Origin of the sequence: Methylocystis sp. WRRC1, assembly GCF_020733155.1 — a bacterium.
GTDB lineage: Bacteria > Pseudomonadota > Alphaproteobacteria > Rhizobiales > Beijerinckiaceae > Methylocystis.
In genome coordinates this window covers 1,352,238-1,409,908 of the sequence record NZ_JAJFZJ010000001.1, presented here as the reverse complement: position 1 = coordinate 1,409,908, position 57,671 = coordinate 1,352,238, and the positions used below count along the sequence as shown (strand labels likewise).

Genomic DNA, 57,671 nt, shown 5'->3' with positions numbered 1-57,671 from the left:
ATCGCCTTGGGCACGCTTTTGCGGGCTGGGGAACTGAACTGATGGGGTGGAGGGGGCATCCACCCCATCAGTTCACATCCGATCTGGCCGCGGGCATCGCCAATTTCAAGGCTGCGACCGTCGCCAACAAAAAGTCCGCGCTCGATTGGCAACTCACGGATTTTCTAAGTGTGGCGAGAGGATGCCGCCCGGCCCATCAGCCGCAAGCCGAAACAGCCTGCGCGCGAGAACCGCATCTGATCTTTTGCGATCAACCCGGCGAGATCAACGCTCCCAGCAATGGCTCTGAATGAAAGCTGAGGCCCCGTGTAATCCGGCGAAAAGCCGCCAACAGATACCGTGCCATGTAGGCAGCACAGGCCAAATCAATTGTGCACACGACTGTCGACATCGCGAGGCTCATCGACGCAAACCATTTCCAGACAAACCTCGACACCCCGATTCCAGCGCGCAAAGACCAGAGTCGCAAAAATGGGGGTGGGTAACAAGTGATTTACATTTGCGACCGACTCAAGCTTTGATATTCAGTTAAGTATCTTTAGCGCGTGCCGTGGAGGAGACGACCGTGCCTCGCAACAATTGTTCGCTTTACAGTCGTCTCCGATTCGTCGGCGCCAGGGCCGCCGGCCAACGTGGTGTGGAGGAGTCCTACCACTTGCTGCAAATATCCCTCGGGTTCACGCTGATCTACTCACATTGGTTCAGCCTTTCCAGGGTCTAGATTGGTCTCCTCTCCGAGATCGGATCGCGTGAGATTCTTGAGGAATGAAGACGATTAGGAAAGACGATGTCTGGCTCTTGGGAATTGTTGCGTTTTCCGATCGTCAACGACCGTCGCGGCAACCTTACCTTCATCGAAGGATCTAGGAATATCTCGTTTGGAATCAGCCGCGTATATTATCTCTACGACGTACCTGGCGGATCGTTTCGCGGTGGTCATGCCCATAAAGAGCTGGAGCAAGTCGTGATCGCGGTAAGTGGAAGTTTTGATGTTCATCTGAGTGACGGACGGCGTAGCGAGGTGGTATCGTTAAATAGATCCTACTACGGGCTCTATTTGAAAAATCTAGTGTGGAGAGAGCTGCGCAATTTTTCTTCGGGAGCCTGCTGTCTTGTCTTGGCGTCTCATAATTATGACGAGTCCGACTATATACGCGACTATGATACCTTCGTCCTCGAAGCTCACCGTGAGCGAGTCGGATGACGATACCCTTCTATGATCTGACGGATAGCCATCGCGAGATTCGCGAAGCGATTGATGCCGCCGTTGCTACTGTGGTGGATGGAGCCCACTTAATCCTCGGGCCTCAGCTCGAGGCCTTCGAAGCTGAATTCGCCGAGTTCTGTGAGGCTCGCTACTGTGTTGGCGTGTCGGACGGACTATCCGCATTGATGCTCGCTCTAAAGGCCCTTGACGTTGGCGTTGGCGACGAGGTGATCGTCCCCAATCACACCTTCATAGCGACGTGGCTAGCCGTCTCCTCCACGGGCGCCACGCCGGTTGGCGTAGAACCCGATCCCATTACGTTGAATATCGACCCCTCAAGGATAGAAGCAGCCATCACGTCGCGCACGCGCTGCATAATCCCCGTGCACCTTTACGGGCAACCGGCTGACATGGGGTCCATCAACGCGATCGCCGCACGTCATGGGCTGGCGGTGCTTGAAGACTCGGCCCAGGCCCACGGAGCGACTATTGCAGGCCGACCTGTGGGAGGATTGGGGACGATCGGAGCTTTCAGCTTTTACCCCACCAAGAATCTCGGAGCTTTGGGCGATGGTGGCGCGGTCGTAACGAACGACGAGCACCTAGCACGGCGGTTGCGGCTACTCCGCAACTATGGCTCCACGGTGAAATACCGGCATGAGATTTTGGGCGTCAACTCGCGTCTTGACGAGCTTCAGGCTGCTATCTTGCGTGTGAAGCTTCGGCGGTTGCCGGCCTGGAACCACCAGCGTCAACTCCTGGCGTCATATTACTCGCATCTCCTCGCGAATTCCCGGCATGTGAAGCGGCCTTCGGTAGCGCAGGGCGTGGAGAGCGTATGGCATCTATACGTCGTGCGCGTGCCCAAGGGCCGAGACCGGCTAATTGAACATTTGCGAATCAATGGCGTTCAGACCTTGGTGCATTATCCCTGCGCCCCGCACAGGCAAGCCGCATATGCTTCCCTGGCCCTGCCGGAAGGCGCATTCCCGCTCGCAGAGGCGCTGGCGGCAGAGGTCATGAGCCTGCCCTTCTGGCCGCAAATGCCTCATGCATTCGCGAAAACGGTGACGGAAGCCATCGCTACCTTCGACGAGTAGAGAATCTACGTCTCAAGCTAAGATTACGAAGAGAGAGTCCCGAGTGGAGCATCAAAACATTTTGCCTGACGACAGCAGTCGCACCGTTCGAGAGGACTCGTGTTGCCAAGGACTGCTACCGTTTTGGGCAGACGCGCAATGACCGAGCCAAGGAAACGCGATTACTTCGCGGGCGCTTTCGCAAAAATCGACCTCGCGAATGTGTCGGCTGAGGAATTGGCATTCTTCAAGAAAATGCTGGCGTTTGACGAGTTCTATTATTGCGATGCCTATATCGACGTCGCAAACGCAGGCATCGACCCCTTCGTCCACTTCATCAGGAATGGCATCTACGAAGGGAGGGTCCCTTGCGCGCTCGATTGCGATCGCAATCGCGACGGAGTTCTGTCTGTCATCGGTTTTGATGAAGCTGACTATGCAGCGATCTATCCCGATCTTAACAGCGTGACGAACAAGGTCGAACATTTCGTCCGGCGCGGAATCTCAGAAATGCGGGTTCCGTATAATTTGATGAAGAACATGGAAGATGAAGATTTCGCCCGGAGTCAGGCGACGTTCCTGGGCATCGAATGGAAGGACGGATTGGAACGGCAGGCCACGTTTCTGATTCCACAAGACAGTGAAAATATAGAACGCTACTGGCAAACATCGACCTTGCTAGCTTTGAAGCGTCGCTCTTTCCGAAACAATTTCTGGATTGTCTTGGCCGTTATGGCTCTGGGCTGCAACTGGCTACTCGTAGCGAAGACCGCTTACAACTTTTTCTTCAATTATTATTTCTCTCTGCCTCAGCTCGGAAATGCAAACGGCATGGTTATCGAGACAGGCCGTATCCAAAAGGTCGTCGATTATGCCTTGCGCAATGAGATTTGTCTGACGCCTTTGCCGGCTACGGAAAGAGTTCTGGCGCCAACTCCGATTTTTCTTAATCGAACTCCCGACCCTGGTCCTGATGAATGGTGCGATCTTCCAACAGTCCATTACCTGCAGCTCAATGACGTTGCAGTAATGGGAGAAACCTCGTTGATCCGTGTTGGCGTCCATGACTATCTTTATGATTATCTCGACGTGCCAGGTGAACGAACGGCAGAGATCAAATCGGCTGTCATATTGCACGAGGCTAACGGGAACTGTGCTATTCGTAGCTTCCCAACGATCGCGCGCGTAGACGAGGCATTTTCGCTCCTACACGATCACGGGCATAATTATTTCCATTGGTTGCTTGAAGTGCTGCCCCGTCTGTTACTTGCACGCGACCAAGGACTTGTTGGCGACCTCCCGCTTCTCGTGCATGACCGGATCGCTCAACCGATGAGGGAAATATTGGAATTGGCGGTTGGCAGACAGCCTGCTCTAATTAGAGTAGGGAGTGGTTGTAATGTCGAAGTCAGCAAGCTCCATTATGTGACCGACATCTGTCACAACGAGGTTCATACGCGCCACCACCCGGAACGACGCGACATTCTTATATCGCCCACGGCTGTTCAGCTTCTACGACGTCTGGCCGAGCCCCTGCTGCGACGCAACATAACGCAGTTTGAGCGAGTGTATATCGCGCGGCAAAATGTGGATTTTCGACGTCTCGTAAATCGCGAAGCTTTAGAGCTTCAGTTAAAAAAACAGGGCTTTATTTCTTTCGATCCGGGAGCAGCGAGCTTCGCACAACAAGTGCAGGCATTTTCGAACGCACGATACATCGTCAGTGAGGCAGGGGCGGCTTTGGCCAATCTTGTCTTCTGTCAGCCCGGCGCAACCGTCTGCGTTTTGGTGAACGGAAGTGAATACAGCAATTACTACTACCTAATGCAGTTCGGCCACCTGCTGGGCCTGAAGATGCGGCTAATCGAGTGCTTGCGGCTCGAGGGAACGCATGAGTTGGCCGTCCAAGATGACATGATTGCGCATCTTGGAGAGGTGCAGCAATGCATGGAGCAACTCGAAATGCAAGAAAATGTGAGTATGGCGACCGAGAGCGATATTGCGTTGTCGTGATGGGGAAGCGGCGTCGTAGTCTTCGTCGCAGTCCATCGAAAAAACCTCAAGCAGCGGCATTAGCCGAAATTCCGGGCCCCGACAATGAACCAGGAAATTAAGACGCATGGCGTAACCGAGCGTCATATCAATAACTCGGAACAAGACCGGATCATCGAGGAATTGACAAGAGACGGCTTTTCGCTGGTCCGCGGCTGCCTTCTGAAGGAGGAGGTCGACTATACGAGTCGGCGTCTCGACGAGATTTACGCAGAACAGGTTCGGGAGTTCGGCGAGGATAACATCGGATTGATCCACGATCGGCACATTGTCCGATCAATGCTCGCATTTGACGACTTCTTCCTGCACCGCATTGCTTGCAATGAATGTCTGCTGGAAATTGTCAAGCGGGTTATAGGCAATAACCTCAGCCTATCTTCGCAGGTAGGGATCCTCAATCCGCCATCAGGCGAGCTTTATCAGACGGCTTGGCATCGTGAGCTTCAATACCAGCATTTCACGATTTCCCGGCCCATTGCATTGCAGACACTCTTCGCTATCGAACCCTTTAACGAATTGACCGGCGGCACTTTTTTCCTCCCTGGCTCACATCTGCATGAGATGTTCCCGTCCGAAGAGTACGTTCACAAGCATGAAGTACAGATCAAATGCGACCCTGGTGACGCAGTAATTTTTGACGCTTTGGCCTATCATCGTGCAGGCGTCAACCGGTCAAATTCCATCCGGCGCGCGATCAATAACCTCTATACGGTTCCCCTCATCCAGCAACAAATCAATTTCTCCCGAATGATGGGCGGTCGGTTTGCCGACGACCCCTTCCTCTCAGGGTTGCTGGGATATCGATGGCAAACCGCTGATTCGGTAATCCAATGGCGCCGAGAGCATCTGCAACGCAAGCAATCGGTTTAGCTGCCCATAGGAAAAGGATTCAGCATCTCGGCTTACGCCGGCGAACACGGGAGCGACTTCACTGGATGTCGTTTTGGGAGAGTTAAGTAAGATGACCTCAGATCCCACCAAGTTAGATGGTAACACGGAAACCGCTCGCTTTGCAGGGTTGCGATTTGAGGACTTCCGGCGCATGGCGGAAGATTCGTCTCTCAACATCTATGAAAAAATTGGATTTCCGAAGGAGTTTCGCGAGGGACACGAGGAAAGGATCTTTTCGGATATCCTGACGAAGGTAGAAACTCTGACCAAGTGCCATAAACGTGTGCTGGATGTGGGCTCGGGATGTAGCGAACTACCGCGACTCATTATCCGGCATTGCGTGGAACGCGAGCATGAACTTGTTCTGCTCGACGCCCGGGAGATGCTCGACATGCTCCCTGACGAAAGATGCGCCACCAAGATCGCGGGCCGCTTTCCCGATGATTGCTACGAATTAACGTCCCACGTCAAGGATGGATTCGACGCTATCATTGTCTATAGTGTGCTCCAGCATGTGTTTCTAGAAGCCAATCCATTCGTCTTCGTGGATTCATTGATGGCGCTGCTACGACCGAACGGTGGCTTGCTTCTTGGTGATATTCCCAACGTGTCGAAACGGCACCGCTTCCTCTCAAGCGATGCCGGCGTCGCCTATCACAGAGCATACCTGCGCACCAACGGCTTGCCTGAGGTGAAAATAGATCAGATCGAGCATGGACGGATCACGGACGCTGTCATTCTGGGCTTGGTGGAGCGGGCCCGCACAGCAGGCTTCGACGCGTTTGTCTTGCCTCAACCCGCCGAGCTTCCAATGGCGAACCGTCGGGAAGACATCTTGATCAGGAGGCCGTAATGAATGACGCTGGAAAACGTCGTTTAGTCATTGTTGGCGACAGCGCGTTCGCGGAAATCGCTTATGAATATTTCAAGTATGATTCGGTTTATGAGCCGGTCGCCTTCGCAGTGGAAAAGGCGTTCCTACGTCGTGAACGACTGCTCGATTTGCCGGTCGTTGCTCTCGAACAATTGACGGATCTCTACGCTCCTGCAGCGCATCATGTCTTTGTGGCGATCACCTACGGCCAGCTCAACCGCCTGCGACGACGGCTGCTGGATGAAGTCAAAAGCCGGGGTTACTCAGCGGCGAGCTATATAAGCAGCAAGGCCTTCGTTTGGCGCAATGTCGAACTTGGAGAGCATTGTTTCATCATGGAGGACAATGTTGTCCAGCCTTTCGTCAAAGTCGGAAGCAACGTCATCATGTGGTCAGGCAACCACATTGGGCATCACTCGACGATTGGAGAAAATGTTTTCCTGTCTTCGCATGTTGTTGTTTCAGGTTTTTGTAAAATCGGGCGCAACACGTTCCTCGGCGTCAATACTACGTTAGCCAATAACGTAACTGTGGGCGACGATAACTGGACCGGTCCGGGCGTCACGCTTATGAACGACACCGAGCCCGCGGCACTCTACCCGGCCAAGAGCGAAGAACCGTCGAAGGTTTCGGCCCTACGGTTTTTCAAGGTGCGAGTAGGAACATGAAGTGGCGGAAACTGGGCCGGATCTTCGCCCCCGATGGAAGCCGGCGCTGGGCAAGATCCTATGCCATTATTCCGACAGCGGAGCTGGTCGATGACGACCGACTACGTGTTTACTACGCTTCGATCGATGACGAGCGTAACGGCCGCATCGGCGTCCTCGAACTGGACGCGCGGAACCCGACCCGCATTCTACACGACCGGCCCGATCCTGTTCTGGATATTGGCGAGTTGGGCTGTTTCGACGACAGTGGCGTCAATCCATCCGCGCTCGTGCAGAGCGAGGTCGGCGCGGTTATGTATTACATCGGCTGGCAGAGATGCGAGCGCGTGCCCTACATGTTGTTCGCCGGAGTGGCCCGGCGGGGCGAGGACGGCGTCTTTCAGCGGCTACGACGAACTCCGATCCTGGATCGCACCGAGACGGAGCCTTTCGTTCGCTCGGCTACCACGATTTTACGCGAACCCGATGGCAGTTACCGCTGCTGGTACGTCTCCGCGCACCGTTGGGGGTATGTCGGAGAGAAGCAATACCCAGAATATATAATACGTACGACCCGCTCAGACGACGGGCTCAACTGGTCGCGCGATAGCGTGATCGCTATCAATTTCTCCAATCCTTCGGAGTTCGGATTCGGGCGTCCCTGGGTCATCAAAGACGGAAGCCTATACAAGATGTGGTATTCAATCCGATCCCGAACCGAACCATATCGTCTGGGATATGCGGAAAGTGAGGATGGCGTGAGCTGGGCACGCCAGGATCATCGCATGCAGTTGATGCGATCCGAGGATGGCTGGGATCAGGAAATGATTTGCTACCCCTGCGTAATTGATGCGTGTGGTGGCAGATATCTGTTCTACAATGGAAACTCACATGGAGCTACGGGATTTGGCGTTGCTGTGCTGGAGAAGGAGTGATCTGTTTGTCCTCACAGCTCGAAGTCCTACCGTTCCAGTCCTCGCAAGCTCCTCTATGGAATGAATTCGTAGCCCAAAGCCGTAACGGGACCTTCCTGTTTAACCGCGGCTATATGGATTACCATTCAGATCGCTTCCAGGATTGCTCCTTATTGGTGCAGCGCGAGGGGCAGGTCGTCGCGCTGCTACCGGCAAATCGGCGCGATGAACAACTTATATCGCATGGCGGTTTAAGTTATGGCGGCCTCGTGACTGGCGCTTCCATGACGACGCCACTGATGTTGGATTGTTTCAACGCTTGCCTCGCTTGGATGAGCGATGCGGGGATTTCGAAATGGCATTACAAGACCGTACCCAGTATTTATCACAGCCATCCCGCCGAGGATGACAGATACGCCCTGTTCAGGGCTGGCGCGAGCCTTGTGCGGCGCGACGTGCTGAGCGTCTTGGATCCTGGCGATTACCCGCCGTTTCAGGAACGCCGCCGTCGCGGCGCTCGCAAGGCGACGAACTCCGGCTTGCGCGCAATTCATTCAGATAATTGGGCCGGTTTTTGGGAGGTGCTGAACGCCCGGTTGTCCGATCGATATGAGACTCGCGCTGTCCATAGCCTCTCGGAGATGTCATTGCTTGCCGCCAGATTTCCCGAACAGATAAGACTCTACTGCGTGGCGGGGCCTTCCGGGGACGTGCTTGCCGGAACGGTCATCTATGACACGGGAAGGGTTGCACACGCCCAATACATCGCTGGATGCGACGAAGGCCTGAAGGCCGGAGCCCTGGATTTATTGTTTTCCGACTTGATCAGCAGATATTGCGCGAAACGTCGCTGGTTCGACTTTGGCGTTTCGAACGAGCGGCAGGGTCGCTATCTCAATGTCGGCTTGATCGAGTTCAAGGAGGGATTCGGCGCTCGCGCCGTTTGCCATGACTACTACGAATTGTCAGTTGAGGCTGCCCGCGGCTTTCTTCAAAACTGGAGATCACAATGAAAAGAATATTTATTGGCGGTCTCGGCCGATCAGGCACGACGATTGCTCTCAACATATTTTACCATCATCCGGACTGCTTCGCGGTTCCTATTGAAACCAAGTTCCTGGTTGAAGAGGATGGGTTCGCGGATCTGGTCGACGCCATGACCATCCGCTTCTCACCGCCCGCATCAATGACGGCTTATACGCGATTTACGCGTCAGATGAGAGCGGAAGTGACCGGCGAGGTCCCGAGCAAATACGGGGATCTCCACCAATATTCACATCATATCTTCCCCTCATATAACGATGCATTGGACCGCTTCGTGGGCGTGGTATTAAGAAAGAGGTACTTCCCCGAGCGCGAGCCGCTGATTTCGGCGGTGCGGGCTTTTGTCCAAGAAACGTTCGACTATACCGCCGCAATATCCAATAAAAATTGCTGGGTTGAAAAGACCCCCGCCAACATTTGGCGATTTGACTTCCTCCGGGAGCTTTTTCCTGACTGCTATTTCATTCATATGATAAGAAATCCACTCGACGTTTACCATTCGTTGCGGGAGAAGGGTTGGCTTTCCAGTAACCTGGTCGCCTCGCTGGTTGAGTTCGAGGGTCGATGCGCGGCCTTGGCCAAACGGCGCCGGCGGCTTTTGGCTGATCCGCGGTTCATCGAAATCAAGCTTGAGGATTTGGTCGACAACCCAACACAAACAATGCAGAAAATCTTTCACAGATGCGATTTGCCCCTGATGGACGGTGACGGGATGGAATCCGTGATCAACGTGATGAACCGCTATTATGCTGAGAAAGAGAACAAAATCAGCCGGGATCTAAGCGAACAAGAGTGGGATATCGTTGTTGAGCTTCTCCAGCCCTGGGCGGTGGAGTTCGGATGGCAGGGCATACGCTAGTGGTTTTAGGAACTCAATGCAATCGCGATGAGGCGTGAGACATGGAATCGATAAGCGGCCAGATCGAGAAGATCAAAAAAATTGTTGGATTGGGGCATCTCAATTCGGCGTTGAACGAGCTCTCTGCCGTATTTCTGACGCTCCAGAATTCGCCGTCCTTGCTCGGGAGAAGCCTCAATATTCCTGCGTTCGACCATCTTTGTCAGGATATTGGCGAGGCTTCCTGCTACGCTTTATTCGGCGCCTCATGTAAACCCGTCCCGGAGCCCCATGACGTTATCCTGATCACCAATTTGAACTGCCATGGGGGCCACGGTGAAATCGTTAAAGACATTGCAGCGCTTAATGACCTGCCGGTGCTGGTTGTTGCAACCAACCTCCATGAATTGAAGATTCCAATCCTAGGGGACTATCTGACGGATCCCAACATCCTCGGAATAGAAATCGCCGAAGGCAAGACCGCGTTGGACCGCCTGCGAGACATCCAGCAACGGCTTGTTCGACCGTCGGTTCGACGCATTTTCATGCTTCATCACGGCCATGATGCGATCGCCAACGCTGCCGCCACTCGCGATCTGAGCGCGCCGGTCTACTTCCTGCATCACTGTGACCACACTCCTGCGCTGGGCTGTCACCTAGAAAATGTCGTGCATGTCGATCTGCACAACCTCTCCTACCACCGTTGCCGCCATGATGACGGCATTGCAAGCAATCGTTATCTCTGCCTGACCGCTAGGGGCGGCAAAGTCCGGGCGCCGGCGCGGTTCGCCTCGCCTTTTTTTAAGACCGCCTCGTGCGGGGGCGAGCATAAGATTCACAGCCCCAGCTATCCGATTGGCTACGCGGATCTGGTAGTTGAAATTTTGCGGATTGGCCAAGGTCGCCACCACCATATCGGACCATTGTCGAAAGGACTTATCGCCACCGTGCAAAGGAAGCTGGCCGACGCTAATATCGATCCCGCCCACTTCATCCATGTCGGGTCGGCTCCCCAGCTTGCAGACATTTTGCATTGTTTGGAGATAGACTTGTATTTCCCGACCATGCCGCAGGGTGGAGGCAAGGGCATAATCGAGGCGATGTCGGCGGGGGTGCCCGTCCTGATCCACGAGAACGGCGCCGATCGTTTGTGGAGTGGTCGCGACCTAGCCTATCCGGAGGCGCTGTCGTGGCGAACCTTGAAAGACCTCAATAGTTTGATTGGCGGTTTCGACGAAGTCTCTTGGAAATATCAATCCGAAGCAGCCCGTCGCTACTTTTCCCTTTATCATGCGCCAGCCAAATTTGCGGAGATGTTAATTCTCGCGAAAGATGAACCAATTTTACCCCCGCTGAAACCCTACCGACCGGATCCAGATATCCGCCTTCAATATGCTCTTTCTAAAGTGCAGTGAGAGTCCCCCAGGCTTTGCGGGGGCGCCAGTAGGAGGTTGACGTTTACTGGAGTCCACCGACGAAATTTCCGGTCGTGAACCGCCATGGAAACGATAAGGAAACTCCGCGATGGACGTGTATGAGTATCCCTCCGGCGGCGGCCGCCTGGCGGTGAGCTCGGATTTCGGGCTAGCTGGGTGACGGCTGGCGCGATGATCGTGTCCACTACTATTACAAGCGGACACTATCGCCGATGTCGCGCAACGATGACGATCCGCCGGCTCTCCGTCGCAAGCGCCGATCATGGGCTCTCGATGAGAAGCGCCGGATCGTCGGCGAGAGCCTCGAGGACGGCGCTTCGATCGCCGAGGTCGCACGACGCTACGACCTCAACGCCAACCAGCTCTTCACCTGGCGCCGGCAGTTCGGCCTCGATCTGGCTGCGCCGCAGGGACGCGCGCCGATCCTGCCGGTGACGATCACGCCGGACGCGACGGCGGAGTATTCCGCTCCAGGGTCGACCGGCCAGATGGAGATCGTGCTCGCCGACGGTGATCGGATCATTGTGTGGGCCGATGTCGAGACAGCCGCGCTGTCGCGGGTCGTGAAGGCGCTGCGCCGATGATCCCGTTGCCGGCGGGCTGCCGGGTCTGGATCGCGACCGGCCATACCGACATGCGGCGGGGCATGCGGGGCCTGGCGCTTCAGGTGCAGGAGCAGTTGAAGCGCGACCCTCACGCGGGCGACCTTTACATTTTCCGGGGTCGCCGCGGCGATCTCGCGAAAATCCTCTGGCACGACGGGATCGGGCTGTCGCTTTACGCCAAGCGGCTCGACCGCGGAAAGTTCATCTGGCCCTCGGCGAGCGCGGGCGCGGTGTCGATCTCGGCCGGGCAGATGGCCTATATGCTGGAAGGGATCGACTGGCGAAACCCGCAACTCACCTTCAGGCCGCAAAGCGCGGGGTGAGACGCAAAAAAGCTGGGGTCGTCTGCTGTTTGAGGCGCCACAAATCGCGGGTTTTGTGATTCACTTCGCCTCATGGACGCAGCCGCCCTTCTCGACGAAAACGCCGCGCTGAAAGCGCAGTTCGCCGTCGCGCTCGCGAAGGCGTCGGAAGACATGGCGCTGATCGCCGCGCAAAAGCTCCAGATCGCCAAATTGCAGCGCCAGATCTACGGGCAAAAGTCGGAGCGCTCGGCGCGGCTGCTCGATCAGTTGTCGCTCGAACTCGAAGAGCTGGAAGCGAGCGCGACCGAGGACGAACTCGCTGCGGAGCGCGCCGTCGCAAAGACGACCACCGTCGCCGGCTTCGAGCGCAAGCGGCCGGAGCGCAACACTTTTCCTGAGCATCTGCCGCGCGAGCGCGTGGTCGTCGAGGCGCCGACGACCTGCGCCTGCTGCGGTGGTTCGCGCCTGCGCAAGCTCGGCGAGGATGTGACGCGGACGCTGGAGACGACGCCGCGCCAGTGGAAGGTCATCGAGACCGTGCGGGAGAAGTTCACCTGCCGGGACTGCGAGAAGATCACCCAGGCGCCGGCGCCGTTCCATGTCGTTGCGCGCGGCTGGGCGGGGCCGAGCCTCTTGGCGATGATCGCCTTCGAGAAGTTTGGCCAGCATCAACCACTGAACCGTCAAGCCGAGCGCTATGCGCTCGAAGGCGCGCCGATCGCCTTGTCGACCATGGCCGACGCCGTCGGCTCCATCTGCGCCGCGCTCGATCCGCTGCGGCGTCTTGTCGAGGCGCATGTCCTCGCAGCCGAGCGGCTGCACGGGGACGACACCACGGTTCCTGTGCTGGCCAAGGGCAAGACCGACACAGGCCGCTGCTGGGTCTATGTGCGCGACGACGCGCCCTTCGGCGGCGCCGGGCCGCCGGCGGCGATGTTCTATTACTCGCGCGATCGGCGCGGCGAACATCCACAGGGCCATCTGGCGAACTGGTCCGGCATCCTGCAAGCCGACGCCTATGACGGCTACGGCAAGCTCTATCTGGCAGGGCGCGCGCCCGGCCCGATCCGCGAGGCCGCGTGCTGGGTCCATGCGAGGCGCCCGTTCTTCGCAATGGCGGACATCGACGAGAATGCGCGGCGCAAGGCTTCGGGCAAGAAGGAGATACCGCTGTCGCCGATCGCGATCGAGGTCGTTCGTCGGATCGACGCGCTGTTTGCGATCGAGCGGTCGATCAAAGGCAAGAGCGCGGAGGAACGCCTCGTCGTTCGACAGGCGTCGAGCCGCCCGCTCGTCGACGCGCTGGAAAGCTATCTGCGCGAACAACTCGCCAAACTCTCGCGCGGGCACGATCTCGCCAAGGCGATCCATTACATGCTGAAGCGCTGGCCGGCCTTCACGCTGTTCCTCGACGATGGGCGCGTCTGCTTGTCCAACAATGCCGCCGAGCGCGGCCTGCGCGGCATCGCTTTGGGAAGAAAGTCATGGTTGTTCTGCGGATCTGATCGCGGCGGTCAACGCGCCGCGGCGATGTACAGCCTCATCGTCACGGCGAAGATGAACGGCGTCGATCCGCAGACCTGGCTCGCCGACGTCCTCGCCCGCATCGCCGCGCACCCCGCGCATCGGCTCGATGAACTGCTGCCATGGAATTGGCGGAAGGCGCATATGAGCCATGCGCAAGCTGCTTAAGCCGAACGCCGCATTCTCCGAGGCCGAAAAAGCGCGCGTCACCGCCGCCTGCGAGCTGTTGATCAATGACTTCCTGAAGCCTCGCTTCCTGCCTTCGATCCAACCGACCGAGTTCAACTATCCGGTCGATATTCTCGGCAAATGGCACGGCGCCAAATATCGCCTCATCCAACGTTACCGTTCCGGCTTCCCGGACAATCAGGGCGAAGAGTTCGATGCGCCCTTCGCTCGCCTCGATTGGATCAGCCCCGACCGCTTCGACATTCAGTGGCGTCGCCACACCGGCGAGTGGTTCCGAGTCTATCGCGGCCTAAATCTACACAAGGCCATCGAAACTCTAAAATCCGACGGACTCCTGCATCCCGTATAAATTGGCAGATCGACCCGCCAATCATCCCGCACGCAGCGCCTGCGGCCTACGCCGGACGGCTACTCGCCATATCGCGGTCAACGCGGATGGGCGTTTGCTGATGGTCAATCTGACGACAGCCGACATTTCCGACAGCGCCGGGGCGCAGGCCATCCTCGACGCCATCCGCAAGCGCTGGCCATGGGTCGTGAAACATCTCGTGGCCGACGCCGCCTACGACCGGCTCAAATTGATGGACAAGGCCCGCTATCTGGATTTCGTGCTCGAAATCATTCGCTGCCGCGACGGTCAGAAGGGCTTCGAAGCCCTGCCGCGTCGCGGGGTCGTCGAACGAACTTTCGGCTGGATGATGCGCTGGCGCAGGTTCTTCCGAGATTACGAGCGCCGCATCGACGTCTCAACCGCCATGATCCACGTCGCCATGGGCGGTGTTCTCATCCGTCGGAATGCGCACCCGTGAATTTCCAAACGGGCTCTTACGGCGTTTGTTGTTGATTGCGCATTTAGATAAGGTGTGACGGCCCCAGAGAGGGGTCATTCGGAAAATATGTGCGCAGGCGCCGCGCATGGCTTCGATCAGATCCGGCAGCCTACCTCGAAGGTTGCGAGGTAATTGCGCAAATCATCCGGGGTGGAGACGCCGTCAAAAGGCCCAATCGGATCGACCGCGGCGAGACCGGTCGGCGGAGATGAGTGATGGCCGTACAGGGCGGAGTCATAGAGTTCGGGACGGAAAACGCGTTGTGCTGCCGCAGCATGTTCCTGAGAATATGATCCCTGCTTCCAGCGCAGCATTTGCGCATAGATCCAAACGGCCTGACGCACATCGGGGCGCACAGACCCGCCTTTGCCGATGACGAGGTAATCGTCATCCGATCGGGACGCGCCGGAGGCGTCCAGCTTCAATTTTCCTTCCAGGGAGCGACGAATTAAATTCGCATCGACGCCCAGCCGGTCCGGACTGGCCATGCTTGCTGATATTTTAGCGTGATTTTCGTGCTCAGCGACATAAAGGGCGGCCTTTGCGAGCGCGCGCGTCAGGGCGAGCGCCACGGACGGGTCTGCGTCGACGTCGGCTTCGCGCAATGCGAGAACTTTTTCAGGCGCATGCGAAAAAATTTCGCAACCGAAATGCAGAATTTGACCAACGCCGGCGTCGACAGCGACCGAGCTCCATGGCGCGCCGACGCAAAAGCCGTCGACCTGGTCCCGCCGGATAGAGTCGACCATATAGGGTGGGGGCAGAACGACGAGTCGAAGATCCTGATCGGGATCGAGACCGCCGGCTGCGATCCAGTAACGCAACGCGTAATTATGCATCGAATATGGAAACGTCATTGCGAAGGTCAGGGGTTCCTGCCCCCGCTCGCTGCGGGTTCGGACCACTTTTTTCAAGGCGCGGGCGGTGACGAGCGGGTCGACGATATTGCCGTCAGCCGCTTCTCGCAATTGTGCATGCAGCGTCGCTGTGACGGTAAGGGCGTTTCCATTCATCGCAAGGTTCATCGGCGCGACGAGCGGCGTCTTGAAATGCCCAAAGCCCAGGCTTGACGCTATGGCCATGGGCGCAAGCATATGCGCTGCGTCCAGGACGCCGATCGCCAGCTTGTCGCGAATGTTCGACCACGAGACGTCTTTTACGAGTTCGACATCCAGTCCTTCGTCGACGAAATAGCCTTGGTCGAAGGCGACAAAGATTGCGGCTGCGTCGACCAGTGGGATGAAACCGATTCGCAACGGCCTGGCTGCGCCGCTCATTTCAACAGCTCCGCTGCAGTGATGATCGCCTGGGCGATTTCCGCGATCTTCTTGTTCTCGCGCATCGCCGTTCCGCGCATCAGTTTATAGGCTGCGTCTTCCGACAGGCCTTTCGCTTTCATCAAAATTCCCTTGGCGCGATCGAGCTTCTTGCGTTCCTCTAGGTCGGATTTTGCCCGCTCGAGTTCGTCTTGAAGACGGGAGAAGACATTGAATCGCGAGACGCAAAGGTCGAGGATCGATTTGATGCGTTCCTTTTTCAGTCCGTCGACGATATAGGCTGAGACGCCGGCGTCGACAGAGGCGCGGATCGAGTCGGCGTCGCTCTGATCGACGAACATCGCCACCGGACGGCGCACGGCGCGACTGACCTGGAACATCTGTTCGAGAACGTCGCGGGAGGGATTTTCGAGGTCGATGAGTATCACGTCCGGATCTATGGAGTAGATCCGTTGCAGTAGGTTGCGCATTTCGGACAGGCGCTCGACCTCCGTGAACCCGGCTTCGCGCAGTCCTTCTTCGAGGATGGCGGCGCGGATCGGGCTTTCATCGACTATGACGATTTTCAAGTGCGGTGTCCGGCGTGGTCTGCGCGAGAGGGGCTTTGCTGCGCTCAGCCATAATCTGTTCGTGTTGTAGTCGCGGCGCGAATACGGAACAAGACGCCGCATCGCGGCGCCTTCATCCTTTCTCGTCAGTGAAGTTCGTCCAGAAACGCGTCCAGACCTTTAATGATTGCAGCGGCCCCAAGAATGAAGCCGCCTGTGAATAGCGCGCCCTTGACGATCATCCAGACGCACCACCATGCGTCTGCAAGAACGGCGCCGCGTTGCGCGCGTTGTTGCCGGTCGCAAGGCGCGGTCATGAATCTGATGACGTCAAACCGGCGCCGCGCATTCGCGAGAGACATCGTGAGCATCCTTCAATGAGGGATATTGTTGCAAAACCGGGCGTCCATCGCGCCTCGAATGCACAGGACCGTCAGATCTTCCATCGCAAGGCCATTCCCGCCTGCCAGTTCTTGGAGAGCTGCGGGCCGTTGAGGTTTTGATAGACTGGCGCGCCGGCCTCGACGGCAAGCGTCACATTTTCGTAACCGACGAATTTGCCGCTGATGACGGCGCCGCCGAACAGTTCGATACGCTCGCCGCCATAGAAATTCGGGTTGGCGGCTTGCGCGCGCCCGCGAATGTTCGGATCGTAGCCGCGAATCGGGCCCTGTATGCTGGCATTGACGCGAAAAGTGGTCGTCAGACCCGGGATCCAGGTGTAGCCCCCCCAGCCGTTGAATTCATGCAGGTCGCCCCACAGATAACCCTGGCGATTGGCGGCGATCGGAAAGCGGCCGCGATATGATACGCCCCAAGACCATTTTTCGAGGTGTCCGGCGTAAACCACGCCGGGCATGAAGTCGAAGGTTCCCGCTCCCGGCTGCATTGCATAGAAGGCGCGGCTGGTCGCGTAAGTTCCGTCGGGCTGAAGCAATGTGAAGGTGTTGGTGTTGCTGCCTGTGGGGAATGTAACGCCAGCGTTGAGCTGGATGCGATGTATGGGATCCTGATAGATCCTGTAAATGCCCGACAGGGTGAAATCGGTCAGGCCCGCCGTTCCCGTGTAGCTCATGCCGCGGGGGATTATTCCGGCAAGGCCGCGAAAGGTCAGCATGTCGAGATTTCGCTCGATCATGCCCGCTGTGAACACAACGGAGAGCTCCTTCGTTACACCGTAGGCGAGCGCGACCGTCTGCGTCGCTACCGCCGCATTCTGGGGCACGAGGCGCAGTTTTTGGGTCGGGTTGAAGAAATAGGGAACTGTCGCCGCTATTTCCTGCGACGAGACGGGGCGCGTTCCGATAAGTGACGTAGAGAGATTTGCGAATTGCGGAATGACGGACAGAACGAGTTTGCCGGCGGCCGCCATGTCGGCGCCGAAGACGCCGAGCGGCGCCGGGGGCGGAGGCGACGGCGTCGCCGGCGCGGGCGCGCTCGACGATTTCGTGGCGACCTTGTCTGCGCGCGCTTCGCCAGATGCAGCAATTACAGTTGCTGCGACCGATATCGCGACGGCGGCGATGCTCGAGCGGCGCCGAATTGTCTGCGGATCAATGATCGCGTTGTTCCTCATTTCGCACCCCCGAATTTCGCGCTTTCACCGCATTTGCGGCGCGTCGAACGGCAATAAAAAAGCCGCTGTCTGAAGGCGCGCCCATGTGGCGGCGTTCAGAACAGCGGCGATGCTGAGTGGCCCGTCGGTGGACCGGTTGACGTCGCAGCCGACGTCAGTCGATCAGAGTTTGCAATTCGGGCGCCATGGTGCCACAGGTGCGAAGTATATTTTAAAACAATATCATATGATCGTGCATATTTTCCGGGCGTGCAATAAGTCGATCAAGGGTTCGGCGGATTGCCGATTTGATATGCATCATGCGCGCGCAGTCGCTCGTCGCAGCGCCGAATGTCCAGAGACGCGCTGCGTGTGCCGCTTACGGAACGATGCGATTTGACTTGGGTAGTGCGAAAAGCGTCCCTCAAATTCTATTGAATGGGGGTCATGCGGAGCCCCTCACGACCGTCTGGCGCTCGCCGCGCGGCGTCAAGTTCAGGCGCAGGACGCGGTCGAAAAACCTGTCCTGCGCCTGCGGCCCGTTGATATAGACAAGCGCGGCATGCGCCAGCTCGTCCGCAAAAACCTTGAAGAGAGTGCGACGCGCCTCGGGAGAAAGCGACTCGATCGCCTCGTCGACAATGACGAAGCGCGGCTTGTGCAGCAGGACGCGCGCGAAAGCGAGGCCCTGCTGCTCCGCGTCCGTCAGCTCCTTTTCCCAATGGGGGATTCGGTCGAGCTGGCCCGCGAGATGCGCGAGGCCGAAGCGTCTCAGAACGGCGACGTATTCCTCGTCGGAGAAATCGCGCGATGAGGCCGGATAAGAGAGAATGTCTCGCAAGGCGAGATCGGCGATGTAGGGCCGCTTTGGCACGAAATAGACGGCGTTCGCCGGCGGCAGGCTGATGTTCCCGCGTCCCGATGTCCATAATCCCGCGATGGCCCGGAACAGCAGAGTCTTGCCGGAACCATGCTCGCCTATGACGAGCACATGATCCTGCGGCGCGATTTCGATATGAGATTCGTCGAGGCGCGTAGAGCCCGATGGCGAATAGAGCTCCAGATTCTCCAGCAGCAGGCGGTCCCGGGAGGTTGATGCGAATGTGATGCGCGCCGCGTCTGGGGCGGGAGCATCGATGTCGAGCAGAGCCTGCCGGAAGCTTCCGACGCGAAACAATGTCGCACGCCAGTCGGCGATGACGCCCGCATTATCGACAAACCAGCGTAACGACTGCTGCGCCTGCGTGAAGGCGCCGACCGCCATGAGCAGTCCGCCGAATGTGAGATTGCCGGCAAAATAGGCGGGCGCGGCGACGATGATCGGCGCGACGATGGTGAACCAGCCATAACCGGCCGTGACCCAGGCGAGGTTCGTCGTCGCGGTGACAAGCTGCCGGAGAACGTCGAGAAGTCGATCGAACTCGATCCGCAGCCGCGCTTGCTCCGCCTCCTCGCCACGATGAATTGCAATCGCCTCGCCATGCGCGTTCACATGCATGAGCGCGAAGCGCATCTCGGATTCGCGAGCGTAGCGCTCGGCGCCCAGATGCACGAGCGGGCGGCCAACCCGCCAGCTGGCGAGCGACGCGAGGGCGGCGTATAGCAGCGCGCACCAGACCATATATCCCGGTATGTCGATATGCGCGCCGAGGAGGGAGAATGTGACACCCTCGGAGAGCGTCCAGAGGACGCCGACGAAGCTCACCAGCAATAGCGAGGCCTGAACGAGGCCGACGCCAAGATCGGTGGACACCTCTGCGAGATGCTGCGCGTCGGCATGGATTCGCTGGTCGGGATTGACCCCGATTTCGCCGGAGCGCGCGATCAGGAATGCGCGCTTGGGCGTCAGCCATTGGGCGAACAGGTCTCGCGTCAGACCTTCGCGCAGTTTGAGCTTGGTCATCTGCACGAGCCATGTCTGGCTGACGTTCAAAATCAGCAAAGTGATGGCGATGCCCGTGAACACGAGAAGCTGCTCGCCGATCGCGGCAAGATCCTTTCGCGCGAGCGCGTCGTAAAAAGGCTGGTTCCAGGCGTTGAGCCTGATCTGCCCGTAAGCGGTTGCGGCGATCACCAAGAGCAGGCCACCGCCGAGCCAATAGAGCGCGACCCTCTCGCGCGCGGCGCGCAAGGCGGCCAGAATCATTCCCAGATAGGGGGCGAATCCATTGATCGGCGTTTGCTGATCCGTGCTCCTCGAGGCTGCGCCGTTCTGGTTTGCCATGGGCTCCCGATCCGTTTTCAGCGGTCACAAGAGCGTCGCGACGCTGACTTAATCTTGGCTTGTGAAATTCTGCTATATCCGGTTGGTAGTTTAAACCGCTTCGGTCCCCGCAGGCGAGGCTTTCGCGTCGGGTCAAATGGACGCTGCATCATGAGATTTGTTCGAGGGGAGACATGAGCCGGGTCGAGTCGCTTCTGCGGTCCATGACCATCGAGGAAAAGATCGGCCAGCTCAATCTGGTGACGGCGGGGCAGACCGTCACCGGACCGGTCGTCCATGTCGAGACCACGGCGGAGATTCGGGCGGGCCGCGTCGGCGGCGTATTCAACCTTTGGGGGCGCGAGGCGATGGCCGCCGCGCAGAAGCTCGCTGCAGAAGGGACACGCCTCGGCGTTCCGCTTTTTTTCGGCCTCGACATCCTCCACGGACACCGGACGATCTTTCCGATTCCACTTGCTGAAGCGGGAGCGTTCGATCCGTTGCTCTGGGAGCGCACGGCGCGTGTGGCCGCGATCGAGGCGGCGCATGAGGGCGTCAGCCTTACTTTTGCGCCGATGCTCGATGTCGCGCGCGACCCGCGCTGGGGACGCATTGCGGAGGGGCCGGGCGAAGATCCGCTCGTCGCCGTCAAAATGGCCGAGGCCAAGATTCGCGGTTTTCAGGATCGGGCGCTCGAAGCGCCAACGTCGATCGCCGCCACCGCCAAGCATTTCTGCGCTTATGGCGCGGCGACCGCAGGACGAGACTATGCGGCGGTCGATGTTTCGGAGCGCGCGCTGCATGAAATCTATCTCCCGCCGTTCCGCGCCGCAGTGGAGGCGGGTTGCGCGGCAATCATGCCCGGTTTCAACAGCCTCGCCGGCGTTCCGATGACCGCGCATGCGCGCCTGCTGCGCGAATATCTGCGGCGCGACCTCGGTTTCGATGGCGTGATAATAAGCGACTACACCGCCATTGCGGAACTGATCGAACATGGCGTCGCCGGCGATCTCACTGACGCCGCCGCGCTTGCGCTAAGGGCGGGCGTGGACATGGACATGATGAGCATGGCCTATGTTCGCCGCCTGCCGGAGGCGCTGGCGCGCGGCCTCGTCGATCTGGCTGACGTCGACGCCGCCGCAAGGCGCGTTCTGCTCCTGAAGGAAAGGCTCGGGCTCTTCGACGATCCCTATCGTTCGATCGCGGCTGGCGAATACAGCCGAGCCGCGCATCGGGAACTCGCGCGCGACGCGGCGCGACGTTCGATCACGCTGCTGTCCAACGACGACATTCTCCCGCTTTCGGCAGATGTGCGTCGAATAGCGGTGATCGGCCCTCTGGCGGACGCGCGCGCGGAAATGCTGGGTCCATGGTATTCCGCAGGCGCGGCGGAAGATTGCGTCACGATCCTCGAAGGATTGCGTTTCGCCCTGCCGAATTGCGAGGTTGTTTTTCACGCGGGAGCAGGCATCGAGGACGACGACGCGAGCGGAATCGCGCCGGCTTGCGATATGGCCGCGGGAGCTGACGTAATTGTATTGTGTCTCGGAGAGGCGGAGAAAATGAGCGGCGAGGCGGCCAGCCGCGCGATGATCGGCTTGCCCGGACGTCAGCGCGAACTCGCTGAAAGAATTCTGGCGACGGGCGTTCCGGTCGTCGCGCTTCTCTCCTCGGGCCGTCCACTCGCCGTGAGCTGGCTCGTTGAACGTGCGCGCGCGGTGCTCGCGACCTGGTTCCTCGGCGACATGGCTGGCCACGCCATCGCGGATGTTCTCACGGGCCGCTACAATCCGAGCGCGCGGCTTGCCGTCACCTGGCCGCGGGAGGTCGGGCAGATACCAATATTCTATGCGTCGCGTTCGACGGGTCGTCCTTGGAATGCAGACAATAGATACACAAGCCGATATCTCGATCTCCCGGTCGAACCGCTTTTTCCCTTCGGTCATGGGCTTTCCTATAGCCATGTCGTCCTGTCCAACCTTCGCGTCGCTCCAAGCGATATTTCTGCCGATGGGACCGTCGAGATCGTGATTGATGCGCAAAACATCGGCGCGTTCGAGACCGAAGAAACGATTTTTGTCTTCGTGCGCGACGTCGTTGCGAGCATCGCGCGACCGCTGATGGAATTGAAAGGATGGGTCAAGATCGTATTCTCACCCGGCGAGAGCAGGACGGTCGCCCTCACGTTGAGCGCGGACAGTTTCTCGTTTCCGGACGAGAACATGAAGCCAAAGATCGAGCCCGGACAGTTCGAAATTCTTGTCGGCCTCGACGCCGACAGGAAAAATCTGCTGGCGACCGTTCTGAACATAACGTCAACATAGATCGACGATTCGGGAGCGCATCATGTCTTTCGCCTGGTGGCAAAAGGGAGTCATCTATCAGATTTATCCGCGCTCCTTTCAGGATACGAATGGTGACGGCGTCGGCGATCTGGAAGGCGTGCGTCGGCGGCTCGATTATCTCGTCTGGCTTGGAGTCGATGCGATCTGGCTCTCGCCTTTCTATCCGTCGCCGATGCATGATTTCGGATATGACGTCGCCGACTATTGCAATGTCGACCCGCTGTTTGGTTCGCTGGCCGCCTTCGATGCGCTCCTGTCGGAAGCGCATCAGCGCGGTTTGAAGGTTATCCTCGATTTCGTCCCCAACCATACTTCCAATGCGCATCCTTGGTTTCTGGCGAGCAAGCGCTCCCAAAACGATCCGAAGCGCGACTGGTATATCTGGCGTGATGCGGCTCAGGATGGCGGACCGCCTAACAATTGGGTCAGCCATTTTGGCGGCAGCGGCTGGACCTGGGACGAGGCGACACGACAATATTACTACCACGCTTTCCTGCCCGAGCAGCCCGACCTGAATTGGCGCAACCCGCAGGTTCGCGCCGCAATGCACGAGGTTTTGCGTTTCTGGCTGCGTCGTGGCGTAGACGGATTTCGCGTCGACGTGATTTCGCATCTCATCAAGGATGCTGCCTTTCGAGACAATCCGGTCAATCCCGGCTGGACGGGAAATGGCCCGGACATCATCCGTTTCAAGCAGACATTTTCATCCGATCAACCCGAAGTGCATGAGGTGATCGCCGGTCTTCGACAAGTGGTCGAAGAATTCGAGGATCGTTTGCTCATCGGCGAGATTTACCTTCCGCTCGACAGGCTGGTTGCTTACTATGGCGACAATTTGAAAGGAGCGCACCTGCCCTTCAACTTCCAGCTTCTCGATGCAGACTGGAACGCGGCGGGGATCGCCCGTTTGATCGGGAATTACGAGGCGGCGCTTCCGAAAGGCGCGTGGCCGAATTGGGTGTTGAGCAATCATGACCGGCCCCGCGTCGCTGCGCGTGTCGGCGCAGAGCAATCGCGCGTCGCAACCATGCTGCTTCTGACATTGCGCGGCACGCCGACGCTTTTTTATGGCGACGAAATCGGCATTGGCCATGTGGAGGTGCCGCCGGAGCGATTTCAGGATCCATGGGCAAAGCGCGAGCCCGGTCTCGGCGTCGGCCGCGATCCGTCGCGAACGCCGATGCAATGGGACGCGAGCGTTTTCGCCGGCTTTTCGACGCGCGAACCCTGGCTTCCGCTGACGGCCGATCACGAGACGCGAAATGTCTCGACGATGAGCGGCGATGAAACGTCGATTCTCGCTCTCGCGAGAAAACTGCTCTGCTTCAGGCGTGAACACGCCGCGGTCAACTGTGGCGCCTGGCGACTTCTGTCGAGTGACGATGACGTTTTGGCTTACGAGCGTAGAAGCGAAAATGAGCGCGTTTGCGTTGCGCTCAATTTCTCCAACACCACGAAGCGGTGGCGATCGGCAATGTGCGAAAGCGCCACAATTGTGTTATCGACGCTAGGCGATCGGGTTAATGAGCCCGTCGGATCGGACGTCCTGTTGCGCGCCAACGAGGGCGTCCTCATTCAATAACTCCCGCTGGGCCGGCCGCGGCGCGGCGAAATGCCTCACTTCCGAGAGAGGCGAAATCGACGACTGTCGTTGAACTTCCAGAATTGCGTTGAAGACTCCAACATTGTGCGACCGCCATTCGGCCAGTCGCTCAACATGCGACCACCGCCAACGATCGATGATCCTCAATGACTGAAAGAAGAAACATATCGCCTGTCTCATCCGCCTCTATGACAAGCGCTCGTTGGGGAGCCGGCCGCTTCGTGCGCTTTTTCTCCCAGATCGGCATTGGCGATGTGCCGCTCGTCGGCGGAAAGAACGCCTCGCTCGGCGAAATGTATCGAGAGCTGACGGCGAAAGGCATCCGTGTTCCCAACGGGTTTGCGATTACCGCCGAGGCCTATCGCCATACACTCGAGCACGCCGGCGCATGGCCTGCGTTGAAGGAATCGCTCGAGGGGCTGAACCCGGACGACGTCGACGATCTGGCGCGGCGCGCGGCGCGGGCTCGTCAAATCGTTTATGACGCCGCGCCGCCACCCGATCTCGAAGCCGATATTCGCGACGCGTTCGCGCGATTGAGGGAGGAATACGGCGCCGAACTGACCGTAGCGGTGCGCTCCTCCGCCACCGCGGAGGACTTGCCGAGCGCGAGCTTCGCCGGGCAGCACGACACCTACCTCAATGTGCGCGGCGAAGCGGCGGTGATCGACGCCGTGCGACATTGCCTCGCAAGTCTTTTTACCGACCGAGCCATTCGCTACCGCATCGACAATGGTTTCGACCATTTCAAGGTCTATAATTCCGTTGGCGTCATGAAAATGGTGCGCTCGGACCTCGCAGCGTCCGGCGTCATCTTCACGATCGATACGGAGACCGGATTCGAGGACGTCGTTTTCATCACCGGCGCCTATGGCCTTGGCGAAAATGTCGTGCAGGGCGCTGTCGATCCCGACGAGTTCTACGTCTTCAAGCCAACCTATCGACAAGGCAAGCGCGCCGTGCTGAAGCGCGCGCTCGGACCGAAAAAGATCAAGATGATCTTTTCCGACCGGGGACGCGTGACAACCCGCAACATGCCGACCGACCGGAAGGAAAGAGAGAAATTCTGCATCTCCGACGACGAAGTCGTGACGCTCGCGGGTCAGGCCATCGCCATCGAGGAACATTACAGCGCCAAGGCGGGCGTTCACCGTCCCATGGATATCGAATGGGCGAAGGACGGCGTAGATGGCGAACTTTACATAGTTCAGGCCCGCCCCGAAACCGTGGCGTCCCGCCGCGACAGGAATGTCGTCGAGGAATACAGGGTCCGCAAGCACGGTCCTCTAAAGGTAGAGGGCCGCGCTGTCGGCACGAAGATCGCGCTGGGCAAGGCGCGCATTATCGAACACGCGAGTGAGCTGTCGAGTTTTATGCCGGGAGAAATTCTGGTCGCGGATACGACGTCGCCTGACTGGGGCACGGTGATGAAGTCGGCCGCGGGCATTGTGACGAACCGCGGCGGCCGCACCTGTCACGCCGCCATCGTCGCGCGTGAACTCGGCATTCCCGCGATTGTTGGAACCGACGCGGCGACGCGCGTCATCCGCACGGGCGATTTGATTGCGGTCAGTTGCGCCGAGGGTGATGTCGGCAGGGTCTATGAGGGCGCGATCGAGTTCGAGGTCGAGAAGACGAACCTGAAGACAGTGCCGAAGCCCGCAACGCATATCATGATGAACGTCGGTAATCCCGACATCGCCTTCAGCTTGGCGGCCTTGCCAAATGACGGCGTCGGGCTTGCGCGCATGGAGTTCATCATCGCTGAGTCGATCAAAGCTCATCCGATGGCGCTGGTCCATCCGGAACGGCTCGACGCGCGTGAGCGCGAGGCGATTGCGAAGATCACCGCACAATATGAGAGCCCGAGCGACTACTTTATTCAGCGTCTGTCTGAGGGTGTCGCGACGATCGCGGCGGCGTTTTATCCCAAGCCTGTCGTCGTGCGCATGTCGGATTTCAAGAGCAACGAATATGCGTCGCTTCTCGGCGGACGCGTTTTCGAAGGTGACGAAGCCAATCCCATGATCGGTTTTCGTGGCGCGTCGCGCTATGCGCATCCCGCCTATCGCGAAGGCTTCGCGCTCGAATGCGCGGCGATGAAACGCGTGCGCGAGGATCTCGGGCTTACGAATGTCAAGTTGATGATCCCGTTCTGCCGTCGCATCGAAGAGGCCGAGAGAGTGATTGCGCTGATGCGCGAACTTGGTCTCGAACGCGGCGAAAACGGGCTTGAAATCTACGTGATGTGCGAGATCCCGAACAATGTCATGCTCATCGATGCGTTCTCGAAACACTTCGACGGGTTCTCGATCGGCTCGAACGACCTCACCCAGCTGACGCTCGGCGTCGACCGCGACTCCGAAATCGTCGCATTTGATTTCGATGAGCGTGACGAAGGGGTCAAGACCATTATTCGCATGGCGGTGGAGGGCGCACGGCGCAATGGGCGACATTGCGGCATTTGCGGACAGGCGCCTTCGGATTATCCGGAGATGGCGGAGTTCCTCGTCCGTCTCGGAATCGATTCGATCAGCCTGAACCCGGACACGATCCTTCGCACGACGCTCCGCATCGTCGATCTGGAGTGTACGCTCGGTCGCGGCGAACGGGACAGGAAATAGATCGCTGCGAGTTCGCCGACCACGGATCGGCGGCGTTCTCGCGCATCACGACTACGATCGCGCGAAACGGATGGCGTGTCCGTTTCGCGTTCATTCCTGGGCTTCGCCCTCCGGTCCGCTCGACGCGGCAAGTACCATTTTCACGAGCGCAGCGAGATTGCCGGCTTGCATCTTCGCCATGATGTTTGCGCGATGGACCTCGGTGGTGCGGATGCTGATGCCGAGCTCATGTGCGATGACCTTGTTCGATTGGCCTTTGAGGAGACCCGCGAGGATCTCGTTTTCGCGCTTGGTCAGGCTGGCGAGCCGATCCTTGGTCGCCTGCGTTTCACGACTGCGCGATTGTTCCATGCTCCGTCGCGCGAATGCGGCGTCGACGGCCGCGAGCAGCGCGTGGTCTTCGAACGGTTTTTCCAGCAAATCCACGGCGCCGAGCTTCATCGCCTCGACGGCGAGAGGCACGTCCGCGTGCGCGGTCAGGACGATGACCGGCATGGCGATCCGATCCTCTTTCATCCGCGCGATGAGCTCGATGCCGCTCATTTCCGGCATGCGAACGTCGGTTATCACGCAACCTTCGCGATTCGTGGCGACGGCCTTCAGAAACGCCGGCGCAGAGGGGTACGTGTGGACGCTGAAGCCTTCCGTACTCAACAGAAGCCCGACAGCATCGCGCATTGCCGCATCATCGTCGATCAGGTGAACTATTTTCGTGTCGTTCATATTTCCTCTTCCGCATTTTGCAGCGGCAGCGTGAAGCTGAAAACGGCCCCGCCTCGGGGATTCGGTTTTGCCCAGATTCGCCCGTAATGCGCTTCGATGATGGATCGCGAAATCGATAGCCCGACGCCCATGCCCTTCTCTTTCGTGGTCGCAAAAGGTTCGAAGAAATCTTCTTCGACATTTCCGGCCAACCCTCCGCCGGTGTCCGTGACGTCAACGCGAATTGTCCTGTCGTCGGGATTGGATGTGGAGACGATCAATTCCTGCTTTTCCGTTTCTTGCATCGCCTCTATCGCATTGCGCATGAGGCTGACGAGGACCTGTTGCAGCTGGGCCCTGTCCGCCACCACATCGTCTCTGCTCGCGTTGCGTTCCAGACGTATCTGCACGTCTGTGTTGGCGCCGTCCGCCAGCATCGAGTCGTAAGTGTTCAGGATCAGCTCGTGCACGCTTACGAGGGTCTTGTCGGGCTCGCCGCGCGCAACCAGTTGCCGCAGGCTGTTGACGATTTTCCCTGCGCGCAATGTCTGGATTGTCGCCTTGTCGATCAATTCGACAATATTCGTTCCGGCTTCTTGCGGCGGTCTTTCCAGCAATCGCCGCGCGACCTTGAGATAGGTGGCGGTCGCCGCGAGCGGCTGATTGATCTCATGTGCGAGCCTCCCGGCCATTCCGGCCATGGCGTCGAGACGGTCCCTGTTCAGTTTTTCCACCCGCTGCTGAACTTTTCGTTGCTCGGACAGATCCTTGACGAAGCCGATAAGGATGCGTCGGTGGTCGTATCGGGCTTCCGAAAGACTGAATTCCGCAGGAAAGACTTTTCCGTTTCGGCGACGCGCCTCGACTTCCCATCTGTGGCCGACTCCGGCCTCGAGGGCGCGGAGGTCATTGGCCTCCTTGGTTTCGGGTCTGGTCGCGACGTCGCTCAGCAGCGCTGTGATATTGCATGCAGCCAGTTCCCCGGCGTCGTATCCGAACATCGAAAGCGCAGCCCGATTGACGGACTGGATACGACCTTCCGAATCCATCGTGATGACGGCGTCCTGCGCGCCGTCGATCATGGCCTGCAATCGCGCGGCGGTTTCGGCGAGGGCTATGTCGGATCTCTTGCGTTCGGTAACATCGGACACATAGCCGTGCCAGACAAGTTTGCCGTCTTGTTCGCAGACAGGCGCAGCCTGAGCCTCCAACCATATTGCTCCCTTTTCCGGATGGTCGAAACGAAATTCGACATCCCAGTGGGAGAGGCTGTGCGCCGACTCGACAAGCGCGGCGTTGAGATGGTCATGATCCGCGACATGAACGCGTCGATAGAAGACGCGCGCGTCTGCGCAAATATCCTCGGCGGCGACGCCGAACACGGCTTTGGCCTTGGGCGAGACGTAGCGATAGGCGATGTGACTGTCGTCGCCAATATAGAATGAAAACACCACGCCGGGAGCCGTGGCGGCGACGCTCTCCAATTGCTCCGCCAATTGTGCGCGTTCCTGATGCGCCCGTGCGGCGACTTTTTCATCCGTAACATCGCGCGCGACCCCGACGACGCGCACCGGCTTGCCGTTCTCGAACGCCGTCTGGCCGCGCGACGAGACCCAGCGAATGGCGCCGTCCGTCACTCTGCGAATTCGATACTCGGCATGATAAAGCCCGTTGCCGGACGGCTCGAGCGCCGCACGCAAAGCCTCGCGCGGCCGGGAAACGTCGTTGGGAAGGATGGTTCGAAACACTAAATCCGGATTGACGTCGACATCGGGCGCCAAACCGAAGATCGAACGAAATTCGTCGTTGACGATAGCGGCGTTTTTTCCAAGATCGAGAAGCCATGTCCCGATGGCGCCAGCGGAAACCGCGATCTGGAGATGCCGGGTCGCGATATTCAGCCGTTCGGCGATTTCGCGCTTTTCCTGCGATTCGTTGAGGCGAAGCCGCGTGCGATGCAGGATTTCGGTGATGATGGAAAGGACCGTGCAGCTGGCGATGAAGAGCGACAGGCCAACAGGATAGGCGGCGGTCTCCACCGGCCTGAACCAGAGATGCGTAACAAAGGCCCCTGAAAAAGTTGCGAACAGGCCGGGGTAGAATCCGCCGAGAACGGCGGCGATTTCCACGGCAGGGTAGAGGGTCGCAAATGTAAAATGCCCCTCGAACCGGCTCGCAAGCGCGACGCGCGCCGAAGTCCCTATGGCGACGGCCAGGGCCGCGATCGCCAGACGCCACCATAGCGGCGACGCGTAAACGGACGCCACCCAGCTGGTCGCGGCGTCGACGCGTCGCATGAACGATGGAGTCGTTACGAAGGGCTTCATGTCAGGGAGTGGGGCGACCACTGGGATTTCCGGCCAAACACATTCGTCTCTCGCTTCCTATGCTGCTCACAGGGGAAGGCGAGGAGCGCGCCGCCTCGACCGATGGCTCTAGTTTCCGCTTTTACAACGCCTTTGTCGACGTTCGAGTAAGATTTTTCCCGGACGCCGCCGGAGAGGCCGGATAGGCCTCATTAAGGCCAAGGCAAAGGTTTAGCGCTCGATCTTGCTGTAATTTCAAACGCTACGAAGCGGCGCGCCACGCCTTCGGTCTGTCGTGAAAAAACATTGTGATACGACCCGCCTCGTGACGTCTGCACCGTCTCGGCGCACCCGAACTCCATCCATGAAATACCCGCTCCGACGGGCGCCGATCCTGTCGTCGGAACCCGAACATGGGGTCGCTGCGACGTTAGATCGCTCCTGCGACGCTTTTGCTATTGAACTATAGTTAAGGTTGCATATTATCACGAAACGTCAAGTTCTGGTTGTATCGTGATTTGTGCGGGAAAGCGGCGGCCTGACAAGGGCTTGTGACGACGGAAACTCTTGTGTTCGCGTTGGCGTGCGCATCCCCCGGGCCTCGTGGCCGGGGTCGCGTCGTGTCGAGAAACATCGGGGCTGTCGCCGAAAGGCGGCGCGATGCGGGCCTCTGCATCGCATGCGGGCGGAGTGTTGCGGTGATCCTTGAAAAGGTCGATTGCGCGGAGAGTCTCGACTCTGGATCGTTCCTGCGCGGGGCGATTGACGCGTTGCCGCATCAGATCGCCGTGCTCGACCACGATGGCGTGGTGATCGCCGTGAACGAATCCTGGAAACGCTTCGCGCGTGAGAACGGCGCCTCTTCGCGCGCGGCTTTCGTCGGAGCGGATTATCTCCATAACTGTCGCGCCGCCGCGGAGACCGACATTTACGCGCTCAGAACGCTTGTCGGATTGGGCGATATTCTCGCGGGCGAGCGCGACCAGTTCTCGATCGAATATCCATGTCGCGCGCCCGGAAACGAACGATGGTTCCTGATGCACGCGGCGCGCGTGAATCAACCGCCCGCAGCGGTGGTCGTCAGCCACACGGAGATCACCGATCGCAAGCGCATGGAAGAGGCGCTGCGGCGCGGTCAGGAGGATTTCGCGCTTGCGCAACAGGTCGGACAGATCGGCTGGTGGCGCCTGGAGACGAAGAAGAACGAATTGACATGGTCCGATGAAACGCGCCGCATATTCGACGCGGAAAAAGCCGCTCCGCTGACCTATGACGACTTCATCGCCATGGTGCATCCTGATGATCGGGCCATCGTCAATGGACGATGGGACGCGGCGTTGAACGGCGAGGCCTATGACGTCGAACATCGCATATTTGCGGATGGCCGTGTAAAATGGGTGCGAGAAAGGGCCTATCTGGAGTTCGACGCCGCTGGCGCAGTAGCGAGCGCATTCGGCATCGTGCAGGACATAACGGAACGCAAGGCCGCCGAAGCGGCGCTGCGCGACGCCGACCGGCGAAAGGACGAGTTTCTCGCGACGCTGGCGCATGAACTGCGCAATCCGCTCACGCCGATCCGAAACGCCGTCCATCTCCTGCGCCTCAATTCCGAGACTCCCGGCAGGGAGAACCGTAATCCCAGGCTGTTCGAGATGGTCGAACGGCAGGTCAGTCATCTTGTCCGTCTTGTCGACGACCTTCTCGAAGTGTCGCGGATCACGCGTGGCAAGATCGAGTTGAGGAAGGAGCGCCTCGATCTGACGGCGCTCCTTCGTCATGTCGTCGACGCCAGCCAGCCGGCTATTCAGCGTGGTGGTCATGAGCTTCGGATGGACCTGCCGTCCGAGCCCCTGATCCTCGACGCTGACCCCGTGCGGCTTTCGCAAATCTTCACGAATCTTCTCGACAACGCGGCCAAATACACCGAGGCGGGCGGGACCATTACGCTGACTGCGGCGCGACAAGGCGCCGCCGCGACGATCAGCGTGCGCGACAACGGCGTCGGCATTCCTGCGGAATTGTTGCCTCGCGTGTTCGAGATATTCACGCAGGTCGATCGGTCGTTAGGCCGGGCGCAAGGCGGGCTCGGCATCGGCCTTGCGCTCGTTCGCAGCCTGGTGGAGATGCACGGAGGTTCGGTCGAGGCCGACAGCGCGGGGCTGGGTCGTGGAAGCACATTTGTCGTTCGTCTGCCGCTGGCGGCGGGCGGCGCCGCGGACAGCGAGACAGAAGACGGCGCGCTTCAGGGAGCGATGGTTTCCCGTCGGGTTCTGGTGATCGATGATGATCGGGACGTGGCCGACAGTCTTGCGATGTTTCTCGAGACGATGGGAGCGACGGTGCGGGCGGCCTACAGCGGCGACGCGGGGCTTGACGCGCTCGGCGAATTTGATCCGGAACTCGTTTTCCTCGATCTCGGCATGCCGCGAATGGACGGCTACGAGACCGCCCGCCGTATCCGCTCGCGGCCGGAGGGACGAAGGCTTCCCCTGGTGGCGCTGACCGGATGGGGGCAGGACCAGGTCTGCGCGCGCGCCCGCGCGGCCGGTTTCGACCGGCACCTCACAAAGCCTGCCGACCTCGACGCGCTGCAGAACCTGCTGGTTTCGCTCTGACGCTCAGACCGCTTTGAGGCCCGCGCGCCCGGCCGAGCCGTAAATTTCCTCGACGGCGGCCCATTGGGTTCCGCAATCGACCGGCGCATTCCGGTCTCGTGACCCGGCGCCCGATCAGCAACCAGGCCGGCTTTGGCTTCTCGCGCGGAAAAGCGACGACGGCATTGCCGGCCGTCGTTCAGACGCCTCGAAGATCTAGAGCCCGGCGCGCAATCCATAGAATTTGTTCATGGAGATGTCGGATAATCACAAAAGCTGCGATGTTGACAAGCGGTGAACGAAATCTCAGATTGCGCAAATGAATTACAATAGCAAAAATAAGCACTTATACGGATGGACTCCCTTTGTCGAGGTTCATGGCGTCTTCGTTACAGCCTGCTGCGACGGCCCCTATGTCGCCCGCTCGGCGGCCGAGGGGAACGAAAACTGGAGCTACTGGTATGTAGCCGGACCGGATGGCCTCACGAATGCCTGGCGTGTCGGAGACGCCAATTGCGATTTGCCGCTCGGCCCGCGCGTTTTCGCGGAAGCAGCCGCGAACGCCCTGAATGAAGCTCTGAAGGCGAAGCCGTCGAAACGGATTCTGGCAGAGCCGCCAATGGCGCGCCGGTGATCGATGCCGACTTCATCCCCCGGCGCGGCGGGGGTGAGCTTTTGTCGCTTTCGGATGGTGAGCGGCGCAGGCTTTTCATGAAGGCGTTCTAGCGCCCCGGCGTCAGCGCCTCCTTCATACGTCGATGCGTGCTCTCGAAGGCGGGCGCATAGTGCGGGTTTACGTTAGGCGCCTGAATCTCGATATAATTACCGCCCTTGGCAATTCCGTTGTCCAGTATCGCCCTGAAATCATCGATGGTTTCGCATGTGCGGGCGACGAAGGGCTTGTAGATGCAGCCGCTGCCCTCCCGAACACCCATGAAGCCATTCATTTGCCATCCGATTTGCGCGCCCTTGTGGCCGGCGTCGAGCACTTCCTGAGGCGCCTTGGCCTGCCAGAGCGCGTTCCATTTCACCATCAGGCGATCCCGGAACATCGGAACCGCGGCGTGCAGTATCATGACTGTCAGGTCGTCCGGCGCGTCATGCGACGGCGTATAGATCTGTCCATTGTCGTCGATGGAAGGAAAGGCGCCGCGGTGGATGATGTCCATCGCCAGGGTCTTGTCAGGAAACGCCTGCGCCGTGTCGGTCGCAATTTTCATCCACGCCGAGAGGATCCTGTTTGGCGTAAAGCCGGCGTCAGCCCAGATCGCCGTCGCATCGGACTGTTTGCAGGGACCGTCGTCGGGCTTGTTCGCCGCGACTCGCAATTCCTCCGTGGTGACATTGATGCCGCTGAGCTTGACGATCCTGACCGCATCATAGACAGCCCCGCGCGGCCGGCCGGCGACCTGCATGTCGCGCAAGTGCCCGGAAAGCGCAGTAATCATCGCGCCATATTCGCGCAGATAGGCGGGATGCCAGGGCGACGGCTGCGCGAGGACCGAGCAAAAGACGCCCCGCGGATTTCTGTTGTAATTGAAATTGTTCCTCGGCACGCCAATCTGCGGATCATAGAGCCACTCCGGCGCAAAATGGCCGGAAATGATTCCCAACGACAATTTCTTGTTCAGCAGGATGGCCTTCTCGACCCATTTGTCGAGATGCGACCAGTCATAGACATGGGGGGTCGGCTCCACCAGATTCCACTCGATCGAGATGGCGGCGCCATCGATATAATCGGCCGCCAGAGCGGCGTCGTACATCTCGTCGAAATTCTTGAGCGAGGGATGGTTCATATACACATAAAGGCCCGCCTCGCCTCGCTTCTCTGCGCTGGCTGAAGAGAGGGAAAAACACTCCGATAATAAAAGCGCCGGCAAGGCGAGGAGCCAGATCGATCGTCGCCGCCTCGTGGCGCAGGACGCGCGATAGCCGATCCTGTGAGCGGTGTGACGCGGTTTCATCGAGGGCGCTCAACTTTCTCCGGCGCTTACGCAGGGGGCGCGCGGCCGGCGCTCGACGCCGACGCTCACGCGGCAACAATGTGCGAGATTGATCCCAAGTCCTCGTCGATGTCCATCGGTAGGTGCGGCGCGACATAGTCGTCGAGCTTCAAGACCCAGGTCGAGCCCGGCTCGTCCCCGATGATTTCGCTGAAACCGAGCTTGCCGTAATGGTCGCGGACCATCTGGTTTTTCGCGCTCGGAATATAGCGCCCCACCAGCGTTTTTGCGCCGGCCGCCCGAGCCGCGGCGACCAGATGCCGCAAGACCGCCTCTTCGACGCGCCGCCCCAAAACCCTGCAACTCATGAGCCAGGTGTCTATCGTCCATTTTTCGTCGCCGATATCGGCGATCACGACGCTGATCATCCCGTTGTCGCCGAAGCGATCCGCAAGGCGCACCTGCATCGTATGCTTGCGCGGATCGGCCGCCATTCGGCCGACCTCCAGTTCCGTATAGCGCCGGGTGGTGAGGTTGAACTGGTTCGACTTGTTGATCAGTTGGGCGATTCTGGCGCAGCCTTCGGCGTTGAAGCGCTGAATGGCGCATTTCATTCCGAGCGACCGCAGATAGGCCTCCATATCGCTGGCGACCGCCTGCAATGACGCGCGCGCCGCGTTGGCCTGGTAATCGTCGGCTCGCTTTCGGTCCTCATCGCCGAAGGCGACGGCCTCGAAGTAGCCAGCGGCCATGAGGGCGCGCGGATAGAGCGCGGGATAAGACGGCAGCTCCGGCACGGCGACCATCGGCAGCTCGGCGCGCACCTGCGCGCGTTCCGCCGGGTTGTCGTCGAGGAACACGAGCGCGTCGAGACCTATGTTCAACGTCTCGGCGATGACCTTCAGATTGGCGGCCTTGTCGAGCCAGTTCGCCTGGAACACGGCGATATGGTCCTCCTTCAGGACCATTTCCGAATGCTCCCGGAAGGGCAGGCGCGCGGCGGCGTCTTCGTTCTTCGAGCTGACGGCGAGGATGACGCCGCGATTTCGCAGTTCGAGCGCCATTTTCTGGATGGAGAGGAACGCTTCGCCCGCTGCGGAGCCTTGTCCGAGCCTGATTCCGGCGACGCCGTCGTCACCGATCACGCCGCCCCACAGCGTGTTGTCGAGGTCGAGGACGAGGCATTTGCGCGATTTGCCATAAACGGCTCCCAGCGTCCGCGCGACGAGCTCGGCGTATGGCGGGATGACGTCGGCGGAGAAGGGAAGCTTGGTCGCGTGCCACTGCTGCGGGTCGTCCCAGCGCTCCAGCCCGATCGAACCGGCAAGCCGCGCCACGTCGACGATGACGAAACCATTTTCGGCGGCGAGTTGCGCCAGCCCGCTGTTGAACGCGTCGACCTGCGTCAGCGGGGCGCCGGAATAGCGCCGGTCGAAACTGCCGAACAAAGGCTCCATCGGCGGCACGATCGTCTGCACGAGTATTGCGCCCTTCACGAACTGTTGAAGGCCGGCGCAGATGGAACGGACGACGCCGAGCGCCATCTCGGCAATCTGTTGCGATTCCTCCGGTGAGAAGGCCGCCCTGTCCAGTCCCAGCCCGCGACGGTCGCAGGCGACGAGAACCGCGTCCAGCCCCATCCGGCGAAGCGGACTGTCCGGATTCACCGCGTCGTCGACGGCCCTGCCGTAGTCGCCTTGGATCACGCGTATCCGCAGGTCACGGCGCGTCGCCGAAGCGGTGATCGCCGGTCCGAGCAGGGAAAGAGTGCCGTCGCCGATCAGGCCCAATTTGAGCTGTCTGGCGACATTGCCGCCCTCGGGCAGATCGTCGACGACGCGCGCGAGCTGGGCGAGCTGGACTTCGTCCAGCGCGCAATTCCCCAGCGCCTTCGCGCGCAGCCACAGACTCTCCGGATCGACGCCCTCCGCGGCGTCGCGCCTGATCCCGCGAACGCAATCGCGAAAATCCGCAGGCGACGACGGCAGCCAGCCGAGTCCTGTCCACATGTCCTGCTCCTAACCCGCCGCTTGCGCGCGCCGCGCGACGGCGGCCACGAGATCGCCGACGTTCTTGAGCCCCTCGATCTCCTCGTCGGAAAAGCGGAACTGAAATTTGCGCTCGAGGGCGGTGAGGATCCGGACGTGTTGCAGACTGTCCCAGCCCTCGACTTCGTCCGCTGTCGTTGCTTCCGTAATCTCGCCAGCGTTCTCGAGATCGAGAACATCGACGATCACAGTCCTGATTTCTTCGAGCATGTCTGGATTTGACATCTTGTTCCTCATGCAAGTTTTCGAATATCTGTCGCCGTATTTCCCTGTTTGTGACGCCGGCAGGAGAAAAAGGCGGCCCTGTCTGCCGTCAAATGCGCTGGTGGGGGTCGAAGCTGTCGGAAAACAAACGCGCCCATTGCGATCTCAAGGGGAGATTGCGCGGCGGGCCCGTCAGCAAGCGAGTGATCTGGTCCTCATAAAAGGCGAACCAGCGTTCCCGAAACGCTCGATACTTTTCCCCGTCGCGCCGGACGGGGCCGGACACGAAATGGGGAAAGAATCTGTCGCCATGGCGTTCGGCCGCAATCCAGATCGTTTCGCAACGGGTTTCATAGGCGATGAATGGCGCGCCTTCCGCCATTGGCACTTCAAGTCCGAGGACATTGATTTTGGCGTTTAGCTTTCCGGCGAGACCATCAGGCGCCATGAAGATCGAATAACCATCCTCGATCGCCCTCACGCCCTGATATAAAGCCGTTCGGGGATCTTTTACGTTGAAGTGGTCTTCCGCCGATTTGACCGAGAAAATGCGGCCTTTCGCTCCAGTGCCGCAGACAAAGGCTAGGGTCAGGACTCATTGATTGAGGTAGAAGGCTACGGCTGCAGCGATGCAGATTGCCGAGAAGAAGGTATGGGCGCATCTGTCGTAGCGGGTTGAGATGCGTCGCCAATCCTTGAGTTTGGCGAAGAGGTTCTCGATTTTGTGGCGCTGCCGGTAGAGCACCTTGTCGTAATCGAGAGGGGACTTGCGGCTTCTGGTTGGCGGAATACAAGGCTCGGTCCCACGCGCCCGCAGCTCTTCCCGGAACCAATCGCTATCATAACCTTTGTCGGCGATTAGCGCCGATGCAGGCGGGAAAGCTTTGAGCATCATCCGCGCGCCTTTGTGGTCGCTCATCTGCCCTTCAGTTAGAAGCATCGCAAGCGGCTTGCCGCCGCTGTCGCAGACGACATGGAGCTTGGAGTTCAACCCACCTTTCGTGCGTCCGATACAACGGGAAAGAACCCCTTTTTTAAGAGGCTTGCCGCTGTGCGATGCGCCTTCAGATGGGTCGAGTCGATCATGATCTGCTCGGGCTTTGGCCCCTCGGCGGCGAGCGCCGCGAAGATACGGTCAAAGACGCCAAGCCGGCTCCAGCGGATGAAGCGGTTATAGAGCGTCTTGTGCGGCCCATAGCCTTTGGGTGCGTCCTTCCATTGCAGGCCATTCTTGATGACATAGACAATGCCGCTCACCACCCGCCGGTCGTCAACACGTGGGACGCCATGCGCCAGAGGAAAGAACGGCGATATCCGCGCCATCTGACGCGCGCTCAGCAAAAACAATCCGCTCATCGAGGGCTCCCGAATCAGAAACCCTTGTGAATCACGGCTCAGCCAAATTTAATAGGTCCTGAGCCTAGGCTCAGCAAATTCACGAAACCGCCATGAAAGAAGACGACCAGAGTTCCTCTGGAGGGACTGAATTGTCGAAAGCCGCGACGCAATGTTTTAACATCCAGCAATGCAAATAGCGCTCGGATGTCGGCCTCGGGGAACATGTCGCCCCACCGGTCCGCCATAATGTGATCGAGAGCGAAAGCCTCTTCCAGATCGCGCATCCATCGGTCGCGTGGTATTTCATGGAGGCGATTGACCGCGAGCAGGCGGTTCGCCAAATTGGGCGGCATTTCCGCGCGACCTGCGAGGATCTTCGAGGTATTAAGAAGGTTGCGAAAGTTGATATCCTCATGGCCCAGATACTTGAGCCGCGTGAGCAACTGCAAATTTTCCTGCCCGACGTAATTGAACCTCGTCATCAGATCGAAATTTGAAAAGCGCGGCGGCGGCAGGCGGCCTTGCGCCTCCCGCGCCGATATATGACCGAGAATCCTGTCTCGCTGGCCGAGGTGGTCTCCGAAATCCAGCAGCCTTGCGATAATTTTCAGATGACCGAAAGTTATGTCCTCGCGAAGGAGGAGCATGCGCAGGAAGGCGTCGGAGGAGGCGCGCCTTCCGTCTTTTTTGATCAGCGCGCTGAGCCTGTCCAGCCCGAATTCCATCCAGACTGGAATTTCAACGAGGTGGGCAAACAGGTCTCCAGCCGCTTCGAGATTCTCGTTCGACAAATGTCGGATCAATGTCAAATGAAGTTGGGCGAAGCTCGACGGGAGCGCCACAGCGTCTGGGAGCGCCGGCATAATTCATCGCCTCGAACAAAATTTCGTAACATAAGCTTGACTATTATTTTATTTTGTCACGGTGCGCAAGTCGTCGTCGGATCGTCAACCAGCGCCGCATCGCTCGCGGGCGCGTCGCCGTTGATGATTCGTATGGGTCTGACCACCAAAAATCGAGATGTTAGTCGCGTCATTCGCCGCCTGCCATCGTTTCTTCGTTTTGGATTCCACTAAATAAATCTCCGACGTCGACACGCAGTCGCGCGCGATTGTGACGGCGACATGCAATCGAAAGTTGTGATGCGGCGTCTGGAAGGCGCGCGACCGTCGTCCCAGATGAGAGGGCGACAAAATCTGCGTCTTACCTTGACCTTGGCAGGCAAGCAGGCAAAATGACCGGATATTTGCAAAGGAAAACTCAATGACGATTGTCGATGGTCCGGTCGCGTCCCAACTGGATCCAAACACGGCGCTCGGCCGCGTCATCTCCACCGTCGTTGCGTCATGGCCGGAGCACGAGAAGCTGCTCAATACGAGTTTGCGGGTTCGCAGTCCTCGCGTCCTGCAGCAAAGCGAACATGTCGCTGAAATGATCGAGAAGCTCGCCGATGGCGGCCTGGAGGCTTACGTCAGGGGCTATCGCTGGATGTGCGACATGGTCCGCGCCGAGGAACTCGAGTTTCTGCGCAGCGGGCATTATCAACTCAGTTCTTTCGCAGAGGCGTTCGCGACCGTTTATTCCAATGACGAGGTGATGGCGAAATATATGGATGGTCTGCTCCTGTCGCAGGTGTTGTGGAGCAACCATGCGCTGATGCTTAATTTCTATATCGACGCATTCCTTGCGAATGCGCGCCGCGACGGCCGGCATCTCGAAATCGGGCCCGGCCACGGATTGCTGCTGGCGCTCGCGGCCCGGGAAGGCCGTTTCCGCGAATTGACTGGCTGGGACGTCAGCGAGACGAGCCTTCAGCACACGGCAAAATGCCTGAAACGTCTCGGCGTGACGACGCCGACAAGGCTGCAAGAGCAAAACGTCTTTGCTCTCGGCGACGTGTCTGAGCAATTCGACAGTGTGGTCATCAGCGAGGTTTGCGAGCATCTCGAGCGGCCGGTGGAGGCGCTCGTGGCGTTGAAGAAGGTCATGGCGCCCGGGGGCCGAATTTTCGTCAATGTGCCGATCAATGCGCCGGCGATCGATCACATTTATCTGCTGCGGACGCCCGAAGAAGTGGTCGATCTGGTTCGGCAGGCGGGATTTGGAATCGAAACCACCTGCATCGCGCCGGCCGCCGGCTATTCGGAAGCGGTTGCCCGCAAGCGAAACGCCACGATTTCTGTCGGCGTGATTGGCGTCGCCTGAGGCAAACGAATCATGACGGACACAGGCGTCGCAGCGATGAACCAGTTCGGGCTCACCTTCCATCATTTCGGCCTGGCGGTTAAGCGGCCGGAACATGCGCGCGCCCTTTTGTCAGGGCTTGGCTATCGCATCGGCGAGCCGATCTTCGATCCCGAGCAGAATGTCAATTTGTGCATGGGCGAGCACGACACGATGCCCCAGGTCGAAATCATTTACTCCGGCGGGCTCCCGGGCCCGATCGACAAGATGGTCGCCCGGCACGGCAGCGGGATCGTCTATCACTTGTGCTACGTCACCAACGATCTGCAAAACACTCTGGCGCGGATCGCGGAGGCGAATCTGGATTGCATTTGCGTCGCGCCGGAAAAGCCTGCCATCCTTTTCGATGAGAAGCCGGTTTCATTTTATTTGATTTCCGGTGTAGGACTTATTGAAATTATCAATGAGAATCCTGCCGGGTAAGGCCTTGTCGACCAACGACGGCGTCCCGACCCGCGGGGCGCCGTGACGTCTCGAAGGCGCGGCTGGACTGGCGAATGGCAACGCTTGGCGAGAGAAAATGATTTATACGCCATTCATCCGTGATCTGATCAATACGGCCGGCCTCGTCATGGACATGGCCGGCGTGGCGGTCATTCTTCTTGGCGCTCTCGTCTCCACAATCGTCTTTGTTATGGGCCTGAAGGAGCCCGCAACGTCGTTCCGGCTCTACCGGAAGAATGTCGGCCGTTCGATCTTGCTTGGTCTGGAGTTGCTGGTTGGCGGGGATATCATCCGAACCGTCTCCGTGGAGCATCCGGGGCTCGTTGACGTCCTTGTCCTTGCCCTGATCGTTATAATCCGAACGGCGATGAGTTGGGCGATGGAGGTCGAACTCGAAGGACGTTGGCCATGGCTCGCTGCAAGCCTCGACGACAAGACGCAATCCAGACACGACCCCGGGCAATCGTGAAAATGCGGGACGCGCCGCGATCCGCGCCTGATGAAACGACGGGCGGCGGTCGATCCGTGCTCGCTCGCTCCTGCATCGGGCATCGCTGTCAGGCCGGGCCATGCACATGAAAATTTTCGTCATAACCGGCGCCGGCGTCTCGGCCGAGAGTGGTCTCGGCACATTTCGCGACAAGGATGGAACGGGCCTCTGGGCGCGTTTCGATCCGATGAAACTCGCGACTCCTGAAGCGTTTCGACGTGATCCCGGCGAGGTTCACGCTTTCTACAACGCCCGCCGGCGCAACCTGCTCGCCTCCGAACCCAACTCCGCGCATATCGCGATCGCGCGGCTCGAGACCGGGCTGGCGGAGCGGGGTGGAAATTTGACGCTCGTCACGCAGAATATCGACGATTTGCATGAAAGGGCCGGCGCCGCGCGCGTGCTGCACATGCATGGGGAATTATTGAAGGCGCGTTGCGTGAACTGCGGCGAAACGTCTCTTTGGAAAGATGACCTCGGCGTCGATGATCCGTGCCCGCGTTGCGGGAAGAAAGGCGGACTTCGGCCGCATGTCGTCTGGTTTGGCGAAGTTCCGCTTCATCTCGATGAAATTTACGGCGCTTTGAACGACGCCGATCTCTTCGTCGCCATCGGCACGTCAGGCTCCGTCTATCCGGCCGCCGGCTTTGTGTCGCAGGCGCGACAACGTGGGATTCGGACCTGCGAGATCAATCTGGAGCCGTCGGATAACGCTGACCAGTTCGACGAACGGCGGTATGGGCCGGCCAGTGAAGCCGTTCCCGCATGGGTGGACGAGATTTTCGTCGCAGACTGTTGAATGGCGAAGCCGGTCGCCGCCGCTGAAAAGCTTGCCGGGCCTGGCCGCCTGATCCATCGAAATTCCCTGACGCTCTTACGGCCATCGGCTCCACATCGCTGCAGAGGGGGCGGCGCGCGGACCGTAGCCCGATGTCGGGCCAATCGAGCTGGCGGCCTCAGGAATGTTCCTTCGCTCATGCCGTAGACATCGCTCCGCCTTGCGCGGGCGGCAGGGAGGCGTCGGCTTCACGCGCGGGGGCGTCCTCTGGGCGAATCCCGCCCGCCGTGTCGGGACAGGCGTGGTTAGCTATAAGTCTCTTCAATCACTTTTTCGGCGAGGAACGGATCGAGCGCGTTTTTCTTCACTGATGAGAGCTTTCGCATATGAGGGCTATCAATAGGCAGGTGAGGAGTTTAGCGACCAGCGGTGTCATCTCCTGCGAGTGGCCGTAGGAATGGGCGCTGAAAAACGCCACCAGTGACGCCGATAAGAAGCAAGGCAAGGCCAATCGCTTTGTGCATGGAAACCTCCCCGCGTTCCGGCATTCGAGCTGTTGAAGGCATGGGAAAAGCAGAAGTTGATTGCTTCCAATGTTTTTGGACGCTGCGTCGAGCGAAGCTCGCAGTCCTCGAGAATTCGCCTTTGGGGGCAATAGGCATTAGCAATTTAATTGCCGCAGTGTCCTTCTCGTCCCGTTTGCTCCGCAATCGCGTTCAGCAGGAGGTCGTATCCAAGGCGGGGCTTTTGGTTCATTCGCTGGTTGATTGCCACGCCGTGCGCCCACTGACGGCACCGAGGATCCGCCACGAGACGCTCTGCTATCCACCACTCGCCAAGGTGCGTCATCATCAATGCGGTGCTCATCAAAGCTGGAGACCTCCATAAACCGCGATTTTGGCTGGTGGAGGTCGTCGCATACCGGCGACCGTCTCGCGAGCGCGGATTGGGCTGGCTGATATCTTGGCCTCAGGCGGCTGCGGCAGCCTTACTGTCGGCTCCCGGCCTCAGGCCGTTGCGTATTTTCCCTTCAGGAAGACGAAGCGGCGCATGTTGTAGGCGAGATTGGCGAGGCCGATCTTGACCCTGGCCCTTCCGATGCCGATCGTGCGGACAAAGAGGGCCATCGGTCCCTTTTGCAAGGCGAACACATGCTCGACTGCGCTGCGCACCTTCGACTTCTGCGCATTGGCGATCCGCACGCGTTCCGGCATCGGCCGGCCCTGCGGCTTCTTCCTGTGGATGCGCGAGACGAAGCCGCGCCGTGTCAGCATGGCCTCGTTCTTCGCCGAGCGATAGGCCGTATCCGCCCAGACGTCGCTCGCCGTGTTGGTCCGGTCCAGAACGTCTTCGAGCCGCGCGCCGTCATGCGCGGCGGCGTGGGTCGCCGTCCATTTGCGGATGAGGCCGAAGCCGCGGTCGATCGACACGTGATTCTTGTAGCCGAACGCCGCAATGGCCAGATCGACCGGCGGAAGCGAGCCATCCTCGCGCGGCTTGGCCTTGCTGTATTTCACCGTCCAGCGCGCGTCGCGATCTTTCTGCGCGAGCTTCTTCGGCTTGTCCGTCCAGCCATTCGGAATGCGGCCGTCCCGGATCGCCTTCTTTTCTTCAAGCGTATTGCGCTGCCTGGGCGCGGCGACGATCGTCGCATCGACAATCTGTCCGCTCATCGCCAGAAAGCCCGCTTCGCGCAGCGCCGTGTCGAAGCGCGCGAACAGGGCGTCGACGGCGTCGGCCTTTTTCAGCGCCTCGCGAAACGACCAGATCGTATTGGCGTCGGGAACCGCGTCGGCGAGCCCCAAGCCGAGGAAGCGCATGAAGGACAGCCGGTCCTTGATCAGATATTCGCAGCGCTCGTCGGAGAGCGCATGCATGGCCTGCAGGATCAGGATCTTGAACATGAACACATGATCGAATGGCGGCCGCCCGCCCTTCGAGCGATCCCCGCGCGGAACCGCCGACTCCAGAGAAGGGCGGAACAATTCGAAATCGACGAGAGCGTTCAGCCGCTCCAGATCGTCGCCCTTGGCCGACAACTCCGCCAGGCGCTCGTCCACATCGAAAAAACCGGGAGCTTCTTTCGTCATGCCCGCCATCCCCTTCGCGACATGATATGAGTGAATCAGCTCAAGCGCATTTTGCCCAGGGGTTTATGGAGGTGTCCAGCTTCGAGCAAGAGCATTTGATCGATTTCCGGTAGTTTCTCAAATGCATCCCAATCTTTTAGCATAGCTCACTCCTGTCATGATTTCATCAATGTGAATTAGGAGCTAAAATTCAGACAATCCGACAGCATGACAGATTTCACTTCGGCCGAGCTGGCAGCTAACGCCGGCCAGAAGCCTTTTTATTTTCAGGATGAACGAGGGTGCAGTTTCGTCCCGAACCAGACGAAATCCCAAGTTGCTGGGCGGCTTGCCTGCGGCGCACCCGCCGTTGCCTGCGTCCCGGATAAAGTCCGTAATGTAGGCTCGGTGTTCTCCTTCGACCACACGCACGCCGCAGCTGGAAAACGCGATCCCTGCGAAGCGACCATTCACATCAAGCGACTGCCGGATGAAGCAGGTGTTCGTCCACTCCCAAACATTTCCGGACAAGTCCAGCAAGCCGTATTCATTTGCGCCGAAGCTCCCGATCGGGCGCAGACGTTTATCCGATTGCTGGCGCTCGACTTCTTTCTCGTAGCGCGCAAGCCAGCGGACGGACGGATCAGACGTTGCGCCGGTAGGCAAGGCGTCGTCGTGGAAGCGCGAACCGGCAGCGAAAACCCATTCCTCGTCAGTCGGAAGCCGCCACGCGTGGCCAGTCTCCTTCGAAAGCCAAGTCGCGTAATCCGTCGCGTCAAACCAGCTGACATTCGTGATCGGAAGATTCGGGCGTGACTCTTCATTGGAAGTTTTCTTGCATCTGCCTGCGGCGATGCAGCGGCCATATTCCTCGGCGGTGACCTGCCGCCTCATGATGTGAAGTGAAGAAATACGAGGTATCGTCACAGCCGTTGCATCGACAGATCGGCCTGCCGCGTGGAAATCGCCAGCCATTCGATAAGTGAACATTCGTGGCGTGATTTCGATCGTTTCGGGAGATTTCCATTTGGCGGAAGCCGACATAAATGTCGTTGCGGAGGCGAGGCTGAATGAAACAAGCGCCACCCCCACACCGAGTCCCAATTTTGTCCTGAACGGCAGCATCCCCTGAGCCTCTTACCTAAGTTAGTGGCCCGGGTTCGGAGCAACATGATTTGGTAACTTGGGTTGCTCCTTCGAAGCTTCGGCTGCGGCGATCGAATGCGGGTCACTCACCCGCTTCATCAGAGCATCGTTCCATTTGCCCTCGACCTTGAAATGCGCAGTCGCTCCTAGTTCGACGGCCTCTATGAGGTTATGCGACAAATAGGCATAGATGCCGGGCTGACGGAATGTGTAGAGAGCCGCGCCTGCGCTGCCGCCGCGGATGAACCACGTCTCAAGATCTCTTTGCGGAGGGTTATGGAATTTTCCCGTCTCCCACACATAGTCGCCGTGACCGCCGATAAGGTGGGGTCGGCTGTCGCGGTTGGCTTGTGAGTGGATGATCAGGACAGTCTCGCCGACATTCGCCTGTAGAGCATTCTTACCCGTAAGCGCGCCGACTTTCCCTTCGAATACAACATGGCTCGGAACGAGTTGGTGCATGACTTCGAGTGTTTTGGGGAAAAAATCGCTCGCATCGTCGATGCGCAAGAATTTGCCTTTGTCGTCCCGGGGAACGTAGAAATCATTCTCGCCGATGTAAAAGACGCGGTCATAGTGCAAGCTCTTTCCGGTCTCATCCTTGAGCCCGTCGCGCGGCAGAACCATGACCGCGCCGCTCATGCCAGATACGACATGCAGTGGGATCATCGATCCACCCGGCGCGCAGTGGTAGACAAAGACCCCGGCGCGCGTTGCTCTCCAGCGAAGCGCGACCTGTTCTCCGGGATTGACGAGGGTCAATGCAGCGCCTCCAAGCGCTCCGGTCGCCGCATGAAAGTCGACACTGTGCGCCATCCTATTTGATTGAGGATTGATGAGGGTCGCTTCGACATAATCACCTTCATGGACAACCATAAGTGGCCCCGGGACTGAGCCATTGAAGGTAGAGCCTGGAACGGTGGTTCCGGAATCGTCGATAACGAGCGGCTTCTCAATCACCGTCAGCGAAAACTCAACTACCTTTGGCTTCGATTTCGTCGCCTGCTCATGGGCATGAACAAAGGGCGGAGCGACGAGCGTCACTTTTTCGCGCGCCAGATTTGAGTCATTTTCAGCGTGCATCGGCGTTGAGTTGAATGTCAGAACGCCTATTCCCAGAAAAATCTTTGCAATAGGTCTCATGGCGTCACTCCAAAAAATGATGCGCGGTCGCCAGGCGCGCGGATTAAATTGATTGATGATAACTCCCCGATCTCAACATTGGTTCCATCAGCCAGAGGCTGAGCGGCCTCATGGAAGCGCCGCGCGACGACCTTGCGCTGTGCGGCTAATTTGGCGTTCTGATAAAGAAATGGCGTCAAGCGATGTTCTGTAGCGAACCCAACGGTCGCAAGGACAAGAGACCGTCTTTTTCGGACAAAAGGGCCGAAGCTAAAACTGCGTAAATGCCTTATTTGAAGTCGTGTGACGTCGTGGTTTCAAACACAAGAACGAACGCAGGGGATACGGTCAGATTCGCATGACCATAAGAAGGTGCTGATCATCGATTCCGGCAACATACGCCGGCGTCAATTTTAGCGCGATGGGGTTCAGGTGTGGTCTGTCGATGTTTGATTGGCCGTCGGCGGTCGCGCTGCTCTTCGGCTGCCCACCATGCGACTGGGCCTTTCGTCGTGCGCCAGCGAATGCAGCGCGCTTTCTAATCCCGCGCTGAAAGGATCATATCCAACTGCGCCAGCGCCCGGAGGAGAAAATCCCCAAATGGCAAACGCCCAAGAAATTCCTCGGTGCGTTGCGGCTGCTGACCCCACGCGATCAAGGCCGCCGCCAGCAGCAAAAACAGCACAGCCAGCCAACGGAACGCGAGGCCGGCAAAAACTGCTACAGCTAAGGTGATCCCCCGTTTGGCGCGATTGCTCAAGTTCATGCTGGCCTCCTCGGTGCTGTCTTGGTCGCGGTCTTCCGTATAACACAGCCGTCGACAAATGGCCCAGTGACGACGGTGACGACGCTGTCGGCGCTCCCGCGCGGGCGCGGGCGAGCTGGTCCGCCTCATGGAGATCTCCGCTCCATTTCTCGTTTGCGCCGTTGAAGCTCCTCGAGCGGAATTTCACTCCCCAATGGCGCTTCCTGTTGCTTGATTTCGGGCGGAGGCGACCTTCCAGCCCCATCCGTCGATTGTTCGACGCCCTTGTTTTCGCCACCCCATCCTGCCGGTGGCGTAGAGCCCGCCTGCGCAGGCGCGATAGCAATGAACGCGCCTAAGCTCGCTAATATGGGCGCTATTGAAAATATCGGACGCGTTCCGGCGTGCATCAGCGTTTTCCCCTACATTGAAAGCGGCGGGACGGCCGCCAAGACTGGCGCACCCCCGCCGCTAACAAATCCCAGTCTTAACTGACTCGCTTCAGAGCGAGAGGGTTAAGGGCGCTACCATGTTACGCGGCCGAATCGCGTTCCCCACACATTATTGGTGCAGGTCGTGCTCGTGCCGGAGGCGTATTCGCTATAGATCCATGTCCGCCTTTCGTCGGTGGGATCGAGTCCGATGCCGTTGTAGTCACCCCACCGATTGCGGCCCGAGGTATCGAGTCTCACGTAACACCCTTGCCCTGACGCCAAGTTTGCGCTTCCCTGCAACGTATTTGGCGGATCGGTCGAGCGCCTGCCGGTATACCTTGCGCCGGCATATTCAGTCGATCCGGACCGGTTAAAGACGATCGTGGCGTTGCCCGTGGCAGTGGCTGTGATGGCCGGATAATAATAATACGAGCCCGAATTGCCAAAGCTTCGCTGTTGCGAAATCACGTTCGTCCCAGGATTGATGTTGTACCAACGGATGCAGGAGCGAGTCGTCGGGTCGCCCGCAAATGTGCATCCGACGGTGTGAGTCGTCCACAATCCGCTCGCGCGCCAAACCGCATCCAGCAGACGAGCATCGCCAGTGTTTATGCGGGTCGACGACCCTCTTTGCACAGCATTCGGCCCAAGAGTATAGGACAGCGGGAATAGTGTAGATTGGCGCACCAACGACGGAGGCCAGGAAGGAGTGCCAAAGCGCCAGAGCGTCAACCTGGCGCCGCCGCCGGAGTAAGAGTTGATCCCATAGCTCGTGGTAGAGGCAAAATAGCTGAGTGCAGGCTGGACAGTGAAGGCCGTGCTGTTATCAGCATTGCGCAGGTTCCAGAAGTCCCACCACGACACGGCCGGGCAAGATGTGCTGTAGATCTGGGATTTCCGAATAAACCGGACTTTCGTGTATTGGAAAGATTGATTGGGGTTTGGAAAATTGAATTGGTTCGAGGTAAGCACAATGGCGTTGCTCGTTGTTCCCACTTTGGCGTAATCGGCCCAGTTGTTTGTATTCGTCGATCCGTTCACGCTCGCGTTCAATGACCAGTTACACCAGTTGCCGCTCGCGGTGCTATTGTCTGAGACAGAGATCAAGTATCGGCTGAACTTGTCGCTGTTACGTTTCGCCAGCGCCAGCAAGACGAAGCGACTGCTGACTCGGTCATATATAACCCATGGATCGAAAACGCTGATCCCCGTCTGGTTGGCGGGGAGGACGTTGGCGAACCAGGAACCGAGCGTCCGCGAGAACACCTGTCCCCCAAATTTATTGTAAATCCGCCATGTCGAATTCACCGCGAGAATAAGGTCCGACGGGCCCACCGCGAGGTGCGGATCCGGCGGGATCCAGCCGGTGTAAGGAGTGCCCGCGAAACTCGACAACAGCACGGGCGCTTTCGGATTCAAGGCAAAGGGATTGGGCGTCCCATTCGAATCTTGCTGCGAGACTGCTTCTCCGTCTGCTTTGAAAGCTCGGGAGCTGGTGGAAACTTCGTTCTTCAGTCTTTCGATTACGGCGGGTGGGAACTCGTACGCCATCGGCGCGTCGCCGCCGGCTGGCTCGGCCCATGGCGCAAGCGATTGTCCTTTCGCGTTCGTCGAAGTGACATGCCCTCTCGTACCCGACTCGGCGCTTGGCGCGCGTTTCGCCGCGCCCGCCATGAAAGCCGCTCCTTCGCCGGGAGGCGAAACTACGGTTCCTTGCCGTTCTCGAGCTGCTGCGGCCTCCGGAGTTTCCGCCCCTCTCGCGGTAACCGTTGATCCTGCCCAAAGTGGAATGCTCGTCAGGGACGCAACGCCAAGCGCCGCCGCCCTAAGCCATAGATATTTTCCGGTCGCGCCACGCGACCGCTCTGAAAAGGTCATTGTTGGCCCCTCCACGATCAAATTGCCCCGGCCATGGCTGGCAAAAACAAAGATTTCCTCTAAAATCTCACCCGCCCCGCCGGAGACTTCTACGGGATGTAAACGCGCAAACATTTTAAATGTTCCAGATGCATTGCCCGTAAACTAAGGCCGCCTGCAACCGCACAGATGCAGGCAGCCGTCGCTCCTTCAAGACAGCTCGTGAAGGAGGCTAACCGTAGCCGTCAGAACAAGACACAGTCACAACAATTTCGCTGCAAAGGCCGCAAAAAAACCTCGCGCCGACGAAGACATCTTGCCTGCCGTGTTTTGAATCAATGTTGAACCCAAAACGGAGAGTTCCATGGTCTGATCAGATTAGATGAGGCGTGCGAGGGCGAGAAGTTCCGCGGCAATCTTCCAAGGCATCGGGCAAGTCTCCAGCGTTCGCGAGAATGATAACGCCTTGAGCGATAAAACAGCCGGGGCGCCGGGTTCATCTCCGGGAACGGAGGCGGAGCGGGTGCGCGGCTTCAGAAGGCGAAGGCTGAATGCGCGAGTGTCGTAGAAAACTGATTTCGAGATTGGCTCTGCTGTGCCTCATGAGCATCATGGCGGCGTCATGCCAGTCGACGCCTGACGCGGAGCAGCAGTCCAGAGCCGCCAGGCGAGCCTATAATGAGCGACTGGATGCTCTGTGTGGCCGATTGCCGGAAGTTCAGAGGAATGTTTGCGCCAGCAAGGTGCCAGAAGACTAATCGCCGTCGTCTTCATCGGGTAGAACGGCGGGGGGCCGGGGTCGCGACTCAAAACGGAAATATCAGAATGAGCAAACCCTTTCTGACCATCCTGTTCAGCAGCGCGCTCATTGCGCAGGCTCTAGCGGGAGGCGTGGAGAGACCCGAGGGTTGGTGGGTCGTTTTGGGATCGTTTGCAAATCCCGATCTCTCGGCGGCGCATGACAAGGAAATCAAAAGCCTGAGCAGTCGAGCGGCCCGCTGCGGGGTCGATCCATTCAACGACTTTTCCAACAAATTCCGCGGCTTTGCTCCCGGCTTCGACGTCGTGGCCGTTGGGGCCTACAAGACCCGGGAGAGCGCCCAGTCCGTTCTTCATCGCGTGCGCGCCTGTGTTCCCGAAGCCTATATCAAATTCGGCAGACATCTTGGAGAATAGCTGCGCGTCCCATCCTGCCTGCGCGGTTGATTCACGGGCTTGCGCGATGGTCGCGGCAAGTTCTCGCTCGGCGCCCTGACCGAGCCCTGTCGCGCTTGTGTGGCGCTCCCGCGAGGGCAAGCGCGCCATAGCCCCGATGGCAGGAGGACCGCCTCCAGGCAGGGCGAGCGGCGATGACCATCGCCGGAGAGGGGCTTCTGCAAGGCTGATATAGGACGCGAGCAAATGACCCGAATTGTCGAGCATCGCAGCGCCATCCCGAACGGCCCGGTGATCGAGGTCCACGTCCGCCGCGACGCCAGCGCCGATCCACCTGTTATCGCTTCGGTCAACATCAACGTCTTCGGGCAGGATCCGGACCCCACCGCTTTCCCTGCGCGTATGCCGGTCATGGAGGCGTTCCTGCAGGCGCTCGCCTATGCCGAGCGCGCGGGAATTGCGGTCTTGTGGATTGACGACCCAGGTGGATATTTTCCGCCCGAAAAGCGCCCTGCGAAGGACGTCGACGAAAACGAGGGGTGAGCCCCTCGCCGATCCTGACGCTCCAGCGGCCAATTGCCAAAGCGCGCCCTAAATAACGCTGATGAAACGATCAGGCGCAACGTCTGATCAGCGCACCAAGGCATCAGAAAAATGGCCAAAACATACGACCACGATAGCGACACAACGACTATCCTCGCCCTCAGCGGAATCGGCGCGGCGATCGGAGCGGCTCTTGGCGTTCTCGTTGCAAGATTTGACGGCGCCTTTGTTGGCGCCATCGTCGGAGCGATCGGCGGCGCAATCCTGGCAAGATGGCTGGAGCGAGCGGCCTGAATCGTTGAGCCGACTTTAGGACTGTTCGAGCACGGCCGGCAGGACGCTTGACGCCAGACAAAAAGGCCGCCCCTTCCCTCCGCGGCGGCCTCCGTGTCCTTCCCATCACGGCTCGGGGTCAAGATGGGCGATAGAGCTGCGACCTTGGGGCGCGGGCGGCGCATTTGCAGCGCTCCGTCATGTCGCATCCATGCCGCAAGGATTTGCCGCGTCTATCGGGAGATTAATGGGACTTGCTGCAGGCCGACGCAATATGGATGGACGCCTCAATCGTCCTCGCGGGGCGGCGCGGGCGGACGATCGTCTTCGGGGAAGCGGAAAGGCGCAGGCTCCCGGACTCCAGACGCGCCGGGGGCGGTAGAAGCCTGGCGGGGCAGGGGTGGGCCGAGTAGATCGAAACGAAGCTCGCCAACGACTTCGGATCGGGCGCGTTCCTTGATCAGACCTGCGCTCCCGTCGCTCTGGCGACGGAGCGAAAAGTTGATGAAGCGAGAAAGAACGGCCGCAAGCAGAGCAAGAGTCTGAATTTCAGAATATCAGTCGGCCAAGATCGTCTGAAAAGACGCCGACTATGATGGAAGCGATTGAATTATATGGCGAGAGAGACGGGGCTCGAACCCGCGACCTCCGGCGTGACAGGCCGGCGCTCTAACCAACTGAGCTACTCCCCCGCGCGGCGCGTTGTTCGCGCGAGGACTGCGGGATAGGGCAGCGGCATTTTGAAGTCAAGCGATTCCGACAGCCGACGTCACGCCGGAGGAATTTTCCACCGCCGCGACCCCCGGCCGGGCGCAGGAATCGCCGCGCCGGCGGACCGCGCCCGCGCTTCCCTTTCCCGCCCGGCTGGGCTAAGCCGCGCGCATGACAGACGATCCCGCAGCCGCCGCCGGCGGGCTGAGCGAAAGCGAGCTCCGCCGCCGCCGTATAAAGATTCGCGCCTGGCGCCGCGGCATGCGGGAGCTGGACATTCTCCTGGGCGGATTCGTCGACGCGCAGCTTTCGGCGCTCTCCGACCCGGAATTGAGCGAATTCGAGGGGCTGCTCGACCTTCCGGACGCCGAGCTCCTCGGCTGGCTCTCGGGCGCGACGCCGCCGCCGGAGCGGGACACCGCGCTACTTAGACGAATCATCGCCTTTCACACCCATGAGGGACCGATCCATTGAGCGCGCCCGCGGCGAAGACAGGAAGCGGGGCGGCTGAGCTCGCGGCCGCGAAAAAGCGCCTCGCTAAGGGAGAGAAGCTGCTTTTCTCTCATGCGCCGGAGGGCTTCGACGCCTTTCTCTGCGCCGATCTCGCCCGGGCGCTCGCCCGCGAGGCGGAGGGGCGCCCGGCGGTCTTCGTGCATGTCGCCCGTGATTCGACCCGTTCGGCCGCCTTCCGCGAGGCGCTGCGATTCGCCAATCCGGACGTCGAGATTCTGGACATCCCCGGCTGGGACTGCCAGCCCTACGACCGCGTCTCGCCGCACGCCAATGTCGTTGCGCGGCGGATGACGGCGCTCTCGCGCCTCGCCCGCGCGAGCTCGTCGGAGGAGCGCCCGCGCGTCGTGACCACGACGGCCGACTGCCTTTTGCAGCGCGTGCCGCCGCGAAAAATGGTCGCCGCCGAGAGTTTTTCCGCCGCCCCCGGCAATGTGGTGAAGCTCGACGAACTGGCGTTGTGGCTGGAGGCGAACGGCTTCCTGCGCGCCAGCACCGTGCGCGAGACCGGCGAATACGCCCAGCGCGGCGGCATCATCGATCTTTTCCCGCCGGGCATGCCGGCGCCGATCCGGCTCGACTTCTTCGGCGACACGCTCGAATCGATCCGCAGCTTCGACCCCGAGACGCAGCGCGCGACGGGGCAGTTGCGCGCGCTCGATCTCACGCCGATGAGCGAGCTGCGGCTCACCTCCGACACCATGCGCCGCTTCCGCCAGAATTACGCGGCGCGCTTCGGCGGGCAGACGCGGGGCGACGCGCTTTACGAGGCGGTGAGCGAGGGGCGGCGACATCACGGCATGGAGCACTGGCTGCCGTTGTTCTACGAGCGGATGGACACGCTCTTCGACTATCTCGGCGACGCGCCGCTGATGCTCGACGCTTTGGTCGAAGACGCGGCGAGCGAGCGCCTCAAGCAGATCGCGGATTATTACGACGCGCGCAAATTCTCGCACGACCTCGATCCTGCCGCTTCGAATTACAAGCCGCTCGAACCGCGTGAACTTTATCTCACGAGCGAGGAGTGGAGCGACGCGCTCGCCGAGCGCGCCAGCGCGCAATTCTCGCCTTTTGCCTCGGAGCGCGGCGACGCGATCGATTGCGGCGCGCGTCCGGGACGAGATTTCGCGCCAGAGCGCAACGAACCCGACGTCAATGTCTTTCAGGCTGCGGCCGACCATGTGCAGGCGCTGCGCGGCTCCGGCAGAAACGTCATCGTCGCCGGCTGGTCGGACGGCTCCTGCGAGCGTCTCGGGCATGTGCTCGAGGAACATGGCCTGCGCGATCTCAAGACCGTCTCCTCGCTTCCGGGAGCGCTTGCGCAAGGGCCGGGCGGCGTCGCGCTCGCGGTGCTCGGCGTCGAGCATGGTTTCGAGACCGACGCCTATGTACTTCTTGGCGAGCAGGACATTCTCGGCGACCGCCTCGTGCGCCGCCGTCGCAAGCGCAAGCCCACCGAAAATCTTCTCGGCGAAGTCGCCGCGCTCACAGCCGGCGATCTCGTGGTGCATGTCGATCACGGCATCGGCCGTTTCATCGGCCTCGAGACGATCACCGCGGCCGGCGCGCCGCATGATTGTCTGGAGCTGCATTACGCCGGCGGCGACAAGCTCTATCTGCCGGTCGAGAACATCGAGCTTCTGACCCGCTACGGCGGCGAGGACGCCGAGGCGCAGCTCGACAGGCTCGGCGGCGTCGGCTGGCAGACGCGCAAGGCTCGGATGAAGAATCGCATCCGCGAGATGGCGAAGGGCCTCATCGCCATCGCCGCGCAGCGCCAGCTGCGCCAGGCGCCGAAGCTCGCGCCGCCGGAAGGGCTTTACGACGAATTTTGCGCGCGCTTCCCCTATGACGAAACCGAGGATCAGCTTGCCGCCATCGAGGCGGTGCTCGACGATCTCGCCTCGGGCCGTCCGATGGATCGGCTGGTCTGCGGCGACGTCGGCTTCGGCAAGACGGAAGTCGCGCTGCGCGCCGCTTTCTGCGCGGCGATCAACGGCAAGCAGGTCGCCGTCGTCGCGCCGACGACGCTGCTTGCGCGCCAGCATTACAAGACATTCTCCGAGCGTTTCGCGGGCCTGCCGATAAAAATCGGCCGCCTGTCGCGCATGGTCGGCGCTGCCGAAGCGCGCGAGACGAAGAAGGAGCTTGGCGAAGGCAAGGTCGATATTCTCGTCGGCACCCACGCCATTCTCGGCAAGGGCGTAAATTTCAAGGATCTCGGCCTCGTCATCATCGACGAGGAGCAGCATTTCGGCGTCGGGCACAAGGAGCGTCTGAAAGAGCTGCGCGCCGAAGTCCATGTGCTCACGCTTTCCGCGACGCCAATTCCGCGCACGTTGCAGCTCGCCATGACCGGCGTGCGCGAACTCTCGCTCATCACGACGCCGCCGGTCGATCGTCTCGCGGTGCGCAGTTTCATTTCTCCATTTGATCCGCTGATCGTGCGCGAAGCCTTGCTGCGCGAACGCTATCGCGGCGGACAGGCCTTCTTCGTCTGCCCGCGTATCGAGGATCTGGAAGAAGCCGCCGCCTTCCTGCGCGAGAATCTGGCCGAAGCGAAATTCGTCATAGCGCATGGCCAGATGAGCCCGAGCGAACTCGAAGACAAGATGTCGGCTTTCTATGACGGCAGGTTCGATATTCTTCTCTCCACGACCATCGTCGAATCGGGGCTCGACATTCCGTCGGCCAATACGCTGATCGTCTGGCGCGCGGACATGTTCGGCCTTGCGCAGCTCTACCAGTTGCGCGGCCGCGTCGGACGCTCGAAGACGCGCGCCTATGCGCTCTTCACCACGCCCGCCAATCGCGCCATCACGCCGCAGGCGCAGAAGCGTCTCGAAGTCTTGCAGACGCTCGATACGCTCGGCGCCGGCTTCCAGCTCGCCAGCCACGATCTCGACATTCGCGGCGCCGGCAATCTGCTTGGCGAGGAACAGTCCGGCCACATCAAGGAGGTCGGCTACGAGCTCTATCAGCAGATGCTCGGCGACGCGATCACGCTGCTGAAGGCTGGCGTCGAGGAGCCGCAGGAGGAGGTCTGGTCGCCGACGATCGCGATCGGCGCGCCGGTCACGATACCAGAGGATTACATCTCCGATCTCACCCTGCGCCTGCAGCTTTATCGTCGTCTCTCGACGCTCGAAACGGATCACGACATCGAGGCTTTCGCCGCCGAAATGATCGACCGTTTCGGCCCCATCCCGCCGGAGGTCGAGCAGCTTCTGGAGATCGTCGCCATCAAGGCCATGTGCCGTCGTGCGCATGTCGAGAAGGTCGACGCCGGGCCGAAGGGCGTCATCGTCTCTTTCCGCGACAATCATTTCGCCGATCCGGCGGGCCTGGTGCGCTATGTCGCGGAGCAGGGGACTCAGGCCAAGGTGCGGCCCGACATGCGCATCGTCTTCATCCGAGAATTCGAGACGATGAAGCAGCGCCTCGCCGGAACACGCCGTATCATGCGCGCGCTCGTCGGCATTGCGGAGAAGGGCAAGGCCGCCTGAATGATGCGGCGCGACGATTCGTCGGCTCGCAAGATTGCTTGATTTGTGACAAAGTTACGGACCTTCGCGCGCGATGCGCGCAGGCTGCGAATCGGATTGTCAGGCGCGCGGCCAGACATTTGAACGCGCCAGCGTTCGTGGTCGCCGCGTCGAACAAAATACATAAGCTAGGGAGGGTCTCATGACGACGCAGAACAGATTCTTGCGCGGCAAATGTTTCACGGCCAGCGCGGCCGCCTTGCTGCTCGGGGCGGGCCTCTCCATCGCGCAGGCGCAGCAGGCCGGCGATCACGCCGGAATGGATCACAGCAAGATGGATCACAGCGGCCACGGCGCCGCGAATGCGCCGATCCAGTGGGCCGACCCCGGCAAGGCCCAGTCCGGCGCCGCGCCCGAAACGGCCACGGGGCCCGAAGCGCCGAAGGCGGACGCGGGCAAGGCCAACGAGCATTTGGGTCATCATGGCGGCATGGGCGGCATGAAGCATGACGGCGGCATGGGTGGAATGGGCGGCATGATGGGCGGCATGGGCGGCGGAATGTCGGGCATGAACCATGGCGGCGGCGGCGCAGGCGGCGGCATGGGCGGCATGAAGCATGACGGCGGAATGGGCGGAATGGGCGTTGGAATGTCGGGCATGAGCCATGGCGGCGGCGGCATGGGCGGCATGATGAAGAACATGATGTGCGGCTTCACCGAACATCTCGAGGGTCGTCTCGCCTATCTGAAGGCCGAGCTGAAGCTGACCGACGAGCAGGCGTCGTCCTGGAACACATTCGCCGAGGGATGGCGCGCGGCCGCGCAGAAGGCCAGCGCCAAATGCGCCGCCACGGACGAGCGCATGGACCATTCTAAACCCCCCGTGCTGCACAAGCTGTCGATGATGGAAAACCATATGGTCGATCATCTCGACATCGTGCGCGCGCAGAAGGCCGCGATCGAGCCCTTCTTCACGACGCTCAGCGATGAACAGAAGAAGATCGCGAGCGAGACGATGACGAGCATCATGAAAGTCGGCATGTCCATGGGCGGCGGCGGCGGCATGGGCGGTATGATGGGCGGAATGGGTGGAATGATGGGCGGCATGAGCCACGGCGGCGGCGGTGGCGGCATGGGCGGCATGCAGCACTGAAGCCCGCGACAATGAACGAGACGGCCTCGCATCTTCGGGTGCGGGGCCATTTCTTTGAGCGGCCGCGACCTCGCCGCTTCCAAGCAGGGCAGAATTGCCGGATCATAATTGCTTGTAGATTCGCCCAAATTTCGATCGGCTGACGACGGCCCTAAAGTCGTCACAATGTTGGCGGCTAAAATTGGCCTGTCGCCTTGCGGATGATGTTCCCGCCGCGGCTTTCGGACTTGCCGGCGTTGATGTCGCGTCCGTTCAACCATGAAGGACACTAATGACGAAGATCCGCGTTTTCGCGTGCTGCGCGCTTGTCATGGCGGCCGCCCCGGCCCTTGCAAAATCTTCCGCCGCCGACGCCGTCGGCGCCGTTTTTTCCCGCCCGACTCCGGTCGCGCGCAAGGCGGAGATTGGCCGTCAGGTCGCGCGTGTGTGCAACCTGTCCCTCTCCGAGGATCAGCTGAACAGGGCGTCTGCCTTCATCGAGGCGAACCGCGCCAAGGGCGTCGCCTGGGTCGCCGATCAGATCAGCAGAAGCGAACTCAGCTACGTCTGCAATATCTGACGTCCGGTCCCTCGGACCGTGGGTCTCCGTGCTCGCATCGATCGGCGCGCCTTCGGGAGCGCCGTCCGGGAAGGCGTCACTCCACCGAAAACTCGCGCATCATGCCCATGTCCTCATGTTCGAGGTTGTGGCAGTGATACATGAAGCGCCCCTTGAAATCCTGGAACGGTTTGACGATGCGGATGCGCTCGCCCGGCGCGACGAGCACCGTATCCTTTAGCCCGCTGT

The 57,671-nt window shown here is 59.7% G+C and carries 51 protein-coding genes, 1 tRNA gene and 1 pseudogene (2 of these 53 cut by a window edge); 33 read left to right on the top strand and 20 right to left on the bottom strand.

Features of this window, described 5'->3' with window-relative positions; all coding sequences use genetic code 11:
* The 16 genes and pseudogenes from LG047_RS06855 to LG047_RS06780 form a co-directional block, all read left to right on the top strand.
* Positions 1 to 36: pseudogene (locus tag LG047_RS06855) on the top strand (IS110 family transposase) (its annotated part extends 285 nt beyond the left edge of the window); the annotation flags it as partial.
* A 751-nt stretch (positions 37 to 787) separates the two neighbouring features.
* Positions 788 to 1,204: an FdtA/QdtA family cupin domain-containing protein gene (locus tag LG047_RS06850; protein WP_227966054.1), complete on the top strand. Its 417-nt coding sequence runs from the start codon at positions 788 to 790 to the stop codon at positions 1,202 to 1,204.
* On the top strand, positions 1,201 to 2,307 hold the full coding sequence (locus LG047_RS06845) for a DegT/DnrJ/EryC1/StrS aminotransferase family protein (protein ID WP_255679545.1): 1,107 nt from the start codon (positions 1,201 to 1,203) through the stop codon (positions 2,305 to 2,307). Before LG047_RS06850 ends, LG047_RS06845 begins: the two co-directional genes overlap by 4 nt.
* 138 nt (positions 2,308 to 2,445) lie before the next feature.
* Entirely contained in the window at positions 2,446 to 4,299 is a 1,854-nt protein-coding gene (locus LG047_RS06840; RefSeq protein WP_227966053.1) for a DUF563 domain-containing protein, read from the top strand.
* A gap of 84 nt (positions 4,300 to 4,383) precedes the next feature.
* A complete protein-coding gene (locus tag LG047_RS06835) occupies positions 4,384 to 5,208 on the top strand; it encodes a phytanoyl-CoA dioxygenase family protein (protein WP_227966052.1) in 825 nt (274 codons plus the stop codon).
* 91 nt (positions 5,209 to 5,299) lie between these two features.
* Complete coding sequence (locus LG047_RS06830) at positions 5,300 to 6,082, top strand: class I SAM-dependent methyltransferase (protein WP_227966051.1); 783 nt, start codon at positions 5,300 to 5,302, stop codon at positions 6,080 to 6,082.
* Positions 6,082 to 6,771 carry an acetyltransferase gene (locus LG047_RS06825; protein WP_227966050.1) on the top strand — a complete coding sequence of 230 codons (690 nt, stop codon included), beginning with the start codon at positions 6,082 to 6,084 and terminating at the stop codon, positions 6,769 to 6,771. Before LG047_RS06830 ends, LG047_RS06825 begins: the two co-directional genes overlap by 1 nt.
* A complete protein-coding gene (locus tag LG047_RS06820) occupies positions 6,768 to 7,685 on the top strand; it encodes a glucosyl hydrolase (RefSeq protein ID WP_227966049.1) in 918 nt (305 codons plus the stop codon). Before LG047_RS06825 ends, LG047_RS06820 begins: the two co-directional genes overlap by 4 nt.
* A 5-nt stretch (positions 7,686 to 7,690) precedes the next feature.
* Entirely contained in the window at positions 7,691 to 8,677 is a 987-nt protein-coding gene (locus tag LG047_RS06815; RefSeq protein ID WP_227966048.1) for a GNAT family N-acetyltransferase, read from the top strand.
* Complete coding sequence (locus tag LG047_RS06810; RefSeq protein ID WP_227966047.1) at positions 8,674 to 9,567, top strand: sulfotransferase; 894 nt, start codon at positions 8,674 to 8,676, stop codon at positions 9,565 to 9,567. The genes LG047_RS06815 and LG047_RS06810 overlap by 4 nt, the downstream gene beginning before the upstream one ends.
* A gap of 41 nt (positions 9,568 to 9,608) precedes the next feature.
* Entirely contained in the window at positions 9,609 to 10,961 is a 1,353-nt protein-coding gene (locus LG047_RS06805) for a hypothetical protein (protein WP_227966046.1), read from the top strand.
* 233 nt (positions 10,962 to 11,194) lie between these two features.
* Positions 11,195 to 11,566 (top strand): transposase, encoded by a 372-nt coding sequence (locus LG047_RS06800; RefSeq protein WP_227964452.1) that lies wholly within the window; start codon positions 11,195 to 11,197, stop codon positions 11,564 to 11,566.
* A complete protein-coding gene (gene tnpB / locus LG047_RS06795) occupies positions 11,563 to 11,910 on the top strand; it encodes an IS66 family insertion sequence element accessory protein TnpB (protein ID WP_227964450.1) in 348 nt (115 codons plus the stop codon). Before LG047_RS06800 ends, tnpB begins: the two co-directional genes overlap by 4 nt.
* A gap of 72 nt (positions 11,911 to 11,982) precedes the next feature.
* A complete protein-coding gene (locus LG047_RS06790) occupies positions 11,983 to 13,584 on the top strand; it encodes an IS66 family transposase (RefSeq protein ID WP_227964447.1) in 1,602 nt (533 codons plus the stop codon).
* On the top strand, positions 13,568 to 13,954 hold the full coding sequence (locus LG047_RS06785) for a hypothetical protein (RefSeq protein ID WP_227964445.1): 387 nt from the start codon (positions 13,568 to 13,570) through the stop codon (positions 13,952 to 13,954). Before LG047_RS06790 ends, LG047_RS06785 begins: the two co-directional genes overlap by 17 nt.
* A gap of 1 nt (position 13,955) precedes the next feature.
* Positions 13,956 to 14,414 carry a transposase gene (locus LG047_RS06780; protein ID WP_255679544.1) on the top strand — a complete coding sequence of 153 codons (459 nt, stop codon included), beginning with the start codon at positions 13,956 to 13,958 and terminating at the stop codon, positions 14,412 to 14,414.
* Between the two features lie 116 nt (positions 14,415 to 14,530).
* On the opposite strand, the gene LG047_RS06775 is transcribed toward LG047_RS06780, so the two are convergent.
* The 5 genes from LG047_RS06775 to LG047_RS06755 form a co-directional block, all read right to left on the bottom strand.
* Positions 14,531 to 15,712, bottom strand: coding sequence for a CmpA/NrtA family ABC transporter substrate-binding protein (locus LG047_RS06775; RefSeq protein WP_227966045.1), 1,182 nt, complete (start codon positions 15,710 to 15,712; stop codon positions 14,531 to 14,533).
* Positions 15,709 to 16,281, bottom strand: a complete 573-nt coding sequence (locus LG047_RS06770) for an ANTAR domain-containing response regulator (RefSeq protein WP_036285755.1) — start codon at positions 16,279 to 16,281, stop codon at positions 15,709 to 15,711. The genes LG047_RS06775 and LG047_RS06770 overlap by 4 nt, the downstream gene beginning before the upstream one ends.
* Before the next feature lie 125 nt (positions 16,282 to 16,406).
* On the bottom strand, positions 16,407 to 16,622 hold the full coding sequence (locus tag LG047_RS06765) for a hypothetical protein (RefSeq protein WP_227966044.1): 216 nt from the start codon (positions 16,620 to 16,622) through the stop codon (positions 16,407 to 16,409).
* 71 nt (positions 16,623 to 16,693) lie between these two features.
* Positions 16,694 to 17,836, bottom strand: coding sequence for an alpha-amylase (locus LG047_RS06760; protein WP_227966043.1), 1,143 nt, complete (start codon positions 17,834 to 17,836; stop codon positions 16,694 to 16,696).
* A gap of 424 nt (positions 17,837 to 18,260) precedes the next feature.
* Positions 18,261 to 20,039, bottom strand: a complete 1,779-nt coding sequence (locus LG047_RS06755) for an ABC transporter ATP-binding protein/permease (RefSeq protein WP_227966042.1) — start codon at positions 20,037 to 20,039, stop codon at positions 18,261 to 18,263.
* Positions 20,040 to 20,212: 173 nt separating this feature from the next.
* Here LG047_RS06755 and LG047_RS06750 point away from each other — a divergent pair, with 173 nt between their 5' ends.
* The 3 genes from LG047_RS06750 to ppsA all read left to right on the top strand — a co-directional run bounded on the left by LG047_RS06750 (position 20,213) and on the right by ppsA (position 26,590).
* Positions 20,213 to 22,342 (top strand): glycoside hydrolase family 3 N-terminal domain-containing protein, encoded by a 2,130-nt coding sequence (locus LG047_RS06750; RefSeq protein ID WP_227966041.1) that lies wholly within the window; start codon positions 20,213 to 20,215, stop codon positions 22,340 to 22,342.
* 22 nt (positions 22,343 to 22,364) lie between these two features.
* Entirely contained in the window at positions 22,365 to 23,945 is a 1,581-nt protein-coding gene (locus LG047_RS06745; protein ID WP_227966040.1) for an alpha-amylase family glycosyl hydrolase, read from the top strand.
* Positions 23,946 to 24,154: 209 nt separating this feature from the next.
* On the top strand, positions 24,155 to 26,590 hold the full coding sequence (gene ppsA, locus LG047_RS06740; protein ID WP_227966039.1) for a phosphoenolpyruvate synthase: 2,436 nt from the start codon (positions 24,155 to 24,157) through the stop codon (positions 26,588 to 26,590).
* 90 nt (positions 26,591 to 26,680) lie between these two features.
* Here ppsA and fixJ read toward each other — a convergent pair whose 3' ends face one another.
* Both fixJ and LG047_RS06730 read right to left on the bottom strand, forming a co-directional pair.
* A complete protein-coding gene (gene fixJ, locus LG047_RS06735) occupies positions 26,681 to 27,313 on the bottom strand; it encodes a response regulator FixJ (protein ID WP_227966038.1) in 633 nt (210 codons plus the stop codon).
* Positions 27,310 to 29,640, bottom strand: coding sequence for a PAS domain S-box protein (locus LG047_RS06730; protein WP_227966037.1), 2,331 nt, complete (start codon positions 29,638 to 29,640; stop codon positions 27,310 to 27,312). The genes fixJ and LG047_RS06730 overlap by 4 nt, the downstream gene beginning before the upstream one ends.
* Positions 29,641 to 30,296: 656 nt before the next feature.
* Between LG047_RS06730 and LG047_RS06725 the strand changes: the two genes are divergently transcribed.
* Both LG047_RS06725 and LG047_RS06720 read left to right on the top strand, forming a co-directional pair.
* Entirely contained in the window at positions 30,297 to 32,213 is a 1,917-nt protein-coding gene (locus LG047_RS06725) for an ATP-binding protein (RefSeq protein ID WP_227966036.1), read from the top strand.
* Positions 32,214 to 32,511: 298 nt separating this feature from the next.
* Positions 32,512 to 32,826, top strand: a complete 315-nt coding sequence (locus tag LG047_RS06720; protein WP_227966035.1) for a hypothetical protein — start codon at positions 32,512 to 32,514, stop codon at positions 32,824 to 32,826.
* A gap of 88 nt (positions 32,827 to 32,914) precedes the next feature.
* On the opposite strand, the gene LG047_RS06715 is transcribed toward LG047_RS06720, so the two are convergent.
* From LG047_RS06715 to LG047_RS06705, 3 genes are all read right to left on the bottom strand, one after another.
* Entirely contained in the window at positions 32,915 to 33,988 is a 1,074-nt protein-coding gene (locus tag LG047_RS06715; RefSeq protein WP_227966034.1) for a hypothetical protein, read from the bottom strand.
* A 233-nt stretch (positions 33,989 to 34,221) separates the two neighbouring features.
* Positions 34,222 to 36,144 carry an HAD family hydrolase gene (locus tag LG047_RS06710; RefSeq protein ID WP_227966033.1) on the bottom strand — a complete coding sequence of 641 codons (1,923 nt, stop codon included), beginning with the start codon at positions 36,142 to 36,144 and terminating at the stop codon, positions 34,222 to 34,224.
* A 9-nt stretch (positions 36,145 to 36,153) separates the two neighbouring features.
* Positions 36,154 to 36,408 carry an acyl carrier protein gene (locus tag LG047_RS06705; protein ID WP_036288988.1) on the bottom strand — a complete coding sequence of 85 codons (255 nt, stop codon included), beginning with the start codon at positions 36,406 to 36,408 and terminating at the stop codon, positions 36,154 to 36,156.
* Between the two features lies 1 nt (position 36,409).
* Between LG047_RS06705 and LG047_RS06700 the strand changes: the two genes are divergently transcribed.
* The gene (locus tag LG047_RS06700) at positions 36,410 to 36,808 is read left to right on the top strand and encodes a hypothetical protein (RefSeq protein ID WP_227966032.1); all 399 of its coding nucleotides are present in this window, start codon (positions 36,410 to 36,412) and stop codon (positions 36,806 to 36,808) included.
* Between the two features lie 174 nt (positions 36,809 to 36,982).
* On the opposite strand, the gene LG047_RS06695 is transcribed toward LG047_RS06700, so the two are convergent.
* Together LG047_RS06695 and LG047_RS06690 are read right to left on the bottom strand one after the other, a co-directional pair.
* Positions 36,983 to 37,743, bottom strand: a protein-coding gene (locus LG047_RS06695; protein ID WP_227966031.1) for an IS5 family transposase whose coding sequence is annotated in 2 segments (ribosomal slippage) — positions 36,983 to 37,425 and positions 37,425 to 37,743 — 762 coding nt in all. Because the reading frame shifts where the segments join, the coding sequence is not laid out codon by codon here.
* Positions 37,744 to 37,781: 38 nt separating this feature from the next.
* Entirely contained in the window at positions 37,782 to 38,588 is an 807-nt protein-coding gene (locus LG047_RS06690; RefSeq protein ID WP_227966030.1) for a hypothetical protein, read from the bottom strand.
* Between the two features lie 400 nt (positions 38,589 to 38,988).
* On the opposite strand from LG047_RS06690, the gene LG047_RS06685 reads away from it, so the two are divergent.
* From LG047_RS06685 to LG047_RS06670, 4 genes are all read left to right on the top strand, one after another.
* On the top strand, positions 38,989 to 39,930 hold the full coding sequence (locus LG047_RS06685) for a bifunctional 2-polyprenyl-6-hydroxyphenol methylase/3-demethylubiquinol 3-O-methyltransferase UbiG (RefSeq protein WP_227966029.1): 942 nt from the start codon (positions 38,989 to 38,991) through the stop codon (positions 39,928 to 39,930).
* 36 nt (positions 39,931 to 39,966) lie between these two features.
* Complete coding sequence (locus LG047_RS06680; protein ID WP_227966028.1) at positions 39,967 to 40,392, top strand: VOC family protein; 426 nt, start codon at positions 39,967 to 39,969, stop codon at positions 40,390 to 40,392.
* Positions 40,393 to 40,489: 97 nt separating this feature from the next.
* Positions 40,490 to 40,882, top strand: coding sequence for a DUF1622 domain-containing protein (locus LG047_RS06675; RefSeq protein WP_227966027.1), 393 nt, complete (start codon positions 40,490 to 40,492; stop codon positions 40,880 to 40,882).
* A 106-nt stretch (positions 40,883 to 40,988) separates the two neighbouring features.
* Positions 40,989 to 41,702 (top strand): NAD-dependent deacylase, encoded by a 714-nt coding sequence (locus LG047_RS06670; RefSeq protein WP_227966026.1) that lies wholly within the window; start codon positions 40,989 to 40,991, stop codon positions 41,700 to 41,702.
* A 986-nt stretch (positions 41,703 to 42,688) separates the two neighbouring features.
* Here LG047_RS06670 and LG047_RS06665 read toward each other — a convergent pair.
* The 6 genes from LG047_RS06665 to LG047_RS06640 form a co-directional block, all read right to left on the bottom strand.
* On the bottom strand, positions 42,689 to 43,771 hold the full coding sequence (locus LG047_RS06665; RefSeq protein WP_227965592.1) for a transposase: 1,083 nt from the start codon (positions 43,769 to 43,771) through the stop codon (positions 42,689 to 42,691).
* 183 nt (positions 43,772 to 43,954) lie between these two features.
* Positions 43,955 to 44,875 carry an SUMF1/EgtB/PvdO family nonheme iron enzyme gene (locus LG047_RS06660; RefSeq protein WP_227966025.1) on the bottom strand — a complete coding sequence of 307 codons (921 nt, stop codon included), beginning with the start codon at positions 44,873 to 44,875 and terminating at the stop codon, positions 43,955 to 43,957.
* Positions 44,876 to 44,896: 21 nt separating this feature from the next.
* Complete coding sequence (nirK, locus tag LG047_RS06655; protein WP_370635010.1) at positions 44,897 to 46,039, bottom strand: copper-containing nitrite reductase; 1,143 nt, start codon at positions 46,037 to 46,039, stop codon at positions 44,897 to 44,899.
* Positions 46,036 to 46,218, bottom strand: coding sequence for a hypothetical protein (locus tag LG047_RS06650; protein ID WP_227966024.1), 183 nt, complete (start codon positions 46,216 to 46,218; stop codon positions 46,036 to 46,038). Before LG047_RS06650 ends, nirK begins: the two co-directional genes overlap by 4 nt.
* Before the next feature lie 338 nt (positions 46,219 to 46,556).
* Complete coding sequence (locus LG047_RS06645; RefSeq protein WP_227966023.1) at positions 46,557 to 46,784, bottom strand: hypothetical protein; 228 nt, start codon at positions 46,782 to 46,784, stop codon at positions 46,557 to 46,559.
* A gap of 503 nt (positions 46,785 to 47,287) precedes the next feature.
* Positions 47,288 to 49,189, bottom strand: coding sequence for a hypothetical protein (locus LG047_RS06640; protein ID WP_227966022.1), 1,902 nt, complete (start codon positions 49,187 to 49,189; stop codon positions 47,288 to 47,290).
* 543 nt (positions 49,190 to 49,732) lie between these two features.
* Between LG047_RS06640 and LG047_RS06635 the strand changes: the two genes are divergently transcribed.
* The 3 genes from LG047_RS06635 (at position 49,733) to LG047_RS06625 (ending at position 51,046) form a co-directional block, all read left to right on the top strand.
* Positions 49,733 to 50,230, top strand: a complete 498-nt coding sequence (locus LG047_RS06635; RefSeq protein ID WP_227966021.1) for a hypothetical protein — start codon at positions 49,733 to 49,735, stop codon at positions 50,228 to 50,230.
* A 225-nt stretch (positions 50,231 to 50,455) separates the two neighbouring features.
* The gene (locus LG047_RS06630) at positions 50,456 to 50,752 is read left to right on the top strand and encodes a hypothetical protein (protein WP_227966020.1); all 297 of its coding nucleotides are present in this window, start codon (positions 50,456 to 50,458) and stop codon (positions 50,750 to 50,752) included.
* 111 nt (positions 50,753 to 50,863) lie between these two features.
* Complete coding sequence (locus tag LG047_RS06625; protein WP_051134372.1) at positions 50,864 to 51,046, top strand: glycine zipper domain-containing protein; 183 nt, start codon at positions 50,864 to 50,866, stop codon at positions 51,044 to 51,046.
* Between the two features lie 594 nt (positions 51,047 to 51,640).
* Here the strand turns inward: LG047_RS06625 and LG047_RS06620 are convergent.
* Positions 51,641 to 51,717, bottom strand: a tRNA-Asp gene (locus LG047_RS06620).
* Between the two features lie 190 nt (positions 51,718 to 51,907).
* Between LG047_RS06620 and LG047_RS06615 the strand changes: the two genes are divergently transcribed.
* The 4 genes from LG047_RS06615 to LG047_RS06600 all read left to right on the top strand — a co-directional run bounded on the left by LG047_RS06615 (position 51,908) and on the right by LG047_RS06600 (position 57,443).
* Complete coding sequence (locus LG047_RS06615) at positions 51,908 to 52,210, top strand: succinate dehydrogenase assembly factor 2 (protein ID WP_227966019.1); 303 nt, start codon at positions 51,908 to 51,910, stop codon at positions 52,208 to 52,210.
* Positions 52,207 to 55,752 carry a transcription-repair coupling factor gene (gene mfd, locus LG047_RS06610; RefSeq protein ID WP_370635009.1) on the top strand — a complete coding sequence of 1,182 codons (3,546 nt, stop codon included), beginning with the start codon at positions 52,207 to 52,209 and terminating at the stop codon, positions 55,750 to 55,752. Before LG047_RS06615 ends, mfd begins: the two co-directional genes overlap by 4 nt.
* Before the next feature lie 181 nt (positions 55,753 to 55,933).
* Positions 55,934 to 56,884, top strand: a complete 951-nt coding sequence (locus LG047_RS06605) for a Spy/CpxP family protein refolding chaperone (protein ID WP_227966018.1) — start codon at positions 55,934 to 55,936, stop codon at positions 56,882 to 56,884.
* A 271-nt stretch (positions 56,885 to 57,155) separates the two neighbouring features.
* Positions 57,156 to 57,443: a hypothetical protein gene (locus LG047_RS06600; RefSeq protein ID WP_036285780.1), complete on the top strand. Its 288-nt coding sequence runs from the start codon at positions 57,156 to 57,158 to the stop codon at positions 57,441 to 57,443.
* A 76-nt stretch (positions 57,444 to 57,519) separates the two neighbouring features.
* Here LG047_RS06600 and LG047_RS06595 read toward each other — a convergent pair whose 3' ends face one another.
* Positions 57,520 to 57,671, bottom strand: partial view of a multicopper oxidase family protein gene (locus tag LG047_RS06595; RefSeq protein ID WP_227966017.1) — the final stretch only. Its footprint extends 1,516 nt past the window's final position; 152 of the gene's 1,668 nt are visible here — the last part of the coding sequence; its start codon lies off the right edge, out of view; the stop codon is at positions 57,520 to 57,522.

Bases quoted from the DNA above. Each gene is read 5' to 3' on its own strand.
- LG047_RS06645 (WP_227966023.1), bottom strand. From the start codon at position 46,784: ATGAACTTGAGCAATCGCGCCAAACGGGGGATCACCTTAGCTGTAGCA.
- LG047_RS06665 (WP_227965592.1), bottom strand. From the start codon at position 43,771: ATGACGAAAGAAGCTCCCGGTTTTTTCGATGTGGACGAGCGCCTGGCG.
- tnpB (WP_227964450.1), top strand. From the start codon at position 11,563: ATGATCCCGTTGCCGGCGGGCTGCCGGGTCTGGATCGCGACCGGCCAT.
- LG047_RS06685 (WP_227966029.1), top strand. From the start codon at position 38,989: ATGACGATTGTCGATGGTCCGGTCGCGTCCCAACTGGATCCAAACACG.
- LG047_RS06615 (WP_227966019.1), top strand. From the start codon at position 51,908: ATGACAGACGATCCCGCAGCCGCCGCCGGCGGGCTGAGCGAAAGCGAG.
- LG047_RS06605 (WP_227966018.1), top strand. From the start codon at position 55,934: ATGACGACGCAGAACAGATTCTTGCGCGGCAAATGTTTCACGGCCAGC.
- LG047_RS06745 (WP_227966040.1), top strand. From the start codon at position 22,365: ATGTCTTTCGCCTGGTGGCAAAAGGGAGTCATCTATCAGATTTATCCG.
- LG047_RS06835 (WP_227966052.1), top strand. From the start codon at position 4,384: ATGAACCAGGAAATTAAGACGCATGGCGTAACCGAGCGTCATATCAAT.
- LG047_RS06680 (WP_227966028.1), top strand. From the start codon at position 39,967: ATGAACCAGTTCGGGCTCACCTTCCATCATTTCGGCCTGGCGGTTAAG.
- LG047_RS06840 (WP_227966053.1), top strand. From the start codon at position 2,446: ATGACCGAGCCAAGGAAACGCGATTACTTCGCGGGCGCTTTCGCAAAA.
- LG047_RS06630 (WP_227966020.1), top strand. From the start codon at position 50,456: ATGACCCGAATTGTCGAGCATCGCAGCGCCATCCCGAACGGCCCGGTG.
- LG047_RS06775 (WP_227966045.1), bottom strand. From the start codon at position 15,712: ATGAGCGGCGCAGCCAGGCCGTTGCGAATCGGTTTCATCCCACTGGTC.
- LG047_RS06715 (WP_227966034.1), bottom strand. From the start codon at position 33,988: ATGAACCATCCCTCGCTCAAGAATTTCGACGAGATGTACGACGCCGCT.
- LG047_RS06705 (WP_036288988.1), bottom strand. From the start codon at position 36,408: ATGTCAAATCCAGACATGCTCGAAGAAATCAGGACTGTGATCGTCGAT.
- nirK (WP_370635010.1), bottom strand. From the start codon at position 46,039: ATGAGACCTATTGCAAAGATTTTTCTGGGAATAGGCGTTCTGACATTC.
- LG047_RS06845 (WP_255679545.1), top strand. From the start codon at position 1,201: ATGACGATACCCTTCTATGATCTGACGGATAGCCATCGCGAGATTCGC.
- LG047_RS06850 (WP_227966054.1), top strand. From the start codon at position 788: ATGTCTGGCTCTTGGGAATTGTTGCGTTTTCCGATCGTCAACGACCGT.
- LG047_RS06760 (WP_227966043.1), bottom strand. From the start codon at position 17,836: ATGAGGAACAACGCGATCATTGATCCGCAGACAATTCGGCGCCGCTCG.
- LG047_RS06820 (WP_227966049.1), top strand. From the start codon at position 6,768: ATGAAGTGGCGGAAACTGGGCCGGATCTTCGCCCCCGATGGAAGCCGG.
- LG047_RS06750 (WP_227966041.1), top strand. From the start codon at position 20,213: ATGAGCCGGGTCGAGTCGCTTCTGCGGTCCATGACCATCGAGGAAAAG.
- LG047_RS06755 (WP_227966042.1), bottom strand. From the start codon at position 20,039: ATGGCAAACCAGAACGGCGCAGCCTCGAGGAGCACGGATCAGCAAACG.
- LG047_RS06625 (WP_051134372.1), top strand. From the start codon at position 50,864: ATGGCCAAAACATACGACCACGATAGCGACACAACGACTATCCTCGCC.
- LG047_RS06765 (WP_227966044.1), bottom strand. From the start codon at position 16,622: ATGTCTCTCGCGAATGCGCGGCGCCGGTTTGACGTCATCAGATTCATG.
- LG047_RS06690 (WP_227966030.1), bottom strand. From the start codon at position 38,588: ATGCCGGCGCTCCCAGACGCTGTGGCGCTCCCGTCGAGCTTCGCCCAA.
- LG047_RS06830 (WP_227966051.1), top strand. From the start codon at position 5,300: ATGACCTCAGATCCCACCAAGTTAGATGGTAACACGGAAACCGCTCGC.
- LG047_RS06710 (WP_227966033.1), bottom strand. From the start codon at position 36,144: ATGTGGACAGGACTCGGCTGGCTGCCGTCGTCGCCTGCGGATTTTCGC.
- LG047_RS06670 (WP_227966026.1), top strand. From the start codon at position 40,989: ATGAAAATTTTCGTCATAACCGGCGCCGGCGTCTCGGCCGAGAGTGGT.
- LG047_RS06800 (WP_227964452.1), top strand. From the start codon at position 11,195: ATGTCGCGCAACGATGACGATCCGCCGGCTCTCCGTCGCAAGCGCCGA.
- LG047_RS06640 (WP_227966022.1), bottom strand. From the start codon at position 49,189: ATGTTTGCGCGTTTACATCCCGTAGAAGTCTCCGGCGGGGCGGGTGAG.
- LG047_RS06660 (WP_227966025.1), bottom strand. From the start codon at position 44,875: ATGCTGCCGTTCAGGACAAAATTGGGACTCGGTGTGGGGGTGGCGCTT.
- LG047_RS06805 (WP_227966046.1), top strand. From the start codon at position 9,609: ATGGAATCGATAAGCGGCCAGATCGAGAAGATCAAAAAAATTGTTGGA.
- LG047_RS06600 (WP_036285780.1), top strand. From the start codon at position 57,156: ATGACGAAGATCCGCGTTTTCGCGTGCTGCGCGCTTGTCATGGCGGCC.
- ppsA (WP_227966039.1), top strand. From the start codon at position 24,155: ATGACAAGCGCTCGTTGGGGAGCCGGCCGCTTCGTGCGCTTTTTCTCC.
- LG047_RS06785 (WP_227964445.1), top strand. From the start codon at position 13,568: ATGCGCAAGCTGCTTAAGCCGAACGCCGCATTCTCCGAGGCCGAAAAA.
- LG047_RS06810 (WP_227966047.1), top strand. From the start codon at position 8,674: ATGAAAAGAATATTTATTGGCGGTCTCGGCCGATCAGGCACGACGATT.
- LG047_RS06720 (WP_227966035.1), top strand. From the start codon at position 32,512: ATGAATTACAATAGCAAAAATAAGCACTTATACGGATGGACTCCCTTT.
- LG047_RS06675 (WP_227966027.1), top strand. From the start codon at position 40,490: ATGATTTATACGCCATTCATCCGTGATCTGATCAATACGGCCGGCCTC.
- LG047_RS06635 (WP_227966021.1), top strand. From the start codon at position 49,733: ATGAGCGACTGGATGCTCTGTGTGGCCGATTGCCGGAAGTTCAGAGGA.
- fixJ (WP_227966038.1), bottom strand. From the start codon at position 27,313: ATGAACGACACGAAAATAGTTCACCTGATCGACGATGATGCGGCAATG.
- LG047_RS06825 (WP_227966050.1), top strand. From the start codon at position 6,082: ATGAATGACGCTGGAAAACGTCGTTTAGTCATTGTTGGCGACAGCGCG.
- LG047_RS06790 (WP_227964447.1), top strand. From the start codon at position 11,983: ATGGACGCAGCCGCCCTTCTCGACGAAAACGCCGCGCTGAAAGCGCAG.